At 68.1% G+C, this 53537-nt stretch carries 60 protein-coding genes and 1 pseudogene (1 of these 61 running past the window's edge); 36 read left to right on the forward strand and 25 right to left on the reverse strand.

The genetic code is table 11. The features are described 5' to 3' along the window. Together ASC70_RS12340 and xth are read right to left on the reverse strand one after the other, a co-directional pair. On the reverse strand, positions 1–772 hold the 5' portion of the coding sequence (locus ASC70_RS12340; protein ID WP_056050406.1) for a hypothetical protein. The gene continues 188 nt to the left of window position 1, outside the view; the window shows 772 of its 960 coding nt (coding positions 1–772); the start codon lies at positions 770–772; the stop codon falls past the left edge of the window. A 45-nt stretch (positions 773–817) separates the two neighbouring features. Next, positions 818–1606, reverse strand: coding sequence for an exodeoxyribonuclease III (gene xth / locus ASC70_RS12345; RefSeq protein WP_047404414.1), 789 nt, complete (start codon positions 1604–1606; stop codon positions 818–820). Positions 1607–1641: 35 nt separating this feature from the next. On the opposite strand from xth, the gene ASC70_RS12350 reads away from it, so the two are divergent. Beyond that, entirely contained in the window at positions 1642–1980 is a 339-nt protein-coding gene (locus ASC70_RS12350; RefSeq protein ID WP_235519358.1) for a hypothetical protein, read from the forward strand. Here the strand turns inward: ASC70_RS12350 and erpA are convergent. Then, positions 1977–2309, reverse strand: a complete 333-nt coding sequence (erpA, locus tag ASC70_RS12355; protein ID WP_056050410.1) for an iron-sulfur cluster insertion protein ErpA — start codon at positions 2307–2309, stop codon at positions 1977–1979. The two genes, ASC70_RS12350 and erpA, sit on opposite strands and share 4 nt — an antisense overlap. An 88-nt stretch (positions 2310–2397) precedes the next feature. Here erpA and ASC70_RS12360 point away from each other — a divergent pair, with 88 nt between their 5' ends. The 5 genes from ASC70_RS12360 to scpB all read left to right on the forward strand — a co-directional run bounded on the left by ASC70_RS12360 (position 2398) and on the right by scpB (position 7169). Next, positions 2398–3582 (forward strand): deoxyguanosinetriphosphate triphosphohydrolase, encoded by a 1185-nt coding sequence (locus tag ASC70_RS12360; protein ID WP_056050412.1) that lies wholly within the window; start codon positions 2398–2400, stop codon positions 3580–3582. Between the two features lie 269 nt (positions 3583–3851). Next, the gene (locus ASC70_RS12365) at positions 3852–4643 is read left to right on the forward strand and encodes an SPOR domain-containing protein (protein ID WP_056050414.1); all 792 of its coding nucleotides are present in this window, start codon (positions 3852–3854) and stop codon (positions 4641–4643) included. After that, the gene (nagZ, locus tag ASC70_RS12370; RefSeq protein WP_047404432.1) at positions 4640–5677 is read left to right on the forward strand and encodes a beta-N-acetylhexosaminidase; all 1038 of its coding nucleotides are present in this window, start codon (positions 4640–4642) and stop codon (positions 5675–5677) included. The genes ASC70_RS12365 and nagZ overlap by 4 nt, the downstream gene beginning before the upstream one ends. Then, positions 5674–6498 carry a ScpA family protein gene (locus ASC70_RS12375; RefSeq protein WP_056050417.1) on the forward strand — a complete coding sequence of 275 codons (825 nt, stop codon included), beginning with the start codon at positions 5674–5676 and terminating at the stop codon, positions 6496–6498. Before nagZ ends, ASC70_RS12375 begins: the two co-directional genes overlap by 4 nt. Then, entirely contained in the window at positions 6495–7169 is a 675-nt protein-coding gene (scpB, locus tag ASC70_RS12380; protein ID WP_056050419.1) for an SMC-Scp complex subunit ScpB, read from the forward strand. Before ASC70_RS12375 ends, scpB begins: the two co-directional genes overlap by 4 nt. Positions 7170–7278: 109 nt before the next feature. On the opposite strand, the gene ASC70_RS12385 is transcribed toward scpB, so the two are convergent. Further along, complete coding sequence (locus ASC70_RS12385; protein WP_056050421.1) at positions 7279–7590, reverse strand: hypothetical protein; 312 nt, start codon at positions 7588–7590, stop codon at positions 7279–7281. Positions 7591–7857: 267 nt separating this feature from the next. On the opposite strand from ASC70_RS12385, the gene tatA reads away from it, so the two are divergent. The 3 genes from tatA to tatC all read left to right on the forward strand — a co-directional run bounded on the left by tatA (position 7858) and on the right by tatC (position 9682). Continuing rightward, positions 7858–8082, forward strand: coding sequence for a twin-arginine translocase TatA/TatE family subunit (tatA, locus tag ASC70_RS12390; RefSeq protein WP_047404445.1), 225 nt, complete (start codon positions 7858–7860; stop codon positions 8080–8082). Positions 8083–8171: 89 nt separating this feature from the next. Continuing rightward, complete coding sequence (gene tatB, locus ASC70_RS12395) at positions 8172–8771, forward strand: Sec-independent protein translocase protein TatB (RefSeq protein WP_056050423.1); 600 nt, start codon at positions 8172–8174, stop codon at positions 8769–8771. Beyond that, positions 8768–9682 carry a twin-arginine translocase subunit TatC gene (gene tatC, locus ASC70_RS12400; RefSeq protein WP_056050425.1) on the forward strand — a complete coding sequence of 305 codons (915 nt, stop codon included), beginning with the start codon at positions 8768–8770 and terminating at the stop codon, positions 9680–9682. Before tatB ends, tatC begins: the two co-directional genes overlap by 4 nt. Here tatC and ASC70_RS12405 read toward each other — a convergent pair. Further along, on the reverse strand, positions 9679–10638 hold the full coding sequence (locus tag ASC70_RS12405) for a TolB family protein (protein WP_056050427.1): 960 nt from the start codon (positions 10636–10638) through the stop codon (positions 9679–9681). The two genes, tatC and ASC70_RS12405, sit on opposite strands and share 4 nt — an antisense overlap. 172 nt (positions 10639–10810) lie before the next feature. Continuing rightward, positions 10811–11284 (reverse strand): hypothetical protein, encoded by a 474-nt coding sequence (locus ASC70_RS24970; protein ID WP_056050428.1) that lies wholly within the window; start codon positions 11282–11284, stop codon positions 10811–10813. Between the two features lie 371 nt (positions 11285–11655). Between ASC70_RS24970 and serS the strand changes: the two genes are divergently transcribed. The 4 genes from serS to ASC70_RS12430 all read left to right on the forward strand — a co-directional run bounded on the left by serS (position 11656) and on the right by ASC70_RS12430 (position 16592). Next, positions 11656–13140 (forward strand): serine--tRNA ligase, encoded by a 1485-nt coding sequence (serS, locus tag ASC70_RS12415; RefSeq protein WP_056050430.1) that lies wholly within the window; start codon positions 11656–11658, stop codon positions 13138–13140. Further along, on the forward strand, positions 13137–13931 hold the full coding sequence (gene surE / locus ASC70_RS12420; protein ID WP_056050432.1) for a 5'/3'-nucleotidase SurE: 795 nt from the start codon (positions 13137–13139) through the stop codon (positions 13929–13931). Before serS ends, surE begins: the two co-directional genes overlap by 4 nt. Further along, the gene (locus tag ASC70_RS12425; RefSeq protein ID WP_056050433.1) at positions 13928–14596 is read left to right on the forward strand and encodes a protein-L-isoaspartate(D-aspartate) O-methyltransferase; all 669 of its coding nucleotides are present in this window, start codon (positions 13928–13930) and stop codon (positions 14594–14596) included. The genes surE and ASC70_RS12425 overlap by 4 nt, the downstream gene beginning before the upstream one ends. Before the next feature lie 94 nt (positions 14597–14690). Continuing rightward, a complete protein-coding gene (locus ASC70_RS12430) occupies positions 14691–16592 on the forward strand; it encodes a LysM peptidoglycan-binding domain-containing protein (RefSeq protein WP_056050436.1) in 1902 nt (633 codons plus the stop codon). Positions 16593–16646: 54 nt separating this feature from the next. Here the strand turns inward: ASC70_RS12430 and ASC70_RS12435 are convergent, their stop codons facing one another. Next, positions 16647–16895, reverse strand: a complete 249-nt coding sequence (locus tag ASC70_RS12435) for a hypothetical protein (RefSeq protein WP_056050438.1) — start codon at positions 16893–16895, stop codon at positions 16647–16649. A gap of 147 nt (positions 16896–17042) precedes the next feature. Here ASC70_RS12435 and ASC70_RS12440 point away from each other — a divergent pair, with 147 nt between their 5' ends. Continuing rightward, on the forward strand, positions 17043–17969 hold the full coding sequence (locus ASC70_RS12440; RefSeq protein ID WP_056050441.1) for an alpha/beta hydrolase: 927 nt from the start codon (positions 17043–17045) through the stop codon (positions 17967–17969). A 15-nt stretch (positions 17970–17984) separates the two neighbouring features. Here the strand turns inward: ASC70_RS12440 and ASC70_RS12445 are convergent, their stop codons facing one another. Together ASC70_RS12445 and ASC70_RS12450 are read right to left on the reverse strand one after the other, a co-directional pair. After that, a complete protein-coding gene (locus ASC70_RS12445) occupies positions 17985–18461 on the reverse strand; it encodes a GNAT family N-acetyltransferase (protein ID WP_056050443.1) in 477 nt (158 codons plus the stop codon). A 36-nt stretch (positions 18462–18497) separates the two neighbouring features. Continuing rightward, positions 18498–19349, reverse strand: a complete 852-nt coding sequence (locus ASC70_RS12450; protein WP_056050620.1) for an ATP-binding protein — start codon at positions 19347–19349, stop codon at positions 18498–18500. Between the two features lie 119 nt (positions 19350–19468). On the opposite strand from ASC70_RS12450, the gene yajC reads away from it, so the two are divergent. From yajC to ASC70_RS12470, 4 genes are read left to right on the forward strand one after another with little or no spacing between them, the layout of a single operon-like run. Further along, positions 19469–19774, forward strand: a complete 306-nt coding sequence (gene yajC / locus ASC70_RS12455) for a preprotein translocase subunit YajC (RefSeq protein ID WP_047404473.1) — start codon at positions 19469–19471, stop codon at positions 19772–19774. Between the two features lie 59 nt (positions 19775–19833). Continuing rightward, positions 19834–21429, forward strand: coding sequence for a protein translocase subunit SecD (gene secD / locus ASC70_RS12460; protein WP_056050445.1), 1596 nt, complete (start codon positions 19834–19836; stop codon positions 21427–21429). 11 nt (positions 21430–21440) lie between these two features. Beyond that, positions 21441–22388 carry a protein translocase subunit SecF gene (secF, locus tag ASC70_RS12465; RefSeq protein ID WP_056050446.1) on the forward strand — a complete coding sequence of 316 codons (948 nt, stop codon included), beginning with the start codon at positions 21441–21443 and terminating at the stop codon, positions 22386–22388. Beyond that, positions 22388–22741, forward strand: a complete 354-nt coding sequence (locus ASC70_RS12470) for an Mth938-like domain-containing protein (protein WP_056050448.1) — start codon at positions 22388–22390, stop codon at positions 22739–22741. Before secF ends, ASC70_RS12470 begins: the two co-directional genes overlap by 1 nt. A gap of 20 nt (positions 22742–22761) precedes the next feature. Here the strand turns inward: ASC70_RS12470 and ASC70_RS12475 are convergent, their stop codons facing one another. After that, positions 22762–23232, reverse strand: a complete 471-nt coding sequence (locus ASC70_RS12475; protein WP_056050451.1) for an SMI1/KNR4 family protein — start codon at positions 23230–23232, stop codon at positions 22762–22764. A 209-nt stretch (positions 23233–23441) separates the two neighbouring features. Here ASC70_RS12475 and ASC70_RS12480 point away from each other — a divergent pair, with 209 nt between their 5' ends. Both ASC70_RS12480 and ASC70_RS12485 read left to right on the forward strand, forming a co-directional pair. Further along, positions 23442–24056 carry a urate hydroxylase PuuD gene (locus tag ASC70_RS12480; RefSeq protein ID WP_047404485.1) on the forward strand — a complete coding sequence of 205 codons (615 nt, stop codon included), beginning with the start codon at positions 23442–23444 and terminating at the stop codon, positions 24054–24056. 73 nt (positions 24057–24129) lie between these two features. Next, complete coding sequence (locus tag ASC70_RS12485; RefSeq protein WP_056050622.1) at positions 24130–24843, forward strand: squalene/phytoene synthase family protein; 714 nt, start codon at positions 24130–24132, stop codon at positions 24841–24843. A 168-nt stretch (positions 24844–25011) separates the two neighbouring features. Here ASC70_RS12485 and ASC70_RS12490 read toward each other — a convergent pair whose 3' ends face one another. Beyond that, positions 25012–27129, reverse strand: a complete 2118-nt coding sequence (locus ASC70_RS12490; RefSeq protein WP_056050453.1) for a S9 family peptidase — start codon at positions 27127–27129, stop codon at positions 25012–25014. A 286-nt stretch (positions 27130–27415) separates the two neighbouring features. On the opposite strand from ASC70_RS12490, the gene lpxC reads away from it, so the two are divergent. From lpxC to recN, 3 genes are all read left to right on the forward strand, one after another. Continuing rightward, positions 27416–28312 carry a UDP-3-O-acyl-N-acetylglucosamine deacetylase gene (lpxC, locus tag ASC70_RS12495; protein ID WP_056050455.1) on the forward strand — a complete coding sequence of 299 codons (897 nt, stop codon included), beginning with the start codon at positions 27416–27418 and terminating at the stop codon, positions 28310–28312. Positions 28313–28411: 99 nt separating this feature from the next. After that, positions 28412–29344, forward strand: a complete 933-nt coding sequence (locus ASC70_RS12500; RefSeq protein WP_162247211.1) for an outer membrane protein assembly factor BamD — start codon at positions 28412–28414, stop codon at positions 29342–29344. 93 nt (positions 29345–29437) lie between these two features. Beyond that, positions 29438–31147: a DNA repair protein RecN gene (gene recN / locus ASC70_RS12505; RefSeq protein ID WP_056050459.1), complete on the forward strand. Its 1710-nt coding sequence runs from the start codon at positions 29438–29440 to the stop codon at positions 31145–31147. Between the two features lie 112 nt (positions 31148–31259). On the opposite strand, the gene ASC70_RS12510 is transcribed toward recN, so the two are convergent. Next, positions 31260–32387 (reverse strand): acyltransferase, encoded by a 1128-nt coding sequence (locus ASC70_RS12510; RefSeq protein ID WP_056050461.1) that lies wholly within the window; start codon positions 32385–32387, stop codon positions 31260–31262. 134 nt (positions 32388–32521) lie between these two features. On the opposite strand from ASC70_RS12510, the gene ligA reads away from it, so the two are divergent. The 3 genes from ligA (at position 32522) to ASC70_RS12525 (ending at position 36021) form a co-directional block, all read left to right on the forward strand. After that, positions 32522–34873: an NAD-dependent DNA ligase LigA gene (ligA, locus tag ASC70_RS12515; protein ID WP_056050463.1), complete on the forward strand. Its 2352-nt coding sequence runs from the start codon at positions 32522–32524 to the stop codon at positions 34871–34873. Then, complete coding sequence (locus ASC70_RS12520) at positions 34849–35484, forward strand: 3'-5' exonuclease (protein WP_162247212.1); 636 nt, start codon at positions 34849–34851, stop codon at positions 35482–35484. Before ligA ends, ASC70_RS12520 begins: the two co-directional genes overlap by 25 nt. 120 nt (positions 35485–35604) lie before the next feature. Beyond that, positions 35605–36021 (forward strand): DUF2147 domain-containing protein, encoded by a 417-nt coding sequence (locus ASC70_RS12525; RefSeq protein ID WP_056050465.1) that lies wholly within the window; start codon positions 35605–35607, stop codon positions 36019–36021. 125 nt (positions 36022–36146) lie between these two features. Here the strand turns inward: ASC70_RS12525 and ASC70_RS12530 are convergent, their stop codons facing one another. The 4 genes from ASC70_RS12530 to ASC70_RS12545 are packed head-to-tail and all read right to left on the reverse strand — an operon-like array spanning position 36147 to position 39913. Further along, positions 36147–37958, reverse strand: coding sequence for an aminopeptidase P family protein (locus tag ASC70_RS12530; RefSeq protein WP_056050467.1), 1812 nt, complete (start codon positions 37956–37958; stop codon positions 36147–36149). A gap of 54 nt (positions 37959–38012) precedes the next feature. Then, on the reverse strand, positions 38013–38447 hold the full coding sequence (locus ASC70_RS12535) for a hypothetical protein (protein WP_056050469.1): 435 nt from the start codon (positions 38445–38447) through the stop codon (positions 38013–38015). 59 nt (positions 38448–38506) lie between these two features. Beyond that, a complete protein-coding gene (locus ASC70_RS12540; RefSeq protein WP_056050471.1) occupies positions 38507–39373 on the reverse strand; it encodes a 50S ribosomal protein L11 methyltransferase in 867 nt (288 codons plus the stop codon). 39 nt (positions 39374–39412) lie between these two features. Then, positions 39413–39913 (reverse strand): hypothetical protein, encoded by a 501-nt coding sequence (locus tag ASC70_RS12545; protein ID WP_056050473.1) that lies wholly within the window; start codon positions 39911–39913, stop codon positions 39413–39415. 102 nt (positions 39914–40015) lie between these two features. On the opposite strand from ASC70_RS12545, the gene ASC70_RS12550 reads away from it, so the two are divergent. Together ASC70_RS12550 and ASC70_RS25985 are read left to right on the forward strand one after the other, a co-directional pair. Next, the gene (locus ASC70_RS12550) at positions 40016–41206 is read left to right on the forward strand and encodes a low temperature requirement protein A (RefSeq protein ID WP_056050474.1); all 1191 of its coding nucleotides are present in this window, start codon (positions 40016–40018) and stop codon (positions 41204–41206) included. A gap of 1052 nt (positions 41207–42258) precedes the next feature. Further along, positions 42259–42385 (forward strand): annotated as a pseudogene (locus tag ASC70_RS25985) (hypothetical protein). Positions 42386–42396: 11 nt separating this feature from the next. Here the strand turns inward: ASC70_RS25985 and ASC70_RS12555 are convergent. Further along, entirely contained in the window at positions 42397–44808 is a 2412-nt protein-coding gene (locus ASC70_RS12555) for an ATP-dependent helicase (RefSeq protein WP_056050476.1), read from the reverse strand. Positions 44809–44953: 145 nt separating this feature from the next. On the opposite strand from ASC70_RS12555, the gene ASC70_RS12560 reads away from it, so the two are divergent. Continuing rightward, a complete protein-coding gene (locus tag ASC70_RS12560) occupies positions 44954–45169 on the forward strand; it encodes a hypothetical protein (RefSeq protein WP_056050479.1) in 216 nt (71 codons plus the stop codon). Further along, positions 45166–45426: a hypothetical protein gene (locus ASC70_RS12565; protein WP_056050480.1), complete on the forward strand. Its 261-nt coding sequence runs from the start codon at positions 45166–45168 to the stop codon at positions 45424–45426. The genes ASC70_RS12560 and ASC70_RS12565 overlap by 4 nt, the downstream gene beginning before the upstream one ends. A 51-nt stretch (positions 45427–45477) precedes the next feature. Here the strand turns inward: ASC70_RS12565 and ASC70_RS12570 are convergent, their stop codons facing one another. The 3 genes from ASC70_RS12570 to ASC70_RS12575 are packed head-to-tail and all read right to left on the reverse strand — an operon-like array spanning position 45478 to position 46806. After that, positions 45478–45687, reverse strand: a complete 210-nt coding sequence (locus ASC70_RS12570) for a ribbon-helix-helix domain-containing protein (protein WP_056050626.1) — start codon at positions 45685–45687, stop codon at positions 45478–45480. A 4-nt stretch (positions 45688–45691) separates the two neighbouring features. Further along, on the reverse strand, positions 45692–45868 hold the full coding sequence (locus tag ASC70_RS24500) for a DUF4169 family protein (protein WP_082539581.1): 177 nt from the start codon (positions 45866–45868) through the stop codon (positions 45692–45694). Positions 45869–45894: 26 nt separating this feature from the next. Continuing rightward, positions 45895–46806, reverse strand: a complete 912-nt coding sequence (locus tag ASC70_RS12575) for a DUF6807 family protein (RefSeq protein WP_056050483.1) — start codon at positions 46804–46806, stop codon at positions 45895–45897. Between the two features lie 130 nt (positions 46807–46936). Here ASC70_RS12575 and ASC70_RS12580 point away from each other — a divergent pair, with 130 nt between their 5' ends. The 4 genes from ASC70_RS12580 (at position 46937) to ASC70_RS12595 (ending at position 48666) form a co-directional block, all read left to right on the forward strand. Next, positions 46937–47173: a DUF2171 domain-containing protein gene (locus ASC70_RS12580; RefSeq protein WP_047404533.1), complete on the forward strand. Its 237-nt coding sequence runs from the start codon at positions 46937–46939 to the stop codon at positions 47171–47173. Between the two features lie 119 nt (positions 47174–47292). After that, on the forward strand, positions 47293–47928 hold the full coding sequence (locus tag ASC70_RS12585) for a glutathione S-transferase family protein (RefSeq protein WP_056050484.1): 636 nt from the start codon (positions 47293–47295) through the stop codon (positions 47926–47928). An 86-nt stretch (positions 47929–48014) separates the two neighbouring features. Continuing rightward, positions 48015–48467 (forward strand): hypothetical protein, encoded by a 453-nt coding sequence (locus ASC70_RS12590; RefSeq protein ID WP_056050486.1) that lies wholly within the window; start codon positions 48015–48017, stop codon positions 48465–48467. Continuing rightward, complete coding sequence (locus tag ASC70_RS12595) at positions 48460–48666, forward strand: helix-turn-helix transcriptional regulator (RefSeq protein ID WP_047404541.1); 207 nt, start codon at positions 48460–48462, stop codon at positions 48664–48666. The genes ASC70_RS12590 and ASC70_RS12595 overlap by 8 nt, the downstream gene beginning before the upstream one ends. 24 nt (positions 48667–48690) lie before the next feature. Here ASC70_RS12595 and ASC70_RS12600 read toward each other — a convergent pair whose 3' ends face one another. The 3 genes from ASC70_RS12600 to ASC70_RS12605 all read right to left on the reverse strand — a co-directional run bounded on the left by ASC70_RS12600 (position 48691) and on the right by ASC70_RS12605 (position 50456). Then, positions 48691–48951, reverse strand: a complete 261-nt coding sequence (locus tag ASC70_RS12600; protein WP_156136701.1) for a hypothetical protein — start codon at positions 48949–48951, stop codon at positions 48691–48693. A gap of 10 nt (positions 48952–48961) precedes the next feature. Next, entirely contained in the window at positions 48962–49111 is a 150-nt protein-coding gene (locus ASC70_RS25295) for a hypothetical protein (protein ID WP_164468815.1), read from the reverse strand. 142 nt (positions 49112–49253) lie between these two features. After that, positions 49254–50456, reverse strand: a complete 1203-nt coding sequence (locus tag ASC70_RS12605; RefSeq protein ID WP_056050488.1) for a pyridoxal phosphate-dependent aminotransferase — start codon at positions 50454–50456, stop codon at positions 49254–49256. 275 nt (positions 50457–50731) lie between these two features. On the opposite strand from ASC70_RS12605, the gene ASC70_RS12610 reads away from it, so the two are divergent. Then, positions 50732–51322 (forward strand): carbohydrate binding domain-containing protein, encoded by a 591-nt coding sequence (locus ASC70_RS12610; RefSeq protein WP_056050490.1) that lies wholly within the window; start codon positions 50732–50734, stop codon positions 51320–51322. A 3-nt stretch (positions 51323–51325) separates the two neighbouring features. On the opposite strand, the gene ASC70_RS12615 is transcribed toward ASC70_RS12610, so the two are convergent. Together ASC70_RS12615 and ASC70_RS12620 are read right to left on the reverse strand one after the other, a co-directional pair. Next, positions 51326–51868 (reverse strand): NADPH-dependent FMN reductase, encoded by a 543-nt coding sequence (locus tag ASC70_RS12615; protein WP_056050492.1) that lies wholly within the window; start codon positions 51866–51868, stop codon positions 51326–51328. 10 nt (positions 51869–51878) lie between these two features. Next, a complete protein-coding gene (locus ASC70_RS12620; protein ID WP_047404551.1) occupies positions 51879–52541 on the reverse strand; it encodes a ParA family protein in 663 nt (220 codons plus the stop codon). Positions 52542–52769: 228 nt separating this feature from the next. Here ASC70_RS12620 and ASC70_RS12625 point away from each other — a divergent pair, with 228 nt between their 5' ends. Next, a complete protein-coding gene (locus ASC70_RS12625) occupies positions 52770–53489 on the forward strand; it encodes a TVP38/TMEM64 family protein (RefSeq protein WP_047404552.1) in 720 nt (239 codons plus the stop codon). Positions 53490–53537 lie beyond the last annotated feature (48 nt).

The raw sequence follows: 53537 nt of genomic DNA on the forward strand, positions 1-53537 counted from the left end.
AGACGGGGCGCGAGATCGGGCGGGCGGGCGCGACGCGCGGCGTACTGTCGAATGACGAGCGGCGGGCCAGCGGCGGCGGGGTGTCGGGCAGGGGCGACGGCGCCCGGAAATCGTCTTCGTCGTCTTCGTCGTCGAACGCTTCGGGCGGCGGAGGCGGAGGCGGAGGCGGGGGCGGAGGCGGCGGGGCGGCTGGCCTAGCCGCGACGGGCGTCGGCGCCGCGGGGGCGGGACGCTCCGGGCGCGGCGGCAAGGGGCGGCGGACGATGGCCTCGCAGCGGGCCAGCCAACGGTTGGCCTCCTGCACCAGTTCGCTGGGCGAACGGCTCTCGCGCCGCTGCTCGTCGCCCGGGGCCCAGAGGTCCAGGACGAAATCGGGATGGCGCGGATCGTCGAAGACCAACCGCAAGGCGACGGTCTGGGCCTGGGGCGCGACGTGGTCGATGGCCCGGCGGCCCTCGCCCCGGAACACCCGGCCCATGACCTGGCCGTCGACCAGCAGCTCGGCGCCCATCAACTCGTCGAGGCGATAGACCAGGCACCAGCCGCCTCGGTCCCAGGCCACGGCCAACAGGTTGGTCGAGAACGAAAAGCCCGCGCCGCGCCCTCGGCCGCGCGCGACCACGACGCCTTCCGGCTCGCTCTTCAGGACGTTGCGCAGGGCGCGGCGCAGGCGCCGGTCCTCGTCGCCGTACCAGATGGCCAGGCTGCCAAGGAACGTCACCGCCGAGCCGGCGATGGCCACGAACAGCAAAAGACGCGCGAGTTCGCTCATAATGAGGGCACGCTAGCGGGAGTCCTGATTCCGCGACAGGGGGGCTTAGTCGCGGAAGTGGCCGACGACGGGCACGTGGTCCGAGGGCTTTTCCTTGTCGCGCTCGTCGCGATGGATGACGACGCCCGTCAGGCGGTCGGCGGCCTGGGGCGACAACAGCAGGTGGTCGATGCGGATGCCCAGGTTCCGAGGCCAGGCGCCGGCCTGGTAGTCCCAGAAGGTGTAGCCGCCGGGGGACCCGTCGGCTTGCATGTAGGCGTCGGCCAAGCCCAGGTTCTTCAGCGCCCGGAACGCGCCCCGGCTCTCTGGTTGGAACAAAGCGTCGCCCGTCCAGGCCTCGGGATTGGCCACGTCCTCGGCCTCGGGAATGACGTTGTAGTCGCCCAGGATGACCAGCGGCTCCTCGAACGCGAGAAGGCTCTTGGCGTGAGCGTGCAGGCGGCGCATCCAGGCCAGCTTGTAGTCGAACTTCTCTGTGCCGATCGGATTGCCGTTGGGCAGATAGATCCCAACCACGCGGAATGGCGTGGGCGCATTGATCACCGCCTCGACATAGCGCGCCTGCTCGTCGACCTCGCCGTCGAACAGGAAGGGCAGGCCCTTGCGGACGTCTTCGACCGGGAACTTCGACAGCAGGGCCACGCCGTTATAGGTCTTCTGGCCATGGACGACGACGTTGTAGCCGAGCCGCTCGAAGGCTTCCGTCGGGAACTTCTCGTCGACGCACTTGATCTCCTGCAGCACGGCGACGTCGGGCGCTTCCGATTCGAACCAGGCCAGCACGCCTTCCAGGCGAGCGTTGATCGAATTGACGTTCCAGGTGGCTATACGCATTGACGGCTCCAGACAGCGGCGGGAGGCTAGGGCTCATGGTGACCGTGCTCAAGTCGGACAAGCGAACGATCGACGTGAGACAGGTCCTGCTGATGGTCCTGGCGACCGGCGCGTGCCTGGGCCTGGCCGTGCTGGGCGGCATCCTGGCCATCTTCACGCCGCTCGTCTTCGACCGCGCGGGCAACCTGCTGAATGCGGTGGCCTGGTTGAGCTTCGTGTTCGCGGCGTCGTTCTGGGTAGTGTGCCTGCTGGCCCCGCTGGCCGGCTGGATCCTGTGGCGCAAGGGCGAGACGCCGCTGGCCTGGGCGGCCATGGCCGTCCCGCTGGCCTGGGGCGCGGCGGCCCTGACGCTGCTGCGGTTCGTGCCGACCTAGATCGAGAAGCTGACGCCGCACCCGCAGCTGGACTTGGCGTTCGGGTTGCGGACCCGGAACTCCGCCCCGGCCAGTTCGTCGACGAAATCGATCTCCGAACCCTTCAGCAGGGCCAGGGACACGATGTCGACCAGGGCCGCGGCCCCGTCGCGCTCGATCTTCAGGTCGTCGTCCTCGACGCTGTCGACCAGGTCGAAGCGGTACTGGAAGCCCGAGCAGCCGCCGCCGTCGACGGCGACGCGCAGCATCAACGGGCGCCCCTCGCTGGCGGCGATGGTCTTGATCCGGCGAGCGGCGTTTTCGGAAAGCGTTAAGTCTGGCTGGGTCATGGCTGTGGAAAAGTCATCCTTGACCTATATGAGGATGTCGTGGCTCCGACGGAAGGGGCCAAATCGTCCAATGCGATAAAGGCGGTTAATGTCTCAGGTCCCGTACTTCGTCCCCCGCGCGCCCTATGCCGAGGATCCCTTCAAGTCGAGGGGCCGTCGGTTCAAGGAGGACGAAAGCCGCACCCGGACCCCGTTCGCGCGCGACCGCGACCGCATCATCCACACCTCGGCCTTCCGCCGGCTCAAGGAAAAGACCCAGGTCTTCGTGGCGCACGAGGGCGACAATTTCCGCACGCGCCTGACCCATTCGCTGGAAGTGGCCCAGGTGGCGCGCTCGCTGGCGACGGCCCTGGGGCTGGACAGCGACCTGGCCGAGACCATCGCCCTGGGCCACGACATCGGCCATCCGCCGTTCGGCCATGCCGGCGAGGACGAGCTGGAACAGCAGATGAAGGACTTCGGCGGCTTCGACCACAACGTCCAGACGTTCCGGGTCGTGACCGAACTGGAGCACCGCTATCCGGACTTCCTGGGCCTGAACCTGACCTGGGAGACCCTGGAAGGGATCATCAAGCACAACGGCCCAGTGACCAACAAGCTGGGCAAGCCGTCCTGGAAGGCCATCTCCAAGTACGACAACGACTACAATCTGGGTCTGGACACCTGGGCCTCGGCCGAGGCCCAGGTCGCGGCCCTGGCCGACGACATCGCCTACAACAACCACGATGTCGACGACGGCGTCACCGCCGGCCTGTTCACCCTGGACGAGCTGATGGACGTGCCGTTGATCGGCCCGATCCTGGCGGCGGTGAAGAGCGAGCGCCCGGACCTCGACGCGCGCCTGACCCATCTGGAGGCCATCCGCCGCATGATCGGCGCGATGATCGACGACGTGATGGGCGAGACCCTGCAGCGCGCCGCCGCCACCGGCGTCGCCTCGGCCGACGACGTTCGCGGCCTGGATCACGCCCTGGTGGCCTTCTCGCCCGACATGGCCGAGGACTTGGCTCGGCTGCGAAAATTCCTGCACGAGCGGATGTACCGCCACTGGCGCGTCAACCGCACGCGCAGCCAAGCTCGCCGTATTCTGGGCGAAATGTTCGGGCTTTTCCTGAAGGAGCCGGAGGTCCTTCCGACCGTCTGGTTCGCCAAGTCGCAGAACCGCGACGAAGCCGGCCGAGCCCGCGTGGTCTGTGACTATATCGCGGGCATGACCGATCGCTTCGCGATAGAAGAACACCGCAAGCTGTTCCATCTCGACGTCTGGAACTAAGCCCCAAGCCTGTCCGATACGGACAGGCTCGGTTTAAAAAGTTAGAGCGTGATCGCCGCTGAAACCGGTATCCACTTTCGGCTATCACGCTCTAGGGGCTTCCTGAGACTCGGAATGGGGACGCGAGCGGCCTTTCGTTCGCCACCTGAGCGGGGTGGACGCTTCTGAGACGCGCCGGCGTTGGGTAACCTGGGGTCGCGCGCGTCTGATTCGAGACGTTCGATCCGCGCGCCTTAATTTAGCGCGCCGAGTTTTGGAGCCTACCTCAGATGTCTGATCCGCACCGCGGGGCCTATACGCCGCCCACCGACGCTCCGTTGTCGTTCGACGCGCGTCAGCCCGTGCGCGGCGCGCGCCCCTTGCCCATGACCCTGATCATCAGCGCGGTGGTGCTGGTGACCCTGGTGGTGGCCGTGGTCATGATCTATCGCGGCGGTGTCCGCGGGCCGAACGAGCCGCCGCAGGCGGTGGGGACGCAAGTGGCCCAGATGAAGACCCCGCCGGCCGCCGCCAGCCAGCCGCAGGACCCGGCCGCGGGCCTGCAGATCTATCACAACGAGGACCCGCAGCCCTCGGCCACCTTCGCCGCGCCGCCCGAAGCGCCGGTCGCGCGTCCGGCCGCGCCGCTGAACACCGTTCCCGTCCAGACCGCCGCCCTGCCGGCCGCCAAGCCCGCGCCGACCGCCACCCAACCGGCGACGCCGGCCGCCAAACCGGCGCCGACTATCGAGTCCCTGGCCACCGCCGCGGCGGCCAAGCCGGCTCCCAAGCCGGTGCAGGTGGCCTCGGCCGCCACGCCCAAGCCCGCGGCGACGGCCAGCGGCCCGGCCTCGGTGCAGATCGGCGCGCTGTCCTCACCGGCCCTGGCCGACAAGGCCTGGACCGACGCCGTGCGCCTGGCCCCCGGTCTGGCCTCGGGCAAGGGCAAGAAGGTCGAGACCGTCGACAAGAACGGCACGACGCTCTACCGCACCTCGGTGACGGGCTTCGCCAGCCGTGAGGCCGCCAAGGCCTTCTGCGAGACGATCTCGGCGTCCGGCAAGTCCTGCTTCGTCAAATGAGCCTGCTGTCGGGCGCGCCGTCCGCCGCCATCCTCGGCTGCGCCGGGACGACGCTCTCGCGTGAGGAAGTCGATTTCTTCAAGGACGTGAAGCCGTGGGGCTTCATCCTGTTCAAGCGCAACATCGCCGACCCGGAGCAGGTGAGGGCGCTGACCGCCGCCCTGCGCGCCACGGTCGGGCGTGACGACGCCCCGATCCTGATCGACCAGGAGGGCGGCCGCGTCGCCCGCCTGCAGCCGCCGCACTGGCGGACCTATCCGCCGGGCCGCGCCTATGGCCAGTTGGTCGCCAACGATCCGCTGGTCGCCCGCGAGGTCACCCGTCTTGGCGCCCGCCTGATGGCCCACGACCTGCGCGCACTGGGGATCAATGTCGACTGTGTGCCGGTGCTGGACGTGCCGGACCCCAAGGGCCACGAGATCATCGGCGACCGCGCCTATGGCGACACGCCCGAGCAGGTGGCGACCCTGGGCCGCGCGGCGGCCGAGGGCCTGCTGGCCGGCGGCGTGCTGCCGATCATCAAGCACATCCCCGGCCACGGCCGCGCCATGAGCGACAGCCATCTGGAGCTGCCGGTGGTCAAGGCCAAGCTGGCCGAGCTGGACGCGCGCGACTTCGCCCCGTTCCGGGTGCTGTCGGACATGCCCATGGCGATGACCGCTCACGTCGTCTACACGGCCATCGACCGCAAGAACCCCGCAACGACCTCGAAGAAGGCCATCAAGCAGATCATTCGCGGCTCGATCGGCTTCGACGGCCTCTTGATGAGCGACGACCTGTCGATGAAGGCGCTGTCGGGCGACTTCAAGCAGCGCGCCAAGGACAGCCTGTCGGCCGGCTGCGACGTCGTCCTGCACTGCAACGGCGACATGGCCGAGATGAAGGCGGTGATGTCGGGCGTCGGCAAGATGTCCAAGGAGGCCCGCCGCCGGGCCCAGGCCGTGATGGGCCGCCTCGTGAAGGTTCCCGAGCCGTTCGACGTGGCCGAGGCGCGGGCCCGTTTCGACGCGGCCTTTGACGGAAAGTACGCTTGAGCACGGGCTTTCAGCCCACATTCGACTTCGAGGCCGCCAACGAGGCGGCCGAGGATGGCGCGGCGCTCGTCATCGACATCGACGGCTACGAAGGCCCGCTGCACGTCCTCCTGGCCCTGGCCCGCAGCCAGAAGGTCGATCTGCTGCAGCTGTCGATCACTCGCCTGGCCGAACAGTACCTGGCCTTCGTGCAGCAGGCCCGCCGCGTGCGCTTCGCCCTGGCGGCCGACTATCTGGTGATGGCCGCCTGGCTGGCCTATCTGAAGTCCCGCCTTCTGCTGCCAAAGCCCGAGCGGGCCAAGGCCGAGGAGCCGCCGGCCGAGGAGATGGCCGCGCAACTGGCCTTCCGCCTGGCCAAGCTGGACGTGATGCGCAAGGCCGTCGAGGCCCTGAAGGACCGCCCGATCCTCAAGCGCGACGTGTTCATGCGCGGCGACCCCGAGGCGGTGAAGATCGTCTCCTCGACGCGGCTGGAGGGCGACCTCTACGGCCTGATGAGCGCCTACATCACCCAACGCAAACGCGAGCACAGCCGCCACTACGCCCCGCGCCCGCCGACCGCCTATCCGCTGGAGGACGCCCGCGACCGCCTGCGCAGCCTGCTGCCGAAGATGCAGGACTGGACAGTGCTCTCGACCGTCGCCCCGATCGAGCGGGCGCTGGACGACGACGACGGGCCCACGCCCGCCTCCTACCTGGCCTCGACCCTCTCGGCCTCGCTGGAGCTGGTGAAGGAAGGCGTGCTGGAGGCGCGCCAGATGGAGGCGTTCCAGGACATCTACTTGCGGACCCGGGCGGAGCCGTTGGAAATCGCGGAATGACCGTCGAACTCGACCCCCTCTTCGTCGAGCGCTGCATCGAGGCGCTGCTGTTCGCGGCGGCCGAGCCGCTCAGCGACGTCGACCTGGCCAAGCGCCTGCCCGAGGGCGCGGACATCGCCGCCGGGATCGCGGGCCTGCGCGCCCGCTACGAGGGACGAGGGATCGAGCTGGTCTGCGTCGCCGGGCGCTGGCGATTCCAGACGGCCAACGACCTTTCGTTCCTGATGACCGAGGAACGCGAGGAGCCGCGTCGTCTGTCCAAGGCCGCCCAGGAGACCCTGGCCATCGTCGCCTACCACCAGCCGGTGACCCGGGCCGAGATCGAGGCCGTGCGTGGCGTCCAGGCCAGTCGGGGCACGATCGACGTGCTGTTGGAGTTGGGCCTGATCCGCATGCGCGGCCGGCGTCGCACGCCGGGCCGGCCGGTGACGTTCGGGACGACTGACGCCTTCCTTGAGCACTACGGCCTGGCAAATCTAGGCGATCTGCCGGGCATCGCCGAGATGAAGGCCGCGGGGCTGCTGGAAATGAACCTGCCGCCGGGCTTCAACGTGCCCGATCCGCTGGGCTTGCGCGCTGGCGAGGACGAGGATCCGCTGGACCTCGAGGACGGCGAGACTCCGGAATTCGCGCAGGACTTCCTGGGCGAGCCGGAGAAGGCGGAAAACTAAAAACTGTCATCCCGGACAAGCGCGAAGCGCGCCGATCCGGGACCGCCGGAAGCTCCGAGCCTGTCGCGGTCCCGGGTTTGCGCTTCGCTTCACCCGGGATGACAGCTTCCTAAGCCATGATATTCGCCACCAGGCCCTTGTGATCCTTCCGCTCGGGATCGTCCTGGACCTGCTGCTTGATCATCTCCTTCAGCTTGTCCTCGACCTTCTTGCGGTCCTCGGGGGACATGGCCTTCACGTCGTCCTCGGTCAGGCCCAGCTTGGCCAGCATCATGGCCCGCATCTTCTGGGCCGGCGTCATGGCCTGGAACTTCAGGAACTCGTCTTTGGCCGAGGTTTCGCCGATCGGCGAGGCGGTCGAGGCGCTGACGCCGCCATAGGCGCCGACGGACGAAGAAGAACCAATCGAGGAAATCGACATGGACGCGCTCCCGCTACTAGGGTGCGACATCTTGGCAAGAACCGCGCCAGTCGGGCTAAGCTCGACTTTTCAACCGCTTACGGCGCAAGGATTTGGCGGAAGCGTCGCCGGGCGGTCAACTTGACCGAGCAGAACTTGCCGCGCCGCCCGCGACCTCGCGTCCTGCGGTCGAACGATGGTCCCCAGCCCCGCGAGCGCCTATATTCTCCGGTAGTTGTAACGACGCGTCGCAGCGGCTATCTGGCGCTGTCTCAAGGAGTCTAGGTTATGGGAAGTCTCGGTCCTATCCACTGGATCATCGTCGCCGTCGTGGTGCTGCTGCTGTTCGGCGGCCGCGGCAAGCTGTCGGGCATCATGGGCGACGCGGCCAAGGGCATCCGGGCGTTCAAGGACGGCCTGAAGGACGACACCAGCAGCGAAGTCGCCGACAACAAGGCCAAGGGCGCCCTGCCGCGCACCGAGGCGGAAGCCGAAGAGCTTCGCAAGTCGTAAGGCTTTCAGGCGCGTGGGGAGGGTTCTCCGCGCGCGACGATCCAACCTCGCGGGGAGCGCTCGAAGCTCCGCCGCTCTAAGGCGCGTCCATGCTTCCTGATATCGGCGGCACCGAACTCCTCGTCATCGCCGCCGTCGCGTTGATCGTGGTCGGTCCCAAGGACCTGCCCGCTCTGCTGCGCAAGCTCGGCCAGTTCGTCGGCCGCATGCGCGGCATGGCGTCGGAATTCCGCGCCAGCTTCGACGAAATGGCCCGTCAGTCCGAACTGGACGAGCTGCGCCGCGAGGTCCAGGCCATGCGCGCCGGCCAGTTCGCCAATCCGGTGCAGGCGGCGACCGACGCCGGCCGCGCCGAGGTCGACGGCGTCTTCGCCGACATCGACGCCTCGCTGTCCAGCGGCGCGACCCAGATGCACCCCTATGCCGGGGGCGAGATCCACAATCCTGCCCTGACCACCGACAATTCCATCCTGCCGCCGCAACCGGCCGCCGAAATCGTCGAAAAGCCCAAGCGCGTCGCGCGCAAGAAGGCTGTCGCCGAGCCGGCGATCGTCGAGCCGGCCAAGCCGGTCCGCAGGGCGCCGGCGAGCAAGAAAGACATCACCGTGGAAGCCCCCAAGGCCGCTCGCGCGCCGCGTAAGCGCGCCGCCAAGGCCGGCGGCTCGACCGCTTCGGACATCGTCTCGTGAACGACAAGGCCATCGGATACGAACCCGAGGACGAGATCGAGTCCTCGCGCGCCCCGCTGCTGGATCACCTGATCGAGCTGCGCATGCGCCTGATCGTCTGCGTCGGCGCGATCGCCGTGGCGTTCGGCGTCTGCTTCGCCTTCGTCAAGCCGATCTTCCTGTTCCTGGTCCGCCCGTTCACGGTGGCCGAGGGCCTGAAGGCCGTGCAGGACGCCGGCGGCGGCCATCACGGCTCGTTCGACCTGTTGCTGGCCCTGGTCGGCATCAAGAAGGTTCCGGCCGCGTCGCTGGCCGACATCACCCTGCAGGCCACCGCGCCGCTGGAGCAGTTCTTCACCAACATCAAGTTGTCGGCGTTCGGGGCGATCATCATCGCCTTTCCGATCATCGCCTGGCAGCTGTACCGCTTCGTCGCGCCGGGCCTGTACAAGAAGGAACGCAACGCCTTCCTGCCGTTCCTGATCGCCTCGCCGGTGCTGTTCCTGCTGGGCGCGTCGCTAGTCTATTACATCATGCTGCCGTTCGTGCTGTGGTTCTCGCTGAGCCAGCAGATCGTCGGCGAGGGCGTCAAGGTCGTGCTGCAGACGCGGGTGTCGGAGTATCTGACCCTGGTCACCACCCTGCTGCTGGCCTTCGGCCTCAGCTTCCAGCTGCCGGTGGTGCTGTCGCTGGCCGGCCTGGCGGGTCTGGTCGATTCCAAGATGCTGCGCGGCGGCCGGCGCTACGCCATCGTCGCCGTGTTCGTGGTCGCCGCCGTGGTCACCCCGCCGGACCCGATCAGCCAGATCACCCTCGCGGTGCCGCTGTGCCTGCTCTACGAGATCTCGATCTGGTGCGTGTGGCTGATCGAACGCCGCCGCAAGCGGGAAGACGACGAAGCCGAGGCCGGCACGGACGTGGTGGCGCTCTAAGGCCGGATCGACTCGGCCTTCAGCCGCGCCAGCACGGCTAGCGGAAGCGGCGTCGTCCAGATGTTGTACTTGCCGTTGTTCCAGCCCAGGTCGTTCCGCGGCTTGTCCGTCGCCAGGCGCTCGCTGCTGAAATAGAGGCGATGGCCGTCGGGCGACAGGCGCGGCTCGGCGTCCGATCCCTTGGCGTTGACCCGCGGGCCCAGGTGGACGGGACGCCCCCAGTCGCCGTCGCCGCGCCTGAAGACGATGAACAGATCCATCGAGCCGACCGCGATGTCGGGATCGCGCCGCGAGCCGAAGACCAGGAACGACCCGTCGGCGGCGACCGCCGGGTCGACGTCCGACACGCCCTCCTGGCTGAACGGCATGCGGCGCGGGGCTTCATAGGCGCCGTCGCGATAGCGGGTCTCGTAGATGTGGAAACGTCCCGACGGCTCGGATGGACGCATGAAGTAGAGGCTGCCGTCGGCCGCCACCGCCGGCGCGAAGGTCGAGCGGCTGATGTTGAGCGCGTCGGGCAGACGGGTAGGGCGGCTCCAGCCCGAGGGCGTGCGATCGACCCGCCAGAGCGCCCCGCCGCCTTCGGGCCAGTCCTTGCCGGCGTAGCGCCCGTTCAGCATCGGCTCGCCCGGCCGCTGCGGACGGTTCGAAATGAAGATCATGAACGCGCCGTCGGGAGACATCGCCGGCTCCATGTCGCCATAGCGTCCGGAAAACGGCGCGATTTCCGGCGAGGTCCAGCGTCCGGCGACCCGGCGCGATACGTAGATCGCCGGATAGGGACGACCTTCACCCACGCTGCGCCCGAAATAGACGGTGCGACCGTCAGGCGTGAAGGCCGGGGCAGCATCATGGACGGGGCCGGAAATAACCCCCGGTTCCCACGGCATCGGCGTCGCCAGATCGGCGGCAGCGGTCGAAAGCGCGAGCGCGGCGGCGAAGGCGGCGGGGATCATCGGGAGCGCTCTCGACGGCGAGGGACGCTCGGTAGTTGGGGACGACGGCCGAGCTTGGCAATCACGCTGCGACGAGCGGCAGGTCGGCCCACCACGAAAAAAGGCCCCGCGACCGTGCCGCGAGGCCTCTTTCCCGCTCAAATACGCGAGCGACTTCTGTCGGCGTCGAGCCTTAGACGGCGGCGCCCATGCGGACTTGCAGCTGGGCCTTGGCGGCGCGGACGGTGTCGGTCACGCAAGCCTGATAGGTGACGACGCTGAAGTGCGGGTTCTGGGCCTTGCACACGGTCGCGGCGGCCGTGCGGATTTCGGCGTGGATCTGGTCGCGGGTCTTGCCCTTCAGCGAGATGCGGACGACCGAGACGGTTTCGGTGGCCGGGGTCTTGCCGGTGTCGCGAACGCGCATGATCGAGGCCAGCTGGCGGTGTGCGCTCATCAGGGCGTTGTCGACGCAGTCCTGGGCGACGATCTTGGCGTCGGCGGCGCAGACGGTGTTGGCGGCGGCCTTGATCTCGTTTTCGATCTGCACCGAGTTCTTGCCCGCGATCGAAACGCGAACTTCGGTGCTGATGGTCTTCGCGCTGGCCGGGGCGACGGCGGTGGCGGCGGCGATGGCGAGGGCGGCGAAAGCGGCGAACGTCTTCATGGGTCTAAAATCCTTCGAATGATCGGATGCTGGCCGGGGAGGGCCTTGATTTGTAAGCACACTGAATTGGACGCGGCTTTTCGGCCCTCTGGATTAATCTGGGGTGTGGAAGCGCGGATAATTTTCGTTAACAGGCGGAGAATTCATGCAGCTTGGCCGTAAAACGGCGAAATGATCGTCTTTTGAACGTGCGTCATCCGGTCGCATGTTTCGTATTTTCGGGTTTTCGCGCAATGACGAGCGGGGCGGCGGCCCTCGCGGCCGGATCACGAAGCCGTTGAGACGCGGGCCGCCGGCCCGGAAAGCTTGGCGCCCCCGCCGACGCGCCTTAGAGAGGGCGTTTCTCCTCGACTTCTCCCGAGCTGCGTTCGATGCACGACATCAAGGCCATCCGCGACAATCCCGATGCTTTCGACCGCGCGTGGTCGGCCAAGGGTCGGTCGGGCGCGGCCGCCGAGGCCGTCAAGCTGGACGCCCAGCTGCGCGCGGCCCAGACGGCCCTGCAGGAAGCCCTCTCTGCCCGCAATGCCGCTTCCAAGGAGATCGGCATGCTTATGGGGCAGCTAAATAAGGCCCGTCGGGAGGAGGATATCGACGAGATCGCCTTCCTAGAAAGCAAAGTCGCGGAGAAGAAGCTGGAGGCGCAGCTTGATACTGCGCCGTTGGTGGATGCCGAACGCGAAGCGCAGCTGAATCTCACTCTGCTATTGGCGGGGCTCCCCAATATTCCGGCCCCCGAGGTTCCGGCGGGTGAAGATGAGAGCGGTAACGAAGAAAAGCGCCGCTGGGGCGATGCGAGCATGCTGCCGGCGGGGCGTCTGAATGCCCCTAAGGACCACGTTGATCTTGGAGCGGCCTTGGGCGGAATGGACTTCGAGGCTGCCGCCCGCATGAGCGGCGCGCGCTTCGTGGTCCTAAAAAAGGAAATCGCGCGCCTGGAGCGCGCCATCGGCCAGTTCATGCTGGACCTGCAGACGGTCGAGCACGGCTACACCGAAGTGAGCCCGCCGTTGCTGGTCAAGGGCGAGGCTCTGTTCGGTACGGGTCAATTGCCGAAGTTCGAGGAAGATCTCTTCAAAGCCTCATACTTGGACCTCGAACGGTTTTGGCCGGACTATGAAGCGGCGCGAGATGCGCAATTCGAGGAATTTCGCGAGAAGCAGATTCCCCAGATCGATCGCGCGATGCTTACGATGGTGCGTCAGCAAGAATGGAAAAAGCGCCTCTATGATGAGTATGGCGAAGTTCGCTACCTCATCCCCACCGCCGAAGTCTCCCTCACCAACATCGTCCGCGAGCAGCTGGTCGCCGAGGAAGAGCTGCCGATGCGGCTGACGGCCCTGACGCCGTCGTTCCGCGCCGAGGCCGGGTCGGCCGGCCGCGATACGCGCGGCATGATCCGCCAGCACCAGTTCTACAAGGTCGAGCTGGTCTCGATCACCACGCCCGACCAGTCCGACGCCGAGCACCAGCGCATGGTCGAGTGCGCGGAAGCCGTGCTGAAGAAGCTGGAGCTGCCGTTCCGCACCATGCTGTTGTGCGCGGGCGACATGGGTTTCGGCGCCAAGAAGACCTACGACCTGGAAGTCTGGCTGCCGTCGCAGGCCATGTATCGCGAGATCAGCTCGTGCTCGAACTGCGGCGATTTCCAGGCCCGCCGCATGGACGCCCGCTTCCGCAAGACCGGCGAGAAGGGCGGCCATTTCGTCCACACTCTGAACGGCTCGGGCCTGGCCGTCGGCCGCACCCTGGTGGCCGTGCTGGAGAACTACCAGGACGAGGCCGGCCGCATCCACATCCCGGCGGCGCTGCAGCCCTATATGGGCGGGCTGACCCACATCGGGGGCGCCGCGTGAGGATTCTCCTCACCAACGACGACGGCATCCACGCGCCCGGCCTGCTGGCCCTGGAGAAGATCGCCCGCGCCCTCAGCGACGACGTCTGGATCTGTGCGCCGGAGTACGAGCAGTCGGGCGCCAGCCGGGCCCTGACCCTGTCGGACCCGATCCGCGTGCGGAAGCTGGACGCGCGCCGCTTCGCCGTCGAGGGCACGCCGACCGACTGCGTGATGATGGCCGTGCAGCAGCTGATCGACGGCCCGTCGCCGGATCTGGTGCTGTCGGGCGTCAACCGCGGTCAGAACCTCGCCGAGGACGTCACCCTGTCGGGCACCGTCGCCGGCGCGATCGAGGGCATGGCCCACGGCATTCCGTCGATCGCCCTGTCGCAGGCGATGAACTACTTTCACGACGAGATCGTCGCCCATTGGGAGACGGCCGAACATTTCGGACCGGGTATCGTCCAGCGCCTGCTGGAGGTGGGTTGGCCGGCCGACGTGGTCATGAACGTCAACTTCCCGGCGCGCCCGCCGCAAGAGGTGTCCGAGGTCGAGGTCACGCGCCAGGGCTTCCGCGAGGGCCTGCTGCGCAACATGGAAAAGCGCACCGACCTGCGCGGTCGCGACTATTACTGGATGGGCTTTTCGGCCAAGGCGTCGGAGCCGGTCGAGGGCACCGATCTGCGCGCGGTCTACGACGGGCGCATCTCGGTGACGCCGCTGCACATCGACCTGACGCACCACCAAAGCGTTCATGCCTTGAAAGGCGTGCTGGGCGGCGCGCCCCCGAAACTGAAGGTCGGCGCATGACCGGACGGACGACCAAGGCCGCCGAGAACGCCAAGGCCGACCTGCCGCGCCTGATGCAGGCTCTGCGCGACCAGGGGGTCACCGATCCCCAGGTGCTGAAGGCCATCGAGACCACGCCGCGCGACCTGTTCACGCCGGACCTGTTCAAGGACCGCTCGTGGGAGGATTCCGCCCTGCCGATCGCCTGCGGCCAGACCATCAGCCAGCCCTATATCGTCGGCCTGATGACCCAGGCCCTCACGATCGAGCCGCGCTGCCGCGTGCTGGAGATCGGCACCGGCTCGGGCTACCAAACCACCATCCTCAGCAAGGTCTCGCGCCTGGTCTATACGATCGAGCGCTATCGGACCCTGATGAAGGAGGCCGAAGGCCGCTTCCACAAGCTGGGCCTGACCAACGTCATCACCAAGTTCGGCGACGGCGGCGAAGGTTGGGCCGAACAGGCGCCGTTTGACCGCATTATGGTCACGGCTGCGGCCGAAGATGATCCGAAGAAGCTGCTTTCGCAGCTGAAACCCAACGGCGTCCTGGTCGCGCCGGTGGGGAAGGGGCCTGTCCAGAGCCTCCGTCGCTACGCAGGCGACGGCAAGGGGGGCTTCCGGGTCGAGATCCTGTGCGACGTGCGCTTCGTGCCGCTGCTGGCCGGCGTCGCCAAGGACCAATGAGGGTTGGAGAGCGCGGTGTTCGCGCTCTTCGGTGTTAAAGATTGATTCACCCTGGCGGAGCCTTGTGAGGGGCCCCGGCGGGAAAGGAGACGTTATGAGGCAGTTGTGGACGCAAGCGGCGGTGATCGCCCTGACGGCTGGAACGCTCTCCGCCTGCGCGACCGACACGCCGCAGTACGCGGCGCGTGAAGGTCAGGCGCCCGCGCCGCAAGGGCGGATGCCGACTCCGAACTTCCCGATCGTCCAGGCGCCCGCGGCCTCGGCGCCGCAAGCCGCCGCGCCGACCCAGAACACCTCGAACGAAAGCGACGCGGCCGCCGTCCTGCCGCCGCCTCAGCCGATCATCCAGAGCCAGTCCCTGGCCCCGGTGAGCCAGTCGGAGCTGCCGCCGCCCACGCCGGCGCGGACCCCGCCGCCGCAACCCGTCCTGCGCCCGGTTCCGCCGAAGACCGTCGTCACCACCACCGTCACCGGTTCGGTGGTCGAGGTGGCCGGCAAACCGCAGGTGCATGTCGTCAAGTCCGGCGACGCCCTGGACGCCATCGCCCGCGGCATGGGCGTGACCCGCGCCGAGCTGGTCAAGCTCAATGACCTCGAGGCTCCGTACCGCCTGAAGCTGGGCCAGAAGATCAAGGGGCCGGCCCAGGATCAGAAGGCCTATGTGGTCCAGACCGGCGACACCATGTTCGCCATCGCCAAGCGCTTCAACATCACCCAGGCCGCCCTGGCCGAGGAGAACGACCTCAAGACCGGCGCGGCCATCAAGAAGGGCCAGAAGCTGCTCCTGCCGGACGGCTTCAAGGACAAGGGCCCGATCAAGACCACGACGGTGATCCCGGGCACGCCGGGGTCGCAGACCTCCACGGCCAGCGCCGAGCCCGCGCCCCTGCCGGCGACCACCCGTCCGGGCGCGTCGTCGCGCCCGACCTCCCAGCCGGCCTACGAGCCGCCGACGCCGACCACGGTCAGCACCACCTCGCTCAGCGTCACCGGTTCGGTGGTCAGCGTCGCGGGGCCGCGCCAGGTCCATACCGTCAAGTCGGGCGACACCCTGACCTCGATCGCTCGCGGCTTCGACCTGAGCGTCAAGGAACTGGCCGACGCCAACGACATCAGCACCAGCAAGCCGCTGAAGCTGGGCACGAAGATCAAGGGCCCGGCGACCACGTCCAAGGCCTATGTCGCCCAGAACGGCGACACCCTGGCGGCCATCGGCAAGCGCTTCAATGTCAGCGTCAAGGCGCTGGCGGCCGAGAACGACCTGCGGACCAGCGCCACGATCAAGAAGGGCCAGAAGATCGTCCTGCCGGACGGCTACAAGGACAAGGGCCCGATCAAGACCACCACGACGGTGGCTCGTCCGGCGCCAGTCGAGCCGTCGAACACCTACGCCAAGGTCGAGTCGCCGACCCCGCGGCCCTCGGCGCCGCCGATCGGCGCGTCGCCGGCCCCCACGCCGTCCAACCCCGTCCCGTACACGCCCAGCTATTCGCGTCCCAGCGCGCCGATCGCCGCCCAGCCGGTGACCCCGCCGTCATCGACGCGTCCGATCATCGAGAGCAGCGCCGCCCCGACCGAGGCCGAGATCATCGCCTCGGGCAAGGGCCGGTTCGCCTGGCCGGTGCGCGGCGAGATCATCTCCACCTTCGGCGCCAACGGCCCGGGCCAGCGCAACGACGGCCTGGACATCCGCGCCGCCCAAGGCACGCCGGTGCTGTCGGCGGCCGACGGCAAGGTGGCCTATGCCGGCAACCAGGTCCCGAGCTTCGGCAACCTGGTCCTGGTCAAGCACGCCGACGGTTGGGTCACCGCCTACGCCCACCTCTCCAGCATCAACGTCAAGATGCAGCAGGACGTGCGCCAGGGCGAGCAGCTGGGCGCGGTGGGCTCCACCGGCGGCGCCAACGAGTCCAAGCTGCACTTCGAGATGCGCTACGCGCCCACGGTCAAGGACAAGGCCAAGCCGGTCGATCCGGGCCTGGTCCTGCCGCGCTAAGGCTTTCGTCGCTGAAATTCGGACGGCCCGCTTCGAAAGAGGCGGGCCGTTTCGCTATTTGCCGCCCCATCGCCACAGCCAGGGGCCGTCGCTCTTGAGCCAGGCCAAGGCGATGACGCCGACGATCAGTCCGCCGCGAAGCGCGGGATCGATCCAGGGATGCGCGCTGGTCAGGGCGCCGGGCAGGAAGCGCACGCCGACTATGGCGGCGGTGAAGACCGCGAGCAGCGCCCAGCCTTCCCAGCTGCACGGAAGGCCCGCGCCGACGCCGTATCGCTTCGTATGAAACCAGGGCTTGCCCATGGTCGCCTCCGATGATGTCGCGGCATTATCTCACGGGGTGCGTCCACAGGAAACTCGCGACGGGGCCATACGAAAAAGTCCGCCGCGAACGACTCGTCCTACGGTCGCGGCGGCGTCCGGACGATGTCGTGTTGAGTGGAGTTTCGGATGACGTCGCGCCTGGTCTTGCCGATGGCGGTGCTGGCCCTGGGCCTGGGGGCGTGCGGCGCCGAGCCGGCCAAGACCACCGAGGGCGCGGCGGGCGCGATGTCGGCCTCGCCGGCCTCGTCGGCCGATGGCGGCTTCGTCATCGAGAACAGCACCGTCATCCCGATCCGCGCCAAGGCGAGCGGCCGCGACTACGAGATCTTCGTCAAGACGCCGCCCGGCTACGGCAAGCCCGAGAACGCAGGCCGGCGGTATCCGGTGATCTACCTGACCGACGGACCCTACACCTTCCAGGTAGCGTCGGCGGTTTCGCGCCTGCCGTTCAGCCAGGGGCGTTTCAACGAGTTCATCGTCGTGGGCCTGTCATGGGCCAAGGGCGACGCCCCAGCCGACAGCCGCCGGCGCGACCTGACGCCGTGGCGCGATCCCGCGATCAAGGGCGAGACCGGCGGCGGCCAGGCGCACTTCGACTTCCTGAAGGGCGAGGTGCTGCCCCTGGTCGAGGGGCGCTATCGCGTCGACCCGGCCGCCCGCACCCTGGCGGGACAGTCCTATGGCGCCCTGTTCGGCCTGTGGATCGCGTTCAACGCGCCGGGGACGTTCCAGAACTACGTCCTGACCAGCCCTTCGATCTGGTTCGCGGGCCAGCGGATCCTCGCCGACGAGGCCGCTTACGCCAAGGGCCACAAGGACCTGAAGGCGACCCTCTACCTGGCCACCGGCTCGCGGGAGCATCCCGGACCCGGCGGCTGCCCAGGCTGCGACAACGACATGATCGCGGGCCAGGCGCGGCTGGCGGCGGCCCTGAAGGCGCGAAGCTATCCAGGCCTGCGCCTGCGGACCGACGTCGTCGAGGACGGCTTCCACGAGACCACGTTCCCGGTGGGCCTGATCCGTGGGATGCAGTGGCTGTACCTGAAATCCTGAAGCCGTTGCCTGGACTCAGAGCGTGCGGGTCATGAAGACGCTGTTCGGGTCGAGCTTGTAGCCGCCGAACGGGGCGCAGGGCGTGAAGCCGTTGCGAGCGTACATTTCGCGCGCCGGGACGAAGAAGTCGCCGGCCCCGGTTTCCAGGCTCAAGCGCGACAGGCCCAGGCCGATCGCGTGGGCGACCAGGTGGTCCAGCGTGGCCTGGCCCACGCCGCGACGACGATAGGCGGCGGCCGTGTGCATGGATTTGATCTCGCCGTGCGTGGCGTCCAGCCGCTTGACCGCGCCGACGCCGGCCAGGTCCTGGCCGTCCCAAACGGCGAAGAAGTCGAGGCCGGCCTCGCGCATGGCGTCCAGCGGCATGACGTGGCAGCTCTCCACGGGAGCGGTCGACCGCATGGCCGCGAAGTGGGTGGCCAGCAGCGCCGCGACCCGGGCGTCGTCGAAGTCGCCGGGAACGATGCGGAAGGCGGGGGCGGTGATGTCCATGGGCTCGGGTCGTCGTGCTGTTGATGATCGGGTCGGTCAGCTCGGCAGTTTCACGCCCAACTCGCCGGCCAGGTCGCGGACGAACTGCCAGGCGACCCGGCCCGAGCGCCCGCCGCGCTGTTGCGACCACTGCAGGGCCCGGCGCTCGAGGTCCGGGGCGCGCAGCCCGAACTGTTCGGCATAGGCGCGGATGGCGCTCAGATAGGTCTCCTGATCCATCGGCGGGAAGCCGATCCACAGCCCGAAGCGGTCGGAGACGCTCATCTCCTCCTCCGCGTTCTCGGCGGCGGCGATGGCACCCTGGCGCTCGACATGGTCGCGCGGCATCAGATGGCGGCGGTTCGAGGTGGCGACGAACAGCACGTTCTCCGGCGGGCCCGAGACGCCGCCCTCCAGCGCCGACTTCAGGGCCTTGCCCGCCGCCGCGCCGTCCTCGAACGACAGGTCGTCGCACAGCACCACGAACCGCTCCGAACGTGTCCGCAGCAGGTCGAACAGCGGCGGCAGGGCGGCGACCTCGTCGCGGTCGACCTCGATCAGCTTCAGGACCGGGAATTCGTCGGCCAGGGTCACGAAGGCGGCCTTGGTCACCGAGCTCTTGCCGGTGCCGCGCACGCCCCACAGCAGCACGTGGTTGCTGGGCAGGCCCACGGCGAAGCGGCGCAGGTTCTCGACGAACCGGCCCTTCTGCCGCTCGATGCCGACCAGCAGGTCCAGCGACAGCGGATAGTCCGGGGCGGGGACGAAGGCGCCGTCCCTCGGCTCGTGCCGGAACAGGCGCGCGGCGGCGAAATCGGGCGCGGCCGGCGGCGGGGGCGCCAAGCGCTCCAGGGCGTCGGCGATGCGCGTAAGCAGGGGGGCGAGCGGGGGCGTGGACGCGTCGGTCATGGCGCGTTCCATACCCTTGTGCGGTCGCATTGCAAAAGGGGAGGCGAACGCATAGCTTCCGCCGACTTGGCGCGACCCTATGTCAGGCGGCGCGCCTTACGGAATTTCTCGGAGTCCCTATGTCCAATATCAACGCTCAAGTCCTGCAGCTGGCGCCCATCCTCCTGATGGTCGTGCTGTTCTATTTCATGCTGATCCGCCCGCAGCAGAAGCGCGCCAAGGAGCATCAGGCGATGCTCGGCAACCTGAAGCGCGGCGACAGCGTCGTCCTGTCCTCGGGCGTTCTGGGCAAGATCGTCCGCGTCGAGGACAAGGAAGTGGGCGTCGAGATCGCCCAGGGCGTCACCGTGAAGGTGATGAAGGGCATGATCACCGAGGTCCGCGCCAAGGGCGAACCGGCCGCGGCCAACGACGCCAAGAACTAAGGCGCACCCGAACCCCAAGCGAGGCGTTCCACGCGACGTCGCCTGAAAGTCACTGATCCATGCTGACCCTCTCCCGCTGGAAGATCATCGCCGTCACCTTGTCGGTGATCTTCGGCATCCTGTTCTCCCTGCCCAACGTCATCCCGCAGAAGACGTTGGACGCCATGCCCGGCTGGCTGCCGCACCAGAAGCTGAACCTCGGCCTCGACCTGCAAGGCGGCTCGTATCTGCTGTACGAGGTGGACACCGACGCCCTGCACCGCGAGCGTCTGTCCAACCTTCTGGAAGACACGCGCACCCAGCTGCGCAATGAGCAGATCCCGTTCGGCGAACTGGCCCAGCAGGGCGAGGTGATCAGCGTCCGCATCGGCGACGCCGCGCGCTTCAACGACGCCGTGAACCTGCTGCGCAAGAACCTGGGCGCCCCGCTCGCCGGCGTGATCGGCGGCAAGGACGTCACGGTCGCCAGCAAGGACGACAACCGCATCGAGGTCCGCTTCGTGGCGGAGGCCGCCAAGGCCGACGAGGCCAAGGCCGTCGAGCAGTCGATCGAGACCATCCGTCGCCGGATCGACAGCCTGGGCACCAAGGAGCCCTCGATCAACCGCCAGGGCACCAACCGGATCATGATCCAGGCGGCCGGCGAGAGCGATCCCGAGCGGCTGAAGGCCGTCATCGGCAAGACCGCCAAGCTGACCTTCCAGATGGTCGACGAGACGGTGACCCCCGAGGACATCCAGGCCGGCCGCATCCCGCCCGGCTCGGAAGTGCTGCCTGGCGACCGCTTCGCGCCGTTCTACGTCGTCAAGAAGCGCGCGGTGGTGTCGGGCGAGGAGCTGACCAACGCCTCCCAGACCTTCGACCAGAACGGCCAGCCGGCCGTCGCCTTCTCGTTCAACGGGTCGGGCGCGCGCAAGTTCGGCGACGTCACCCTGCGTAATCACGGCAAGCGCTTCGCCATCGTCCTCGACAAGAAGGTGCTTTCGGCGCCGGTCATCAACGACCCGATCACGGGCGGTAGCGGCATCATCACCGGCAGTTTCACGGCCCAGAGCGCCAACGAGCTGTCGCTGCTGCTGCGGTCGGGCGCTCTGCCCGCGCCGCTGAACCCGGAAGACCAGCGCACCGTGACCGCCGAGCTCGGCGCCGACGCCGTCAAGGCCGGCTCGATCTCGCTGGCCATCGGCGCGGTCTCGATGTTCGTGTTCGTGATCCTGGCCTACGGCCTGTTCGGCGGCTTCGCCGCCATCGCCCTGGTGGTCAACGTGCTGCTGATCGTCGGCATCATGTCGGTGAGCCAGGCGACCCTGACCTTCCCGGGCATCGCCGGCCTGATCCTGACCCTGGCCGTGGCCGTCGACGCCAACGTGCTGATCTACGAGCGCATGCGCGACGAGGCCAATGCCGGGCGAACGCCCATGGCGGCGGCCGACCATGGCTACAAGCTGGCCCTGACCTCGATCCTGGACGCCAACATCACCAGCCTGATCTCGGGCCTGATCATGTTCAGCTTCGGCTCGGGCCCGGTGAAGGGCTTCGCCTGGACCCTGGTGATCGGCGTGTTCACGTCGCTGTTCACCGCCATCTTCATCACCCAAGTGCTCATCGGCTGGTGGTTCAAGACCACCAAGCCGAAGAAGCTGCCGATCGCATAGGAGATCCGACCATGCGTTGGCCCCTCATTCGCTACATTCCCCGTTCGACCCACTTCCGCTTCGTGCGCTGGGCCCCGGTCGCGGCCGTCTTCTCGGCGGTCCTGATCGTCGCCTCGATCGGCTTGCTGGTCTTCCAGGGCCTGAACCTGGGCATCGATTTCAAGGGCGGCGTCGCCCTGGAAATCGCCATGCCGCGCCCCGTGCCGCTGGCGCAGCTGCGCACGACACTGGACCAGATCGGCGCCCATGACGGCCAGGTGCAGGGCTTCGGTTCGCCGAACTCGGCCATGGTCAAGTTCCTGCCGGCCAAAGGCGAGAACGTCAGCGCCGCCTCCAAACACGTCGAGGCCGAGCTGATCAAGCGCTTCCCCGACCTGAAGGTGACCAGCCGTTCGGAAGTCGGCGCCAAGGTGTCGGGCGAGCTGCTGCTGTCGGGCTTCAAGGCCCTGGGCGTGGCCCTGCTGCTGACCCTGGGCTACATCTGGTTCCGCTTCGGCCTGTCGTACGGCACGGGTGCGGTCGTGGCCGTGATCCACGACATCGTCCTAACCCTGGGCCTGCTGTCGTTCCGGCACATCGAGTTCTCGATGACCGAGATCGCGGCCCTGCTGACGGTCATCGGCTATTCGATGAACGAGAAGGTCATCACCTTCGACCGTCTGAAGGAAAACCTGCGCAAGTACCGCACCACGCCGCTGCGCGACGTCATCGACCTGTCGGAGAACGAGCGTCTGTCGCGGACGATCATCACCGGCACCACGGCCCTGCTGGCCCTGGGCGGCACGATGGCGTTCGGCGGCCCGGTCCTGTATCCGCTGGTGTTCACGATGATCTTCGGGATCGTCATCGGCACCTATTCGTCGGTCTATATCGCTCTGCCCATGATCCTGATCTGGGGCGTCAAGCGCAACGACGAGGAAGCCACGCCGATCAAGCTCGGCGCGGCCTCGCGGCCCTGATGCGGCAACCGCCGTCCATCGACGCCTGGGGCGGCGGCGGCTTTCGGGTCGCCGGCGACTGGCGGCCCGGCTCGCTGCTGATCATCGACGATCAGCCGCGCGACTGGGCCGCGACCACCCTGGCCGACCTGACGCCGGAATCCTTCGCCGAGGTGTTCGCCGCGACCGGGACGGTGGAGTTCGTCCTGCTCGGCACGGGCCTGGTCAACGCCCTGCCGCCGCGCCCCGTCCGCGACGCTCTGAAGGCCGCCGGCGTAGGGCTGGAGTTCATGAGCACCGAGGCCGCCGCCCGCACCTACAACGTCCTGGCCAGTGAAGGCCGGCGGCTAGCGGCGGCGCTGATCGCGGTTTGAGGCGAGATCGGGCTTCGGGCTCATGGCTCGAAGCCCTCGGGCGCGGGTTCGACTGAACAGAAGCGCTCGATCCAGCTCGTGAAGCTGTCGGCGGCGACGGTCACGCCGCCGTTGTCATGGTCCCAGAACCACACGATCGAACGGTTCGCGCCGGGGCTGGCGTCAAAGCAGAACAGGTTGCCCCCGCAATCGGTGGCGAAGGCGACCAGGTGGTCCGGCATGCCGCCGCCGCGCCAGTCTTCCGTCAGCCGGATGATCTCCTCGGCGTTGAAGAAGTCGGATACGTCCGCGAAAGGCGCCTCGGCGGCCAGGATGCCGTCCAGCAGCGCGATCGTTGGCCGGGGCAGACCATGCGCCAGGACCGCCGCTCTGTAGTCCCCTGGCAGTTCGAAACCGAACCGCGCCTCGACAGTCTTCAGGTCCGCGCCGGCGACCTTCTCCGGCGAGTAGTCCTGGTGCGTCCATTTTTCGATGAATCGTTCGAGGGACAAGCGTCGCTCCAACTCTCAAGCCTCAGCCACGCGGGCAAGACGACACCGGTTCTCTGGACGTCGCAATAGCCCTCGGGAGGCTCGGTCATACTCGGGTAGGGGCCTTGCCGGCCGAGACGTCGAAGACCGTCGTTACCCGGAGCTTTGCCGACTCCCCAGAACCGTCCTATGGTCGCGCCAACGCCATAAGGGATCCGAGGGGGAAACCGATGTCCGGACTGCTTTCCAATTTCCGCAACACCGTCATCGTCAGCTTCGTGCTGGCGCTGGTGATCATCGTCGGCTACGCGCACAGCCCGCACGGCCACGACGCCAGCTACTTCCAGGCCATCTTCCGCTGGCTGCACGTGATGTTCGGGATCCTGTGGATCGGGCTGCTCTACTATTTCAACTTCGTGCAGATTCGGGTGATGCCGCAGATCCCGGCCGAGCTGAAGCCGGCGGTCAGCAAGTACATCGCGCCGGAAGCCCTGTTCTGGTTCCGCTGGGCGGCCCTGGCCACCTGGGTCATGGGCGTGATCCTCGCCTTCAGCCGCGGCTATCTGCTGGAAGCCGCGACCCTGGGTTTGGCCGGCGGCTACACCCCCGGCGTCGACATGGGCTTCACCTTCATCGGCACCGGCATGTGGCTGGCGACGATCATGTTCCTGAACGTCTGGGTCTTCATCTGGCCGAACCAGAAGATCGCCCTGGGCATGGTCGAGGCCGACGCCGACGCCAAGGCCAAGGCGGCCAAGCTGGCCATGCTGTTCTCGCGCACCAACACGCTGCTCAGCCTGCCGATGCTGGCGACCATGGCGATGAACCAGACGCTGTTCGGCTAAACACCGACCGAAAATGCTGTAAGGGGAGGGCCCGCCGCGACTCCGCCGGCGGGCTCTTTTCCGTTTGAAGACCATGGCCGACACCGAAACCCTCGACGATCTCGTCCGCCGCGTCGATCCCGACCGCTGGCTGGCCAGCCGGTTCATCGGCGACCCGGCGGCGCGGGCCGACGTGATCGCGCTCGTCGCCATGAACTACGAGCTGGCCCGCGTGGCGGGCGGGGTCTCCAATGCCTTGATGGGCGAGATCCGCCTGACCTGGTGGCGCGAGGCCATGGAAGAGATCGCGGCCGGCAAGACGCCGCGCAAGCATCCCAATGTCGAGGCCCTGGCCGCCTCGAAGATCGACCCGAATGCCCTGGCCGCCCTGGCCGAAGCGCGCTTCACCGACCTGGACGAGGGGCCGCTGAAGGACGAGGCGGCGGTGCTGGCCTATGTCGACGCCACGGCCGGCGCCCTGGCGGTGCTGGCGGCCCGGCGGCTGGATCCGGCCGCCGATCCTCATGCTGTCAAAGGGGCGGCGCGGGCTTATGGCCTTTCGGGCCTGTGGCGGCTGAAACAGGCCGGCCGCTCGCGCCTGCCGGCGGACTGGACGCAAGCCGACGTGGCGCGGCGGGTCGAAGCCCAGCTGAAGGCGGCGCGGGGCGAGGTGAGGGGACTGCCCGTGGCGGCCTTCCCCGCCGTGGCGCCGGCGGCGCTGGCGCGGACCTATGTGGCCGGACGCGAGATGGGCGAGCTGGAGAAGAAGGCGCGGCTGACGTTCGCGGTGGCGACCGGGCGGCTGTAGTTTTCGCACCCAATCATCCGACCTCCCCGGCGAAGGCCGGGGCCCAGATCGTAAAGCTGAGAGGCGCATGCAGAAACGCCCGCGAACATGTCCGGATCGCGGGCGCTCTTGCATCTGGGCCCCGGCTTTCGCCGGGGAGGTCGGTCTAGGAGATGGACCGGGTGCAGTTTAACGCCCCGGCCGCGTATTCCCCGTCCACTGGTCCAGCCAGTCCAGCACTTCCTTGTGCCACTGCACCGAGTTCTGGGCCTTCAGCACCCAGTGGTTCTCGTTGGGGAAGTACAGCAGCTTGCTGGGCACGCCCTTGCGCTGCAGGGCGGTGAAGGCCGACAGGCCCTGCTCGACCGGGATGCGGTAATCCAGCTGGCCCTGCACGACCAGCTGCGGCTTGGTCCAGCTTCCTACATGATCGACCGGGTTGAACTTGTCGTAGGTGGTGTTCGGCTGCCAGGGCGTCCCGCCGTTCTCCCACTCGGTGAACCACAGCTCCTCGGTGACATAGCCCATCGAGCGGGTGTCGAAGACGCCGTCGTGATCGACCAGGCACTTCCAGGGCTCGTTCCAGTTCCCGGCGATCCAGTTGATCATGTAGCCGCCGTACGAGGCGCCCAGCGCGCAGGCGCGGTCGCCGTCCAGGAACGCGTACTTGCCGAGCGCGGCGGCCCAGCCCTTCTGCAGGTCCTCCAGCGGGCGGTCGCCCCAGTGCTGGCTGATCGCGTCGGTGAAGGCCTGGCCGTAGCCGGTCGAGCCGTGGAAATCGACCATCACCACGGCATAGCCGGCATTGGCGTAGATCTGCGGGTTCCAGCGATAGCTCCAGCTGTTGCTGAACGAGCCTTGCGGACCGCCATGGATCAGGAAGGCCACGGGATATTTCTTCGCTGGATCGAAATTGGCCGGCTTCACGACGAAGCCGTGCACCTCTTCGTCGTTCCAGCCCTTGAAGGCGAACTGCTCGGGCTCGCCCCAGGCGACGTCCTTCAGGGCTTCGCCGCTGACGCTGGCGACCTTGATCGGCGGGCCCTTGGGCGCGGTCACGTAGAGCTCGGCCGGGCTCTTCAGCGAGTCGGAGGCGTAGACGACGCCGGTCGGGCCGACGTCGAAGGCGGTGACATGGCCCTCGCCGGTCAGGGCGGTGACCTTGCCGCTCTTCACGTCGATGGCGAACAGCTTGCCTTGGCCGACGTCCAGGGCGGTGGCGTAGATGGTCTTGCCGTCACGGCTCCAGGCGATCGAGTCGGCCGAGCGGTCCCAGGTCGGGGCCAGCTCGCGCTCCTGGCCGGTGGCCTCGTCGTGCAGGATGATCGCGAAGCGGTCGGCCTCGAAGCCCGGACGCTTCATGGCGCGATAGGCGGCCCATTTGCCGTCGGGCGAGAACACCGGCGCGGTGTCCCAGGCCTTGTTGGCGGCGGTCAGGTTCTGGAGCTTCTCCGACCCGTCCAGCGGACCGCCCCAGACGTCGTAGTTGGTGGTCCAGGGCTCGTCCTTGCCGGCGACCTTGGCCGAGAAGGCGACGGCCTTGCTGTCGGGCGAGATCGTGAAGTCCTCGTCGCCGCCATACGGCTTGGTCGGAGTGTCGCCGTCGAAGCCCTTCATCAGGTCGATCGGCTGGCCGGCCGCCACGCCGTTGGCGTCCAGCGTGTAGGCGAACAGGTGGTTCTTGGTTCCGTCGTTCCAAGTGTCCCAGTGGCGCACGAACAGGCGGTCATAGACCACGCCGGTGGCCTTGGTCGCCGTCTTGGCCGCCAGCCGGGCCTCGGTGCAGGCGAAGTCGGCGCAGTCGGGGAACACGGCCAGGGCGACCACGATGGTCTTGCCGTCCGGAGCCACCTTGTAGGCCTGGACGTCGAACGGGGTCTTGGTCACCTGGGTCGCGGCCTCGCCGGCGACGTCGGTGCGGAACACCTGCTCGGTCCCGCCCGCGCGGCTGGACGAGAAGTAGATGGTCTTGCCGTCGGCGCTCCAGCGGCCGCTCGAGGCCCCGCCGTCCGAGATCTTCAGCCGGCGCGGGGCTATCCGAGCCTTCAGGTCGGCGACCCATAGCGACATCGCGGCCTTGTTGGCCGGATAGTCGAGGGTGCGCACGGAATAGAGAACGTAACGACCGTCCGGCGAGACGCGCGGATCGCTGAGGCGGTCCAGGCTGGCCATGTCCTTGGCGGTGAAGACGTGCGGCTTTTGTGGGGCGGCCTGCGGGGAGGCTTGGAGGCCTTGGGCGTGGGCCGCGCCGGCCAGGGCCACGGTGAGGGCGACGGCGGAGGCGGCGAGGCGCAAACTCTTGATCATGAAACCCAATTTCCCGGAAACAGTTATCCCTTTGGTGGCGGAGCCTAGTCCCGCTTTCGACCGCCGCCTAGGGGAACCGGGGATGAGATTCCCGAGCCCGGAACGCTGACCGGCGTTCTGTTTCGGCTTGTGCGCGTTCGTAATAAAAGTGAAATAAAGTCAGTCGCTTAGCCGGTAACAATCCGAAACAGGACTTGCTTTGCCGCGACGCAGCATCCTTCCTACATGCTTAAGTCGGGGCGATAGGACGGCCGTAGAGTCGTCCGTCCAACGATAAGGGTCTCTGGTGTCGGCTTCGGGTTATTTTCAGCACACGGTCGCAGGACCGGTGATCTTCGCGGGGATCGGCCTGCACACCGGCGCGCACGTGCGCGTCGCGGTGCGTCCGGCGGCCCCCGACGCGGGGATCGTCTTCGTGCGGACCGACGTGCACGACCGTGCCAATCGCGTCCCCGTCACCGCCGCGGCGGTGTGCCAGACGCAACTGGGCACGGTCATCAACAATGGCGACGACGTCCGCGTCTCGACCATCGAGCACCTGATGGCGGCCCTGGCGGCCCTGTCGATCGACAACTGCGTCGTCGAACTGGACGGCCCGGAAGTGCCGATCATGGACGGCTCGTCCGAGCCGTTCGTCCAGATCCTGGACCGCGCCGGCCGCCGCAAGCAGGAAGCCGTCCGCCAGTACATCGAGATCCTGGCTCCGATCACGGTGGAGGAGGGCGACAAGCGCGCCAGCCTGCTGCCGTCGGACCGCTTCGAGGTCGCCTTCGAGATCGCCTTCGACTGCAAGGTCATCGGCCGCCAGGCCGTGGATCTGACCGTCGACGAAGAATCGTTCCGCGCCGAGCTGTCGGACTGCCGCACCTTCGGCTTCGTCCGCGATGTCGAGGCCCTGCGCGCCATCGGCCTGGCTCGTGGCGGCTCGATGGAGAACGCCGTGGTCATCGACGGCGACCGCGTGCTGAACCCGGAAGGCCTGCGCCGTCCGGACGAGTTCGTTCGCCACAAGGCGCTGGACGCGGTGGGCGACCTCTACGTGCTGGGCAAGCCGATTCTGGGCCGCTTCGAAGGCGTCCTGGCCGGTCACGGCCTCAATAACGCCGTGGTTAGAGCGTTGCTGGCCCAACCGCGCGCCTGGCGCCTTCGCGCCCTCGCGTCGGAACTGGCGGAAGCGGTTTAGATAGCACTCCGAGAGTCGGGGCTCGGCGTTCGCATTTGCGCCTTTGACGGCGTGGTGTAGAAGCCTTGCACGGCGCTGGGGCGCACGTTTGCTTCTAGGGTGAGAGACTCCGTGCTTCGCAATTTCTCGGGACGTTCGGCCGTCACTATCGCCGCTATGCTCGTCGCCGTTTCGGTGGCGGGCTGCGCCGGCAAGTCCAAGAAGCCCTCCCTCGCCTATGAAGAGCGTCCCGTCGAACTGCTGTATTCCACCGGCGCCGATCGCCTGGACCGCGGCAACTGGAACGAAGCCGTCGACTATTTCCGCGAGGTCGAGCGCCAGCACCCCTATTCGGAATGGTCGCGCCGCTCGATCCTGATGACCGGCTACGCCCACTACATGGGCAACAACTATAACGAAGCCATCGGCGACGCCGACCGCTTCATCTCGCTGTATCCCGGCAATCCGTCGGCCCAGTACGCCTTCTATCTGAAGGCCATCTGCTACTTCGAGCAGATCGTCGACGTGAACCGCGACCAGGCCGCCACCGAGCAGGCCTTGGCGGCCTTGCGCGACGTCGTCCAGCGCTATCCCACCACGGAATACGCCCAGGACGCCCGCCTGAAGATTGACATGGTCAACGACCAGCTGGCCGGCAAGGAAATGGCCATCGGCCGCTACTACCTGAAGAACGGCCAGACCCTGGCCGCGATCGGCCGCTTCAAGGCGGTGATCGAGAAGCACCAGACCACCTCGCACACGCCCGAAGCCCTGTTCCGCCTGGTCGAGTCGTACATGACCCTGGGCCTTCTGGACGAGGCCAAGCGCAACGGCGCGGTGCTGGGCTACAACTTCCCGGGCGATCGCTGGTACGCCGACGCCTACAAGCTGCTCAACGACAACGGCCTGAAGCCGGCCGTCGAGCCCCTGAAGGCGGGCACCAAGCGCAACGCCCTGGATCGGATCCTGTCGAAGGACAAGTCCACCACCCTGGCGCCTCCCGGCGAGAAGAAGTCCAAGAAGGGCGGCCTGATGGGCGTCCTGGGCATGTAGTGACGAGGGATCGACGCCAATATCGGACGTTGATCCCGTTTCGTTCTACCTTTGCGCTTTGAGAAAGCGTGATTCCCGGCGATCTTGCGCATCATGCTGATCGGCCTTTCCATCCGTGACGTCGTGCTCATCGAGAGCCTGGACCTCGCCATCGGCGAGGGCCTGACCGCGCTCACCGGCGAAACCGGCGCGGGCAAGTCGATCATCCTCGACGCCCTGGGCCTGGCCACCGGCGCGCGCGCCGACGCCGGGTTGGTGCGCCGAGGGGCGACCGGCCACGCCTCGGCCACCGCCATCTTCGCCCTGCCGGCCGACCACCCCGCCTTCGCCTATCTCGACGAAAAGGGCCTGGACTACGGCCGCGACGAGGACCTGGTCCTGCGCCGCCAACTGTCGCCCGACGGCCGCAGCCGCGCCTTCGTCAACGACCAGGCCACCAGCGTCGGGGTGCTGAAGGACCTGGGCGGCCTGTTGCTGGAGGTCCACGGCCAGCACGAGACCGTCGGCCTGCTGGATCCCAAGACCCATCGGGGTCTGCTGGACGCGTTCGGCAGCGTCTCGATCTCGGCCGTCGCCTCGGCCTGGAGCGGCTGGCGCGCCGCCCGCGAGAAGGCCGAGGGCCTGCGCGACCTGGCCGGCCGCGCCGCCGCCGAGACCGAGGAACTGACCCTGCGCCTCTCCGAGCTGGACCGCCTGGATCCCCGCGAAGGCGAGGAGACCAGCCTGGCCGAGGAACGGGCCCTGCTGAGTTCGGCCGAAAAGGCCATCATCGACATCGCCTCGGCCCAGGACTGCTTGGGCGGAGACTTCTCCGGCAAGCTGGCTCAGGCCTATCGCGCCCTGGAACGAGCCCGCGAGCGCGCCCTGCAGGCCGGCGCTCCGGCCGAGGGTTCGGCCATGACCCGCCTGCAGGCCGCCTGCGAGGCCGTCGACCGGGCCCTGGTCGAAGCCCAGGAAGCCAGCGCCGCCATCGACGCGGTCGCCGAATCCTTCGAGTTCGAACCCGATCGCCTGGAAAAGGCCGAGGAACGGCTGTTCGCCCTGCGCGGCATGGCCCGCAAGCTCAATGTCCTGGTCGAGGATCTGCCGGCCAAGCGCGCCGAGTTCGCCACCCGCCTGCAAGCCATCGAAACCTCCGAGGAGGCCCTGAAGGCCGCCGACCACGAGGCCGCCGAGGCGCGCGAAGCCTATCTCTACGCCGCCGAGGCGTTGTCGGCCGAGCGCCGCGCGGCCGGCGACGCCCTGGCCAAGGCCGTCGAAGCCGAGCTGGCGCCGCTGAAGCTGGAAAAGGCCAGGTTCCGGGTCGCCGTCGAAGCCCTGCCCGAGGATCGCGCCGGCCCGACCGGCCTGGACCGTGTGGCGTTCGAGATCTCGACCAATCCCGGCGCCCCGTTCGGCCCGATGGAGGCCATCGCCTCGGGCGGCGAGCTGGCCCGCTTCGCCCTGGCCCTGAAGGCGGCGCTCGCCGCGCGCGGCGGCGGTCCGCAGCCGCTGATGATCTTCGACGAGGTCGATCAGGGCGTCGGCGGAGCCGTGGCCGACGCGGTCGGTCTGCGCCTGAAGCGCTTGGCCGATGGCTCAAACGGTTATGGGGCCCAGGTGCTGGTGGTCACCCACTCGGCCCAGGTCGCCGCCCGCGGCGACGCCCACTGGCGGATCTCCAAGTCCGGCGACGACACCTCGACCCGCACCAAGGTCGAGCCGCTGACTCCGGCCCAGCGCGAGGAAGAGATCGCGCGGATGCTGTCGGGCGCGGAGGTCACCGAGGCCGCGCGCGCGGCGGCGCGGGCGCTGATGGTTTAGTTAACCTTGTCATCCCGGAAGGCGCGAAGCGCCTATCCGGGACCGCCGGAAGCGCCGGCGCTTGCTGCGGTCCCGGCTCTTCGCTTCGCTACGGCCGGGATGACAGTTGAAGTTAAGCCTGTACCGGCGTTCCCGTCACCGTCGTCAACGGCGTGACCACCTTCGCCTCACGCGCCTTGACCCACCGCTGCAGCGGCGCATCCACCACCCGCTCGAACACCCACGCCACGACGATCGTCGCCGGAATGGCCGCCGCCCACAGCGCCCATTCGGCGCCTGCCGGCAGGCCAAACTTGTTCTCGAGCGTCCGCACCAGCCCGAACCAGACGGCGGCGGTCAGGGAATTGGTCAGGAACAGCGAGAACGACAGCCGCCCCGCCGCGCCGGCCCAGCGCCAGGCCCGGGGCTTGGAGGCCCCGGCCGCGTAGATCAGGAAACCCAGCAGGGCCAGGCTGAAGTAGTCGAAATTGCCCAGCGCCTGGATGCCGACGACGATCGCCAAGGTCGCGGCGGCCAGCGGAAGGGCCTGGCGGCGGGCCAGGTCGGTGACCGGCAGGCGGGCGACCAGCAGGCCGATCATGAACAGCGGCACGCCCCGGATCAGGCCAAAGCGCAGCGGCAGCTGATAGCCATGGACGCCGAACAGGATCAGCGCCGTGAAATCGACGGCCACATAGGCGCAGAGGCCCATGGCCAGCAACTGCACCGGTCGGTTCGTGGCGGCGACCTTGCGCCAGACCATCGGGAACAGAGCGTAGGCGACGATCAGGGCCGACAGGGTCCAGGTCGGAATGTTCCAGCCCGAGGTCCCCGGCACGAACCAGGCCTGGACCAGGAAGATCTGCGGCAGCAACTGGTCCCACTGGAACCACTGCGGGTTCTGCGGGGCCAGGCCGACCACACTGGTCAGCACGAAAAAGGCGATGAACAGGGCCAGCATGGCCAAGTGCGGCGGCCAGATGCGCTGCACCCGGCGCTTCAAGAAGCTCAGGGTGTCGACATCAGCGCTCAGCACGCGCGGCCCGTAGGTGCGCGCCAGCACATAGCCGGACAGCATCAAGAAGAAGTCGGTCGCCAGATAGCCGCGCCCGAAGGCCGGCGACAGGCTGAACAGCGACACCGGGGCCCGCTCGGCCACGTGATAGAGCACGATGAACAGCGCCGCCAGGAAGCGCAGGGCGTCCAGCGGTCCGTCTCGCGACAGGACGGGGAGGGCAGGGACTGTGCCGGCTTTGAACATCGTGGACTCCTTCGAGCCACCGGTCGCAAGTGCTGGGCCACGAAACGTTGTTTCGCGATGGTTCGCGGGCCCTCGTCCCGCTGGGGCCACGTTGCTAACGTGCCGACTTGTCGCCGCCTTCGGATTCGCCGCCTGTGTCTCAGATCCCCGTCGCCGATCTCACCGAAGCCCAGGCCGTGGAGGAGCTGGAACGTCTCGCCGACGACCTGACCGCCCACGACCTGGCCTATCACCAGCAGGACGCGCCCACGATCAGCGACGGCGAGTACGACGCGCTGAAGCGCCGCAACCTGGACATCGAGACCCGCTTCCCACACCTGGTGCGCGAGAACTCCCCGTCGATGCGCGTGGGCGCCGCGCGGGCAGAGCAATTCGCGCCGGTCGAGCACGGCGTGCCGATGCTCAGCCTCGACAACGCCTTCTCCAACGACGAGGCGACCGAGTTCGACGCGCGGATCCGGCGGTTCCTGCGGCTGTCGCCGTCCGACACCGTGGCCTACACCGCCGAGCCCAAGATCGACGGCCTGTCGGCCTCGCTGCGCTATGAGAAGGGCGTGCTGGTCCAGGGCGCGACGCGCGGCGACGGCCGGGTGGGCGAGGACGTCACGGCCAACCTGCGCACCATCGCCGACATCCCCCATCGTCTAAAGGGCTCGGGCTGGCCCGACGTGATCGAGGTGCGCGGCGAGGTCTATGTCGAGCTCGCCGCCTTCGCCGCCTTCAACGCCGCCGCGCTCGAGGCCGGCCAGCGCACCTACGCCAATCCCCGCAACTTCGCCGCCGGCTCGCTGCGCCAGATCGACCCGAAGATCAGCGCCCAGCGGCCGCTGCGGTTCTTCGGCTATGCCTGGGGCCTGGTCTCGGGGCCGTTCGCCGACAGCCAGTGGGGCGCCTTGGCCAAGCTGGAGGAATGGGGCTTCGTAACCACGGCCCCGCCGGCCCGGCGCGTCGAGAACGCGCAGGGGCTGCTCGATGTCTATGCCGAGTTCGAGACCCTGCGGCCGACGCTCGACTTCGACATCGACGGCGTCGTCTACAAGGTCGACGACCTGGAGCAGCAACGGCGGCTGGGCTTCGTCTCGCGCTCGCCGCGCTGGGCCATAGCCCGCAAGTTCCCCGCCCAGCGGGCCCGCACCGTCCTGGAGGCCATCGAGATTCAGGTTGGCCGGACTGGCGCTCACACGCCGGTCGCCCGCCTGAAGCCTGTCACGGTCGGCGGCGTTTCGGTGACCAACGCCACGCTGCACAATGGCGATGAGATCGCTCGACTGGATGTCCGCATCGGCGACACCGTCGTCTTGCAACGCGCTGGCGACGTGATTCCTCAGATCGTCGAAGTCGACCTCGCGGCTCGTCCCGACCCGGAACCTCCCGTCTACGAATTCCCCCACCTCTGCGAATGCCCGCTGAAAACGGAATTGGCCCGCGAGGTCACGGCCTCGGGCCAGGAGTCGGTGGTGCGCCGCTGCACCGGCGAGTTCGCCTGTCCGTTCCAGCGGGTCGAGCACCTGCGCCACTTCGTGTCGCGCCGCGCCTTCGACATCGAAGGCCTGGGCGAGAAGCAGCTGCAGGCCTTCTTCGAGGAGGGCTGGATCACAGAGCCGGCCGACATCTTCAAGCTGGCCAAGGACGAGGAGAAGCTGACGGCCCTGCGCGAGCGCGACGGCTATGGCGAGACCTCGGTGGCCAACCTGGTCAAGGGCATCGAGGCTCGCCGCACGATCGGCATGGACCGGATGATCTACGGCCTGGGCGCGCGCGACATCGGCGAGACCACCTCGACCGTGCTGGCCCGCAACTTCGACCGCTTCGAGGACCTGCAAGCCGCCGCCGAAGCCGCCGCAGCAGGTTTGCCGGGCGAGACCTATCTGGAGCTCTCGACCGCGCCCGGGGTCGGGCCCAAGGCGCTGGACACCCTGATCGAGGCGGGGAAGGGCGGATCGATGGCCGATCCTTGGCCGCAAACCGACGACCTGGAGATCAAGATCGGCCACGCGGTCCCCAAGCTGACCAAGCCGGCCCGCGCCGCCCTGGCTCAGCGCTACGGAACCTGGGACGCCTTCGCCGAGGGCCTAGCCGCCGCCGCCTCGGGCGCGCCGGGCGACGACTATCTGCACCTCGCCGCGATTGACGGGGTCGGCCCGGTCGCGGCCCAGTCGCTGGCGCGGTTCTTCGCCGAGGACCACAACCGCGCCAAGGTCGCCAATCTCGTCGCCGAGCTGGACATCCAGCCCGTCGCCAAGCCCAAGACCGACACCGCCGTGGCCGGCAAGACCATCGTCTTCACCGGCGCGCTGGAGAAGATGACCCGCGACGAAGCCAAGGCTCAGGCCGAGAGCCTGGGGGCCAAGGTCGCCTCGTCGGTGTCCAAGAAGACCGACCTGGTGGTCGCCGGCCCCGGCGCGGGCTCCAAGCTGAAGACGGCGACCGAGCTGGGCGTCCAGGTGATGACCGAGGACGAGTGGCTGGCGATGGTCGGCGCGTGAAAGTCATCGCCCTCGACTTCGAGACCGCCAACGAGCAGCGCGCCAGTCCGTGCTCCATCGGCCTGGCCTGGATCGAGGATGGTCAGGTGGCGCGGATCGAGCACCACTACATCCGTCCGCCCGGCAATCGCTTCGCTTCGTTCAACATGGCGTTTCACGGCATTCGGCCCGAGCATGTGGCGGACGCCGACGAATGGCCGGACGTGCTGGAGCGCTTGCGGCCCGAACTGGAGGGCGCGTTGGTGCTGGCCCACAATGCCTCGTTCGACGTCAGCGTCATCCGCCGGACCTGCGAGCACTATGACGTGCGGGCGCCGGGCTTCGACTATCTTTGCACCGTGCAGGTGGCGCGCGGGGTCTGGCCGGACCTGCCGTCGCACAAGCTCAATGTGGTCTGCGGCCATCTGGGCGTGACCTTCGCCCACCACGACGCGGCGGCCGACGCCTATGCCTGCGGGCAGGTCGCCCTGGCGGCCACGTCGCTGAACAGCCTCGCCCACATTCGTGAGCTGCCGGGACGGCTGGGCATGACCTTGGGCCGGTTGGATCACGACGGCTACACGCCGCCGCGCGGCGCGCCGAAGTATCGTCGCCCGGTCTATGCGGGCTGAGGCGGATCGCCGCGACCGCAATTCCCGCCTCGTTTTCGCCTTCGGCCTTGTCCTGATTGAAGGGATCGCGCAACGAGGGACCCAAACGCGCGTTTCAGCCGCGCCACTAGGGAGAAACAGATGATCCGCACCGTCTTGATCGCCGCCGCGTTCGCCGCCGTCTCGGGCTCGGCCTTCGCCGCCGACGTCACCGGCCTGTGGGCCACGCCGACCAACGGCGGCCAGGTCGAGATCGCCCGCTGCGGCAACAGCCTGTGCGGCAAGCTGGTGACTTCGACCCGCATCAAGGAAGATCCGACCGTCAAGGACGCCAAGAACAAGGACGAAGCCCAGCGTGGCCGGACGCTGAAGAACCTGCAGATGCTGTACGATTTCTCCGGCGGCCCGACCAAGTGGACCGGCGGCAAGGTCTACAATCCCGACGACGGCGGCACCTATTCGGGCACGATCGAACAGCTCAGCGACAACAAGCTGAAGCTGAAGGGCTGCATCGTCGCGCCGTTCTGCAAGACGCAGGTGTGGAACCGGATCAAATAGGGTTGCTACTCGCCCCCTCCGGGCCTTCGGCCCTCCTCCCCCGGAGGGGGAAGAAGGACGCGTTTCCCTTCCGCCCCCACCGGGGGCGGACGACCGCGAAGCGGTCAGGTGGGGGCAAGTGACCTCTAAAGCGGCGCGCAGACCTCTTCCATCCAAGCCCTGACATCCGCCTCGACCCGCGGCCCGATCTCGCGCAGCACCCGGGCGTGGTAGGCGTCGACCTGCGCCACCTCCTCGGCCGTCAGCATCGCCTTGTCGATCAGGCGGCGGTCGATCGGGGCCAGGGTCAGGGCCTCGAAGCGGTGCATCGGGCGGTCGCCGCCGGGCACGGGCTCGGCCGGCATGACCACTTCCAGGTTCTCGATCCGGATGCCGTATTCGCCGTCCTTGTAGTAGCCGGGCTCGTTCGAGACGATCATGCCGGGCTGCAGGGCGATGGTGTTGGGGGCCTTGGAGATCCGCTGCGGGCCCTCGTGCACGCCCAGATAGACGCCGACGCCGTGGCCGGTGCCGTGATCGTAGTCCAGGCCGTGGGCCCACAGCGCCATCCGCGCCAGGGCGTCGATGGCCGAGCCGGTGGTGCCGGACGGGAAGCGCAGGCGGGCGATGGCCAGATGGCCTTTCAGCACCAGGGTGTTGCGCTGGATCATCTCGGCGCTCGGCTCGCCGATCGCCACCGTGCGGGTGACGTCGGTGGTGCCGTCCAGATACTGGCCGCCGCTGTCGACCAGGAGCAGCGAGCCCATCCGCGCGCGTTCGTTGCTGCGCTCGGTCGGGCGGTAGTGGGGCAGGGCGCCGTGGCCGTTGGCCGCGCCGATGGTGTCGAACGACAGGTCCTTCAGCACGCCCGTGGCTTCGCGGAAGGCCTCCAGCTTGGCGACCGCCTCCTTCTCGTCCGGTGGGCTGACCTGACCCTCGGTGGCCAGCCAGTGCAGGAAGCGGGTCAGGGCCGCGCCGTCACGACGATGCGCCTCGCGCGTGCCGTCCAGCTCGACGGGGTTCTTGCAGGCGCGGGGCAGGGTGCAGGGATCCATCGCCCGCACCACCTTGGCCCCGGCGGCGGCCAGGGTGTCGAAGTACCAGGCCGAGGACTGACCGGGATCGACGACCACGGCCTTGCCGGAAAGGTCGCCCAGGGCTTCCTCCAGCTTGTCCGGCGTCTCTAGCGAGACTTGGTTGCCCAACCACGCCGGCAGGTCGGTGGTGAGCTTGGCGGGCTCGATGAACAGCCGCGCCGTGCCGTCGGCGTTGAGGATGGCCTGCGACAGCGGCAGGGGCGAGCGGATCACGTCGCCGCCGCGGATGTTGAACAGCCAGGCGATCGAGGCCGGGGCGGTGATCACGGCCGCGTCCGCGCCGACTGCGGCGACCGCGGCGCCGACCCGCGCGCGCTTGGCGCTCGACTCCTCGCCGGCATAGTCGACGGGATGCGGCACGATCGGCGCCATCGGCTGGGCGGGGCGGGCCTCGCCCCAGGCTTGGTCGACCGGGTTGGCGGCGACCGGCTTCAGCACCGCGCCGGCCCGGCTGGCGGCGGCCTTCAGGCCTTCGAGAGCCGAGGGGCTGTGCAGGCGGGCGTCGTAGCCGATCACCGCGCCCGGCTCGGCGGTCTCCAGATAGGCGGGCACGCCGCCTTCCACGAGGTCGCGGATCTCGAACACGCCCTGGTCGACCTGCTCGCGAACCTGCAGCGTGTAGCGGCCGTCGACGAACACGGCGGCGCGGTCCTTGAGGATCACGCCCGCCCCGGCCGAGCCGGTGAAGCCGCTGGCCCAGGCCAGGCGATCATTGGCGGCGGGCAGGTATTCGTTCTGGTGCTCGTCCTCGTGCGGCACGAGGAAGCCGTCCAGCCCCTGGGCGGCCATGGCCGCGCGGATCAGCGGGACGTGCTTGGGACCAAAGGACGGGTCGGTGGATTCATCGAAGGTCTGGCGCATGCCTCGATGTAATCCGCCGACCCGGCCCTGGAAAGGCCCCGAACTTTCTAGCGCTTACTGCTGCGGCTGCGCCGGCGGGTTGTCGGGGGAGGCGGCCTGGTCGTTGGAGCTGGTCGTGGCCCGGTCGGCGGCGTCGCGGCTCGCCTGGGCGGCGTTGGCGGCGGCTTGCTCGGTGTCACGGCGGGCCTGGTCAGCGGTCGAGCGGGCGTCGCGGGCGGCGTTCTCGGCGGCGGCCTGGGCGGTCTGAGCCGCGCCCTGGGCGCCTTCGACCAGACCAGCCTGGCGACCCTGCTCCTGGGCCTGCTGCAGTTGATTTGGATCGTTGCTGCTGGGACGCATCATCAGGAAGCCGACGGCGATCACCGCGACGATGGCGATCATGCCGGCGATCAGCCAGCCGGCGTTGCCGGAACCGCTTTCGCGGACTTCGACGCGACGTTCCGGCGGCGGCGTCTGGGGAGGCGGGACGTTTGGATCGGTGTAGGTCATGGGCGTTCCTCCAGCTCAAGTCTGTGGCTGAAGGAACGTGACCGGTGAGACCTAAGTTCCTAGGGCCGCTGCAGCACCAGCGTCGCCCAGGCGTCGCGGTGGATGCGGTTCACCACCTTGAAGCCGCGCGACAGATAGGCGGCCTTGACCATCCGCTCCTGGGTGCGCAGCAGGCCCGACAGGATCACCGTGCCGCCGGGGACCAGGGCGCGCTTGATGTCCTGGGCCAGGCTGATCAGCGGCCGGGCCAGGATGTTGGCGAACACCAGGTCGTAGGGTGCGTTTTCGGCCACCAGCTTGTTCGACAGGCCCGAGGCGTGGACGAAGCGGGCGTTGGCCTTGTTGACCAGGGCGTTTTCCTTGGCGATCCGCACGGACGGCTTGTCGATGTCGGTGCCGACCGCCAGTTTCGTGCCCGTGCGGGCGGCGGCGATGGCCAGCAGGCCGGTGCCGGCCCCGACGTCCAGGACCTTGTTGAAGCGCCGCGCCTTGATCAGACGGTCATAGGCCTGCAGGCAGCCGACGGTGGTGCCGTGGTGACCGGTGCCGAAGGCCGCGCCGGCCTCGATGCGCAGATTGATGGTGCTGGCCGGCAGGCGACCGCGATCGTGCATGCCATAGACGAAGAAGCGGCCGGCCCGCACCGGCGGCAGGCCCGACAGCGCCATGGCCAGCCAGTCGGCGTCGGCCAGGGTGTCGCGCGTGACTTTCAGGTCAAAGCCCGCCAGCAGGGTCATCAGCCCTTCGTCTTCGTCTTCCGTGGTCGGGAAGGCGTCGATGCGCCAGACGTTCTTGTCCTCGTCCTCTTCCAGGATCGAGTAGGTCGCGCCTTCCAGGCCCGGATGGTTGTCGATGGCGTCGGCGGCGGTCTCGGCTTCGGCGCGCGCGCCGCGGGCGACGATCTGCTGGGGCGTATAGTCGGTCATGCCGCTCCGTTAGCGGCAAAGCGCCGAAAAGGCGAGCCTTCAGCGCGTCGTCATGCCGGTCGCCGCCGCGTCGGCCAGCACTGTCGGGACCGGCTGTGGCGCGCGATCCTCGGGCAGGGAGACGTCGCGGATGTCGCCGCGCTCGGACGCCCAATGGGGGCCGTCGGGATCGGGCGGCGCGGTCGCCGGACCATGGATACCAGGCTGATAGGGCGGAATGTCCGGCATCGGCGGGGCTTCGTAGGAGGGCTCCTCGTACGAGGCCATCTGGACTGGCGGCGGCTGGGTCGCCTTCAGGAAGTCGGTGCCGACCACATAGTCGGGGACCTTGCCGGCCGGCCACGCGATCGGCTCGGCCATGGCCTCGTAGGACGTCTGGGCCGGCGCCATCTCGGACTTATAGGGCCCGTCCTGCGGTCCGGTTTGCATGGCCAGGCCCGCGATGACGCCGATCGCGGCGCAGGCTGGCGCGCCATAGGCCACCGGCCGGGTGAGGGCGAAGGCCTTCAGGCTTGTCAGCAGATGTTCGAGCCGGTCCATGCCGAGATAGCGCGTGAGAGTGTCATTTGGTTCGAAACGGGGGCGAAAGCCTCTCGCGAGACTCGCCGACGCGCGGCTAGGCTCGGTGTCGAAGGGAACGCCATGACCGACCGCAAGACGCCGCTGCTGCGCCAACGCCACGCCGACGAGCACGCCCGCGTCACCTATGTGGAGCTGTTCTTCGACCTGGTCTTCGTGTTCGCGGTCACCCAGCTGTCCCATGCCGTGCTGGCCCATCCGACGGGCGAGGGGCTGCTGCACGCTGGCCTGCTGCTGCTGGCGGTCTGGTGGGCCTGGGTCTACACGGCCTGGGTCACCAACTGGCTGGACCCCGAGCGCCCGCCGGTGCGGATCATGCTGTTCGTGATGATGGCCGCGGCCCTGGTGCTGTCGGCGGCCATTCCCGACGCGTTCGGCAAGCGCGGCCTGGTGTTCGCGGCCGCCTATGTGTTCATTCAGGTGGGAAGGACGTCGTTCTTCCTGGTCAGCGTCTGGCGCGAGCCTGCGCATCGTCTGAACTTCGGGCGGATCCTGACTTGGCTAGCCTTTTCAGGCCTGTTCTGGATTTCCGGCGCATTGATCGACGGCGAGACGCGGCTGCTGGTCTGGGCCCTGGCGATGGCGATCGAGTATGCCGGGCCCGCCCTGGGGTTCTGGACGCCGGGCCTGGGCCGCTCCAACGCCAACGACTGGGCCGTCGAGGGCGGGCACCTGGCCGAGCGCTGCGCCCTGTTCACGATCATCGCTCTGGGAGAGTCGATCGTCGTCACCGGGGCCACCGTCGTGGGCCTGCCCTGGGACGCCGAGGTGATCGCCGCCTTCGCCAGCGCCCTGGTCTGCAGCATCGCCATGTGGTGGATCTATTTCTCGTCGACGGCCGAGGCGGCCAGCGAGGCCATCGCCCATTCGGCCAATCCCGGGGCCATCGCCCGGGTGGCCTATACCTACAGCCACCTGCTGCCGGTGGCCGGCATCATCGTGGCGGCGGTGGGCGACGAGTGGGTGCTGCACCATCCGCTGGGCCACACCGACTTCAAGATCGCCGCCGCCGTGATCGGCGGGCCGGCGCTGTTCCTGTTCGGGTCGGTGGTGTTCAAGCTGGCCGTGTTTCGGCGGTGGTCGTACACGCGGATCGTCGGCCTTGGCCTGTTGGCGGCGACGGTTCCGATCGCGGGGCATGTCAGCCCGCTAGCGCTATCGGTGCTGACCACCCTGGCGCTGGTGGCGGTCGGGGCGTGGGAGACGGTGTTGGTGGAAAGGCGGCCGAAGGGACGGGCGGCGAGCCCGTCCTGAGTGTAGGCCAGGTCAGCCGATCTGTTCGATGACCATTTCGCGCAGCTCGGCGCGGGTCAGGCCGGGCCAGGCCCAGTCGGAAGCGGCGGGACGCGCGGCGGACTGCGCCAAGCGGGGCGGCGATTGCGTGGGGGAGGAAATGCGGGGCGCGCGATGAAGAGCGGCCGCGCGGGTAACGTTGGTTTTCATAAAGTTCCAGACAAGGGCATGGCGTGTCGCCAGCCCGTAGAGATCAAAGGGTTGGAAAAATCCGCCCGCAGCCGTCGAGGACGGCGGGGCGATGGAGCGCCGGGAGCGTTCAACCGGTCGGGCTGAAGGCGTTTGGCTGCTCTCTGACTAGCATATGGTTAGCCGCTTGTCGCGTTCAACCCCCGCGACACCGAGGCGCAGGCGGAGCGCTTGATCTCCAATCGCACAATTCCCTCTCCCCTTGCGGGAGAGGGTGGCCCGCGCAGCGGGTCGGGTGAGGGGTTGAAGGACGGAGAAGCTGCTGGGGCGGTGGATGCTGGGCGCCAAGCCGACAGGATTATCGACCCCTCATCCGTCGCCTTCGGCGACACCTTCTCCCGCAAGGGGAGAAGGAAGTACGGGGATTGGGTGCGCTGTATCCCCGGCGTTCGCGAGGTAGAGTCTCACGATTTCAACCACTTCTCACTTTTACGCGCCGCTGAATGATCCGCGTTCAGAACCGCCGCACAATCATCGCTGTCCCCGTCGCAAGGGGAGGGCGCTTGGATCCGGCCCGAAGCGGCGATGGGGATAGGTTGAGCGGGGCCGCTGGCGGTTCCCGGCGGCCTCGTCGACAGGGCGGTGATCGTACAAGCCGCCTATCGTGGATCGCCGAGCTGGAGACGGAATAGCCGATCCAGTTGGTCCACGCCCGTCCGGGGGTAGCGGAGGCCCGAGCAGACAACGCTCACGCCCGCCGTCCTCACGGCAGAGAACAGCCTGACGGAGCGGACGACGAACCGAAACGCACACAAATACTCACGGTCATCCGGGTTCGCCCGGCCGCTCCGTCGCCTCCCCACCAAACTTCAGCGGTGAGCCGCGTGAAGCCGATGTCACTTGCCCCCACCTGGCCGCTTCGCGGCCGTCCGCCCCCGGAGGGGGCGGAAGATGCACGCCCTTCTTCCCCCTCCGGGGGAGGAGCGCCGCAGGCGCGGAGGGGGCCAGTGACCGGACCGACCTCAAGCCTTCTCGACGAAGCTGTCGATGACCTTCTTCTCGCCGGCCTTGTCGAAGGCGACGGTCAGCTTGTTGCCCTCGACGCCGGAGACCTTGCCGTAGCCGAACTTGACGTGGAACACACGGTCGCCGCGCGCATAGGCGCTACCCACGGGGGCGGAGACGGCGACCAGCCGGCCTTCGCCCTCGATTGGGGCCGAACGGGCGGCCGAGCCGGCGCGGGTTCCCGTCGCGCCGCGCCAGGCGGTCCCGCGTTCGCCAAAGCCGGCCGTGCGTTCCTGAGCCCGTTTCCAGCCTGGGCTGTCGTAGCTGCCGGCCTGGAAGGCGCTGGTGCCGGGATCGTCCCAGCGCGAGGCGGCCGTCGACTGCATGCCGGGGCCGCCGCCGTAATAGCCGGTCTCGGACGCCGCATCGACGTGGGCGATCGGCAGCTCGTCGACGAAGCGGCTGGGCAGCTGCGACGTCCAGCGGCCATAGACTTGGCGGTTGGCCACGAAGCTGATCAGGGCCTGCTCGCGAGCCCGGGTGATGCCGACATAGGCCAGGCGGCGCTCTTCCTCGAGGCCCTTCTCGCCCTTGTCGTCCATGCTGCGCTGGCTGGGGAACACGCCTTCCTCCCAGCCGGGCAGGAAGACCAGCGGGAACTCCAGCCCCTTGGCCGAGTGCAGGGTCATGATCCAGACGGCGTCGCCGGTGGCCTCGCGGTCCAGGTCCATGACCAGCGACACGTGCTCGAGATAGGCCTCCAGCGTGTCGAAGGCGGCCATCGACTGGACCAGTTCCTTCAGGTTCTCCAGCCGCGTCTGGCTGGTCGGGCCCTTGTCGAGCCGCAGCGCGTCGGTATAGCCGCTCTCCTCCAGCACCGTCTCCAGCAGGCGCTGGTGGTGGACATTGCCGACCAGCGAGCGCCAGCGGTCCAGATCGCGGATGAAGTTGCTGAGCGCGGTGCGGGTGCGGGCCGGCAGCTCGTCGCTGGCGATGATCTGGCGGGCCGCCTCGACGGTCGAGATCCCGCCCAGCCGGGCGATCTGCAGCAGCTTCTGGACGCTGGTGTCGCCGATGCCGCGCTTGGGCGTGTTGACGATGCGCTCGAAGGCCAAGTCGTCGTCCGGCGACTGGATCAGGCGCAGATAGGCGTGGGCGTCGCGGATCTCGGCCCGTTCGAAGAAGCGCGGGCCGCCGACCACCTTGTAGGGGATCTGCAGCAGCACGAACCGCTCTTCGAAGGCGCGCATCTGGAACGAGGCGCGGACCAGGATGGCCATCTGGCTGTACTTGCGACCGGCCCGTTTGGCCCGCTCGATCTCGTCGGCGATCATCCGGCTCTCGGCCTCGCCGTCCCAGACGCCGCTGACCTTGACCTTCTCGCCGCCCGTCGCCTCGGTCCACAGGGTCTTGCCCAGCCGGCCCTTGTTGGCGGTGATCAGGCCCGAGGCCGCCGCGAGAATGTGTTCGGTCGAGCGGTAGTTGCGCTCCAGCCTAACGACCTTGGCGCCGGGGAAGTCGCGCTCGAAGCGCAGGATGTTGTCGACCTCGGCCCCGCGCCAGCCATAGATCGACTGGTCGTCGTCGCCGACGCAGCAGACGTTCTGGCGGCCTTGAGCCAGCAGCCGCAGCCACAGGTACTGGGCGACGTTGGTGTCCTGGTACTCGTCGACCATCACGTATTTGAAGCGACGCTGGAAATCCTCCAGCACGTCGGGATGGCCGGTGAACAGGCTGATATTGTGCAGCAGCAGGTCGCCGAAGTCGCAGGCGTTCAGGATGCGCAGGCGTTCCTGGTACTGGCGATAGAGGCTGATGCCCTTGCCGTTGGCGAACTCGCCGGCCTCGCTGGTCGGCACGCGGTCGGGCGTCCAGCCGCGGTTCTTCCAGCCGTCGATGATCTGCGACAGGATCCGTGGGGTCCAGCGCTTGGCGTCGATGTTCTCGGCCTCGATCAGCTGTTTGAGCAGCCGCTCGTTATCGTCGGTGTCGATGATCGTGTAGTTCGACTTCAGCCCCACCAGCTCGGCGTGGCGGCGCAAGATCTGGGCGGCCACCGAGTGGAAGGTGCCCAGCCAGCGCAGGCCCTCGGCCTCCGGGCCGATGATGTGGGTGATCCGCTCGCGCATCTCGCGGGCGGCCTTGTTGGTGAAGGTGACGGCCAGCAGCTCCCACGGCCGGGCGCGGCCGGTGGCGAGAATGTGGGCCAGGCGCGTGGTCAGCACCCGGGTCTTGCCGGTGCCGGCCCCGGCCAGGACCAGCAGCGGCCCCTCGGTGGTCTCGACCGCCTCGCGCTGCTCGGGGTTCAGCCCGTCCAGATAGGCGGGCGCGACGCCCGCCTGGGCCGGGGGGCGCGGCCGGGCGAGGTCGGAGATGCGGGGGGCGGGGAGGTCGCCGGGGAAATCCGGCGAGTCGGCGTCAGGATACATGGAACATATGTAGCACAAACCTCGCGCGGCTTAAGCCCCCGAGGATCCAGGGCGGCGGCGGCCGCGAGTGTCGGGAAAGGAACTTCCCGGCTCGCGTACCGTTGATCCGCCATTGGAAACAGAGCCGACAGGCACGGAGACTCTGATGGCGGAAGAAACCAGCAGCGGCGGCGGGAGCAACAGTAGCTTGGCGTTCATCGTGGGCGGCCTCGTGGTCATCGTCGCGGTGCTCGCCTTCTTCATGATGTCCGGCGGCTTCACGCAGAAGAAGAAGGTCGACGTCGACATCTCGGCCTCGGCGCCGCAGCTGCCCGACGCGCCGAAGGCCCCTGAAGCGCCCAAGGCGCCGGGCGGCTCATGAAGACACTCGCGCACGACGGACGTCATTCTGGACGTCACGACTCGGAGCGCGGCGGCGTCTGGGCCGCCCTGCTGGTCGTGCTGGTCCTGGCCGCCGCGGTCTGGGGCGCGTGGAAGCTGGGCGTCATGGCCGGCGACAGGGTGGATCTCCGCCAGCGCCTGACCGACATGCCCGCGCTGCGCAAGGGTCCGAACCCGCAGCCCGCCCCGGTTCCGATCTCGCGCCGTCCGGGCGTGGAGGCCGAGGCGCGGCGGTAGGCTACGCTGTCATCGCGGCTCTTCGCTTCGCTACGGCCGCGATGACAGCGTTTATCGCCCCGCCCGTTCCAGGGCGAACACCCGGCAGGCCGAGGCCAGCGGACGATCCCCGCGCTCGCTGTCGATGCGCTGGATCAGGCCGGCCAGGCTTAAGGCCCCGTCGGCCGCCGCCCGTTCCAGCGCCGCCCAGAACTCCGGCTCCAGGGCCAGCGAGGTGGCGTGGCCGGCCAGGTTCACCGATCGTTTCTTGAGTCCTGCCAGCGCCTCAGTCCTCGCGCTTGGCGCCGTCGAGGTCGCGCTTGAGCTTGTCGGCCCGCGCGGCGTCCAGCGTCTTCTCGCCCTTGGTGCGGCCAAACTTGGCGCGGTTCTCGGCGGCCCGGGTCTTGTCGTCGGCCTTGGCCTTGGCCTTGCGAGCCTGGTTGAAATTGACGATGTCGGCCATGGCGGGCTCTCCCGTGTCCTAAAGGCTCAGGGTTTCTTCTTGGCGATCGGACGAATGACCAGGGTTTCCTGCAGATGCAAGGCCTGGTCCTTCTTCAGCACCAGCGGAGCTCGGCCCGGGAAGACGCAGTTCTGCATCGAGCGGTCGTTATACAGCATCCAGCGTTTCACTGCCTGACCGTTGGCCTTGCAGGCCAAACCCACCGCCCAAGCGGGGGAGCCGCTTCCGCCGCTTCCGCCGCTCCAGGCGAAACCCATGTTCGGCCCGGCGTCGATCGCGCCGCCGTTCGGGGTGATGGTCTTGCCGCCCGACGAGAAGGTCAGGTGCTCGGGATCCACCAGGCGGATCGAAAAGCCGCCGAAGCCACGGTCGTCCTCGCTGCCGCCTAGACCCAGGGCGTCGACGCGCGAGACGATCGTCGTGTCGAACTCGACCCGCCGCGCGCCAGCCTTTAGCGGCCGAACCGTGACCTTGGTGGTCTCGCGGGCGACATAGGCCAGCTCCGGCCCAGAATTGACCATCCAGTCGACGTCGACCGTCAGGGTCCCGCCGCCCTCGGCGTCGCCGAGGAAGCGCTTCTCGCGGACGAAATAGGTCAGGCCCTTCATGTACCAGCCGTCGGCGACGGTCTTGCCGCCGGTCTGGACCTTCATCCAGGCCCACCAGACCCCGCGCTGGTGCGGATGGTCGCCCGGCCTGTCCTCGACCAGCGCCGCGCCGTCCGGGGCGTAGAGCGCCCCGACATAGTTGGCGCGCCCCGGCTCGGCGGCCGGGTTCAGCGGTTTGGTCCGGTACGCCAGCACGGTCTTGCCGGCCTCGGTCAGGGTCACGGCGTCGTCGGCGAACACCGCGTCGACTCGCTTGCCGATCGCCGGGTCGGCGAGCGCGGGCGTCGCGGCCGCGAGGAGCACGGCGGCGAGAAGGGCGCGGAGGCTCATGCGTCGTCCTCAAATCATTCGGAACGTATCAAGAACAATCCATGCGTGCATGGCAAGCCGAAACTTGGCCGGTGGCGTGGCCGTTTGATGTCGCGAGGACATCCCCTCCCGTAATCGCTGGAGACGACAGATGATCGACGTCACGCAAATCCGTGAGCACCAGGAAGTGGTCGGCTCGGACGGCGGCCATGTCGGCCGGGTGGACCACATCGCCGGCGGCGAGATCGAGCTGGCCAAGCTGGATCTGGGCGGCGGCTTCAAGCACCACCTGATCCCGCTGTCGTGGGTGGAATATGTTGACGACGACAAGGTTCACCTGGCCCTGACCCAGGACGACGCCAAGTCGCAGTGGCGCGAGAAGCACTAGGCGCCCGCCATCCGATGATTTCGAGGGCCTCTGCTCGAAAGGGCAGGGGCCTCTTCGCGCCGGCTTGACCATTCGGGAGAAGCAGCCGACATCCGCCGCATCAGCGCGGAGGGCTCTTCATGTACACCCTTTATGGTTCGCCCAGCACGGCCGGCACGGCCATCCACTGGCTGCTTCTCGAGCTTGGCGTCCCGTTCGACCTGAGGCTGCTCGACTTCGACAAGGGCGAGCACAAGACGTCTGAATATCTGGCGCTGAATCCCGATGGCGTGGTCCCGACCCTGATCGTCGACGGCGCGCCGATCACCCAGATGGCCGGCATCGCCACCCTGCTGGCCGAGCGGCATCCGGAGGCCGGCTTCGCGCCGCCGCCGGGCTCGCCGGAGCGGGCGGAATATCTGAGCTGGACCCTCTGGCTGGCCAACAGCTTCCAGCCGAACTTCCGCGCCTGGTTCTATCCGCACGAGCCGGCGGGCGGAGAGGCCCAGGACGCGGTGCAGGCGGCCGCGCTGGCGCGGATCGAGGCCGGCCTGGCGCGGCTGGACGCGCGTCTGGCGGATCGGGACTACATGGTCGGCGACCACTTCACCACGGTCGACCTGCTGACCACGATCCTGTGCCGCTGGAGCCGCAACATGCCCAAGCCGGCCACCGCCTGGCCGAACCTGAAGCGCTATCTCGATCGCGTCCGGCAGCGCCCAGCGTTGCGCGAGGCTCACGCCCGCGAAGGTCTGACGGACTGGATCAACGGCTAGGGTCGATCGCGAAAGGCCTCTTGTCGGCGTGTAACCTGTGAGTTACATGTAACCTTCAAGTTACATGATCGCACGGGGGAATCGCGATGAACGAACTCAATCGGGTCGAAAAGGCCGAGCGGCTGTCCAAGCGCCGGGCGCGGATCTTCGCGGTGCTGGCCGTGATGTTCCTGGCGCTGCAGGCCGTCTATCTGTCGAACGGCGCGCTGGTCGAAGCCTCGCGGATCAACCACGTCAAGATCGGGGCCTGGGCCGTGAACGCCTTGGTCCTGCTGGTGCTGCTGGCGACCGGCGGCAATCTGCTGCGCGGTCGCGACGTGCGCGGCCTGTTGGACGACGAGTCCACGCGGGCACATCGCCGGCTGTCGCTGGTCTGGGGCTTCTGGACGATGATGGCCGTCGCCTTCGGCCTCTACGCCTTGAGCTTGTTCGAGACGGTGACGACCCGCGAGGTCCTGCACGCGGTGATCACCTTCGGGGTGACCGTACCGTTGCTGGTGTTTTCCTATCTGGAGCGGCGCGCTTACCGGGATGCATGAACGGCTGAACAACCGCCTGCGCGAAGTCCGCACGGGGAAGGGGCTGACCCAGGCGGACCTGGCCGACCAGGCCGGGGTCTCGCGCAAGACCATCAACACCGTCGAGAACGGCGTCTTCGTGCCGTCCACGATCCTGGCGCTGACCCTGGCCAAGGTGCTGGGCGTCAGCGTCGAGGATCTGTTCCAACTGCCGGACTAGGCGCTCTCCTGGCGGAGAGTTCGATCACCGGCCGCCGCCGGTGATTTCCTTGATCATAGCCTGGACCGGGGCCTTGCCGCCGTTGTTCCAGACGACTTTCAAATGGGCCAGGGTGCGCTCGGCGGCGTCGTCGAACTTCCACTCGCAGTTTTCAAAGCGGCAGTTGTCGAAGGTCGGCGCTTCACCGCCGGCATAGATCAGCCGACAGCCGCGGAATTCGCAGCCCGAGAAGTGCTCGCCGTCCAGCGAGACAGTCTCGTGGTTATACATTGTCGAATGGGTCACGCCGTATCTTTCAGTTGTCGTCTTGTTCCCGGGGAGGGAGCTCGTCCGACTGCGCGGCCTGCTTGGCCGCGGCTTTTTCGGCAGCCTTTTCGGCGGCTTTGCGCGCCTTCTGGCGTTCGCGTTCCTGGCGTTCGAAGGAGTAGTTGGGTGTGCGCGCCATGTCGGCGACCTCCGTTGGCCGCCTAGCGCGACAGTTTTCCTCAAGCGCGCTTCCGCCGCTTTCGGTTTCGACATTAAACGCATATGGCGCAGAGCGCGCCCCGCCGATCCGACCAAAAGCGAACCGGCGGGGCGATAGATGTCTACTTCACGTTGGCGCAGAAACGCTGGATGCGCTGGCAGGCGTCTTCCAGGACCTCGTTGCTGGTCGCGTAGCTGATGCGGAAGAACGGCGACAGGCCGAAGGCGGCGCCGTGCACGACCGCCACGCCCTCGGCTTCCAGCAGTTCGCCGGCGAAGTCCTCGTCGCTGGCGATGACCTTGCCCGACGGCGCGGTCTTGCCGATCAGGCCGGCGCACGACGGATAGACGTAAAAGGCGCCTTCCGGGGTCGGGCAGTGCAGGCCGGTGGCCTGGTTCAGCATCGACACGACGAGGTCGCGGCGTTCCTGGAACAGCTTGGCGTTCGGCTTGATGAAGTCCTGCGGGCCGTTCAGGGCCTCCAGCGCCGCCCACTGCGAGATCGAGCAGGGGTTGGACGTCGTCTGGCTGATCATCTTGCCCATGGCCTTGATCAGCGCTTCCGGGCCAGCGGCGTAGCCGATGCGCCAGCCCGTCATCGAATAGCCCTTCGAGACGCCGTTCATCGTCAGGGTGCGGTCATAGAGCTTGGGCTCGACCTGGGCGATGGTGGTGAATTCGAAGTCGTCGAACACCAGGTGCTCGTACATGTCGTCAGTCAGCACCCAGACTTGCGGGTGGCGCAGCAGCACATCGGCGATGGCCTGCAGCTCGGCGCGGGTATAGGCGCCGCCCGACGGGTTGGACGGGCTGTTGATGATCAGCCACTTGGTCTTGGGCGTGATCGCCGCTTCCAAGGCTTCCGGCGTGATCTTGAAACCGCTCTCGGCGGTGGTCTCGACCGACACCGGCGTGCCGCCCGCCAGCAGGGTCATGTCGGGATACGACACCCAGTACGGCGCGGGGATGATCACCTCGTCGCCGGGGTTCAGGGTGGCGACGAAGGCGTTGTAGATCACCGGCTTGCCGCCCGGGGCGACGTGGACTTGGCTCGGCTTGTAGTCCAGGCCGTTCTCGCGCTTGAACTTGGCGCAGATCGCGGCCTTCAGCTCGGGCATGCCGTCCGGGTCGGTATATTTGGTCTTGCCGGCCTTGATCGCCTCGATGGCGGCATTCTTGATATTGTCCGGCGTGTCGAAGTCAGGCTCGCCCGCGGAAAGGGCGATCACGTCCCGACCGGCGGCTTTCAGCGCGCGCGCCTTGGCGCTGATGGCGATGGTGGCCGACGGTGCGATGCGCCGCAGGGCGGCGGACTCGAGCGACATCTTGCAGGACTCCCCTGTGCTTGCATGGCCCTTCAAGCGGGCCGTTTCAGGATTGCGGCGGTCTTTACGCCCCCGTTCGCCGCGGCGCAACGCGAAGCGGGACGTTTCATCGACCACTTGGGACATTTCGGTGACGCTTGGCCGAGACGACCTTCTTGCGCCCGAGATGTCTCCAAGATACCGCTACCACCAGTAGGATCGATCGCGGGGAACGCCGGTCGACCTCGGGGGAAACGCGGACCGCCAAGACGGTCCCGAAGGGGAGGGAAACCACCATGAAGACGAAGATTCTCTACATCGCCTTGGCCATCGTGGCGCTGGCGTTGGGCGCGGCGTCGTCAGGCTTCGCCCGCCAGTCGGGCGACGGCGACATCCTGCAGAAGGCGATCAACAAGCCCTCGGCCAACTGGGCGATCTATGGCGCGGGCCAGAAGAGCGCAGCGGTCAAGGACAAGGCCATCGCCGGCGGCGGCGCCATGAAGGTCGAGGTCCAGGCGGCCAGCGACAAGCCGTGGGGCGTCGGCGCCTCGCAGCCCGTCGCGGGCAAGGTCACCAAGGGCGACGTGCTGCTGGTGGCGTTCTGGGCCAAGGCCGAGAGCGTCGATGGCGGGCCGGCAGCGGCCGACATCTCGGCGGTCCGCGTCCAACAGGCGGCCGCGCCCTATGACGCGGCGATGCAAGGCGGCCTCAAGGTCGAGGGCGAGTGGAAGATGTACACCGTGCCGGGCCGCGCCACGATCGACATCCCGGCCGGCGCGGGCAGCGTCTCGTTGCACCTGGGCGCGGCCAAGCAGACCGTGCTGCTGGGGCCGGTGTTCGTGCTGGACTTCGGGCCCGACTACGACCTGAAGAAGCTGGCGCAGTAGAGTTCAAGAAGCGCGCGCCTTCACGATCGCCGCGAAGCTGGCCAGGTGGCGCGCGATCGCCTGGCGCGTGCGCTCGTCGATTAGGGCGCCGTTTTCGAACTTGGTATGGGCCTGGCCCACCAGGATGTCGGAGAGCGGGGTCAGATCGCAGCCGGTTCGTTTCAGGTTCAGCCGCAAGGCGTCCTGCGAGCGGACCGTGCCGGTGATGCCCGGACTGGCGCCCAGGGCGCAGGCGAGCTTGCCGTCCAATGGGGCGGGCTTGCCGCGCGAGGCCCAGTCGATGGCGTTCTTCAGCACCGCCGTCAGGCCGCCATTATATTCCGGGCAGGCGATCAGCAGGCCGTCGGCCGCGACCACGGCGGCCTTCCAGGCGGCGACCGTCGCCGGATCGCCCTGGTCCTCGACGTCCTGGTTGAAGAACGGCAGGTCGCCCAGCCCGAAGACCTCGATCGTCATGTCCTCGGGCGCCAGTTCGCGGGCGGCGTGGAGTAGGGCGGTGTTGTACGAGGCGGCGCGCAGGCTGCCGGAGACGGCGAGAATCTTCATGCGCCGAGCCTTAGCCGGCGCGGGCGCGGATGTCCTCTTGGCTCAGCAGCATCGGGGCGATCAGGTCCCACAGGCGCGAAATTTCCTCGGCGGCGGCTGAACCCGGCTCCCACTCGCACACCGACCGACCATGGGCGAGCGACTGCTGGAAGGCGGTGCGGGCGCGCAGGCCGATCGGGGCCAGGGGCATGCCGGTGAAGCGCAGCGCCTCGGCGGCCTTCAGCACCGACGGCGGCTCGACGCCGTTGCGGCGCGACGGCGCCTGGCTCAGCACGATCACGCCCTTCTTGCCCAGGCGGCGGACGGCTTCGGCCGAGCGCACCACCGAGGCGATGTCCAGGAAGGTCGGGCGGCAGACCAGCACGCAGAGGTCGGCGCAGTTGATCGCCTGCAGGCCGTCGGCCTCGGGCGCGGCGGGGGTGTCGATGACCAGGGCGTCGTAGTCGCCGTGCTGGGCCTGGACCCGGGTCGAGAACAGCTTGCCGGCGTTGATCTCGGCCAGCACGGGACCGTCGCCGTTGCGGGCTCGCAGGGCGTCTGTCGCCGACCGTTGCGGATCGATGTCGGCCAGCATGGTCTTGAGGCCGGAGAGATGCGCGGTGATCGCCAGATTGACCGCGAGCGTCGTCTTGCCGGCGCCGCCCTTGCGGGAGATCACTGCCAGGGTCTTCACGATCCAACTCCTTACCGGGCCAAGGTTTTCGGCCCTTGCAGCCTGTGGATAAGTAACGCTGTCATGTGAAGCTTACGCAACCGAAATGTCGTGGCGGGCGAGTGTTAACGTCCCCGGATCGCGGTTCCGGCGCATCGGTCGGAAAAACGCCCGTTTCCTTTGCGCTCTCGGCGCGTGTCCGCCTAAAGCCTTGCTTGACCCTGGGCGACGCTTGCGCGAGGAGGGCCCGTGATCCGCCGCATACTCGATTTCGTGACCAATATGGACGCCCGCGCCTGGCGCACGGTGGCGGTCTCGTTCGTGCTGTTCGGCGGGGTGGGGCTGGTCTTCCTGTTCGGCGCCCAGCTGCTGGGCGTCAACGGCGAGACGGCGGTCGAGCACTGGCTGGGCGCGGCCAGCGGGCCCTGGGCCCTGCCGATGGCCGTGGCGGCCTTCGCGGTTATGGCCTTCCTGGGCGTGCCGCAGTTCGTGCTGATCGCCGCGGCGGTGGTGGCGTTCGGGCCCTGGGCCGGCTTCGCCTACAGCTGGATCGGCACCCTGGTCTCGTCGCTGGTCGGGTTCTGGCTGGGCCGGGCCTACGGCGCGCGGATCCTGCGCGACTTCGCCGGCGAGGGCGTCAACAAGTTCATGCGGATGATCGGCAAGAACGGCTTCATGGCCAGCCTGATCGTGCGCCTGGTGCCCTCGGCGCCGTTCATCGTCGTCAACATGGCCGCCGGCGTCACGCCGATGCGCCTGCGCGACTTCGCCGCCGGCACCGCCATCGGCATCGTGCCGAAGATCGCCCTGACCGCCTTCGCCGGCAATTCGATCGTCCAGGCGATGAAGGGCGGCGGCAAGCAGCACATCGTGATGATCGTGCTGGCGGTGGTGATCTGGCTAGGCATGGGGCTGCTCAGCCGCGCCTGGCTCAAGCGCCGGGAGACCGCGGAAGAAGCGGAGGGCTGAGGTCGAGTTCGCACCACACCGCCGGGCTGGCGGGATGGTTTGACGCCT

The organism is Caulobacter sp. Root343, from assembly GCF_001425745.1.
Classification (GTDB): Bacteria; Pseudomonadota; Alphaproteobacteria; order Caulobacterales; family Caulobacteraceae; genus Caulobacter.

What these genes read in the sequence shown, in the direction of transcription:
- xth (WP_047404414.1), bottom strand. Translation starts at nt 1,606, where the DNA reads ATGCGTATAGCCACCTGGAACGTCAATTCGATCAACGCTCGCCTGGAA.
- ASC70_RS12350 (WP_235519358.1), top strand. Translation starts at nt 1,642, where the DNA reads ATGGTGACCGTGCTCAAGTCGGACAAGCGAACGATCGACGTGAGACAG.
- erpA (WP_056050410.1), bottom strand. Translation starts at nt 2,309, where the DNA reads ATGACCCAGCCAGACTTAACGCTTTCCGAAAACGCCGCTCGCCGGATC.
- ASC70_RS12360 (WP_056050412.1), top strand. Translation starts at nt 2,398, where the DNA reads ATGTCTCAGGTCCCGTACTTCGTCCCCCGCGCGCCCTATGCCGAGGAT.
- ASC70_RS12365 (WP_056050414.1), top strand. Translation starts at nt 3,852, where the DNA reads ATGTCTGATCCGCACCGCGGGGCCTATACGCCGCCCACCGACGCTCCG.
- nagZ (WP_047404432.1), top strand. Translation starts at nt 4,640, where the DNA reads ATGAGCCTGCTGTCGGGCGCGCCGTCCGCCGCCATCCTCGGCTGCGCC.
- scpB (WP_056050419.1), top strand. Translation starts at nt 6,495, where the DNA reads ATGACCGTCGAACTCGACCCCCTCTTCGTCGAGCGCTGCATCGAGGCG.
- ASC70_RS12385 (WP_056050421.1), bottom strand. Translation starts at nt 7,590, where the DNA reads ATGTCGATTTCCTCGATTGGTTCTTCTTCGTCCGTCGGCGCCTATGGC.
- tatA (WP_047404445.1), top strand. Translation starts at nt 7,858, where the DNA reads ATGGGAAGTCTCGGTCCTATCCACTGGATCATCGTCGCCGTCGTGGTG.
- tatB (WP_056050423.1), top strand. Translation starts at nt 8,172, where the DNA reads ATGCTTCCTGATATCGGCGGCACCGAACTCCTCGTCATCGCCGCCGTC.
- ASC70_RS12405 (WP_056050427.1), bottom strand. Translation starts at nt 10,638, where the DNA reads ATGATCCCCGCCGCCTTCGCCGCCGCGCTCGCGCTTTCGACCGCTGCC.
- ASC70_RS24970 (WP_056050428.1), bottom strand. Translation starts at nt 11,284, where the DNA reads ATGAAGACGTTCGCCGCTTTCGCCGCCCTCGCCATCGCCGCCGCCACC.
- serS (WP_056050430.1), top strand. Translation starts at nt 11,656, where the DNA reads ATGCACGACATCAAGGCCATCCGCGACAATCCCGATGCTTTCGACCGC.
- ASC70_RS12425 (WP_056050433.1), top strand. Translation starts at nt 13,928, where the DNA reads ATGACCGGACGGACGACCAAGGCCGCCGAGAACGCCAAGGCCGACCTG.
- ASC70_RS12430 (WP_056050436.1), top strand. Translation starts at nt 14,691, where the DNA reads ATGAGGCAGTTGTGGACGCAAGCGGCGGTGATCGCCCTGACGGCTGGA.
- ASC70_RS12435 (WP_056050438.1), bottom strand. Translation starts at nt 16,895, where the DNA reads ATGGGCAAGCCCTGGTTTCATACGAAGCGATACGGCGTCGGCGCGGGC.
- ASC70_RS12440 (WP_056050441.1), top strand. Translation starts at nt 17,043, where the DNA reads ATGACGTCGCGCCTGGTCTTGCCGATGGCGGTGCTGGCCCTGGGCCTG.
- ASC70_RS12445 (WP_056050443.1), bottom strand. Translation starts at nt 18,461, where the DNA reads ATGGACATCACCGCCCCCGCCTTCCGCATCGTTCCCGGCGACTTCGAC.
- ASC70_RS12450 (WP_056050620.1), bottom strand. Translation starts at nt 19,349, where the DNA reads ATGACCGACGCGTCCACGCCCCCGCTCGCCCCCCTGCTTACGCGCATC.
- yajC (WP_047404473.1), top strand. Translation starts at nt 19,469, where the DNA reads ATGTCCAATATCAACGCTCAAGTCCTGCAGCTGGCGCCCATCCTCCTG.
- secD (WP_056050445.1), top strand. Translation starts at nt 19,834, where the DNA reads ATGCTGACCCTCTCCCGCTGGAAGATCATCGCCGTCACCTTGTCGGTG.
- secF (WP_056050446.1), top strand. Translation starts at nt 21,441, where the DNA reads ATGCGTTGGCCCCTCATTCGCTACATTCCCCGTTCGACCCACTTCCGC.
- ASC70_RS12470 (WP_056050448.1), top strand. Translation starts at nt 22,388, where the DNA reads ATGCGGCAACCGCCGTCCATCGACGCCTGGGGCGGCGGCGGCTTTCGG.
- ASC70_RS12480 (WP_047404485.1), top strand. Translation starts at nt 23,442, where the DNA reads ATGTCCGGACTGCTTTCCAATTTCCGCAACACCGTCATCGTCAGCTTC.
- ASC70_RS12485 (WP_056050622.1), top strand. Translation starts at nt 24,130, where the DNA reads ATGGCCGACACCGAAACCCTCGACGATCTCGTCCGCCGCGTCGATCCC.
- ASC70_RS12490 (WP_056050453.1), bottom strand. Translation starts at nt 27,129, where the DNA reads ATGATCAAGAGTTTGCGCCTCGCCGCCTCCGCCGTCGCCCTCACCGTG.
- recN (WP_056050459.1), top strand. Translation starts at nt 29,438, where the DNA reads ATGCTGATCGGCCTTTCCATCCGTGACGTCGTGCTCATCGAGAGCCTG.
- ASC70_RS12510 (WP_056050461.1), bottom strand. Translation starts at nt 32,387, where the DNA reads ATGTTCAAAGCCGGCACAGTCCCTGCCCTCCCCGTCCTGTCGCGAGAC.
- ASC70_RS12525 (WP_056050465.1), top strand. Translation starts at nt 35,605, where the DNA reads ATGATCCGCACCGTCTTGATCGCCGCCGCGTTCGCCGCCGTCTCGGGC.
- ASC70_RS12530 (WP_056050467.1), bottom strand. Translation starts at nt 37,958, where the DNA reads ATGCGCCAGACCTTCGATGAATCCACCGACCCGTCCTTTGGTCCCAAG.
- ASC70_RS12535 (WP_056050469.1), bottom strand. Translation starts at nt 38,447, where the DNA reads ATGACCTACACCGATCCAAACGTCCCGCCTCCCCAGACGCCGCCGCCG.
- ASC70_RS12540 (WP_056050471.1), bottom strand. Translation starts at nt 39,373, where the DNA reads ATGACCGACTATACGCCCCAGCAGATCGTCGCCCGCGGCGCGCGCGCC.
- ASC70_RS12545 (WP_056050473.1), bottom strand. Translation starts at nt 39,913, where the DNA reads ATGGACCGGCTCGAACATCTGCTGACAAGCCTGAAGGCCTTCGCCCTC.
- ASC70_RS12550 (WP_056050474.1), top strand. Translation starts at nt 40,016, where the DNA reads ATGACCGACCGCAAGACGCCGCTGCTGCGCCAACGCCACGCCGACGAG.
- ASC70_RS12555 (WP_056050476.1), bottom strand. Translation starts at nt 44,808, where the DNA reads ATGTATCCTGACGCCGACTCGCCGGATTTCCCCGGCGACCTCCCCGCC.
- ASC70_RS12560 (WP_056050479.1), top strand. Translation starts at nt 44,954, where the DNA reads ATGGCGGAAGAAACCAGCAGCGGCGGCGGGAGCAACAGTAGCTTGGCG.
- ASC70_RS12565 (WP_056050480.1), top strand. Translation starts at nt 45,166, where the DNA reads ATGAAGACACTCGCGCACGACGGACGTCATTCTGGACGTCACGACTCG.
- ASC70_RS24500 (WP_082539581.1), bottom strand. Translation starts at nt 45,868, where the DNA reads ATGGCCGACATCGTCAATTTCAACCAGGCTCGCAAGGCCAAGGCCAAG.
- ASC70_RS12575 (WP_056050483.1), bottom strand. Translation starts at nt 46,806, where the DNA reads ATGAGCCTCCGCGCCCTTCTCGCCGCCGTGCTCCTCGCGGCCGCGACG.
- ASC70_RS12580 (WP_047404533.1), top strand. Translation starts at nt 46,937, where the DNA reads ATGATCGACGTCACGCAAATCCGTGAGCACCAGGAAGTGGTCGGCTCG.
- ASC70_RS12585 (WP_056050484.1), top strand. Translation starts at nt 47,293, where the DNA reads ATGTACACCCTTTATGGTTCGCCCAGCACGGCCGGCACGGCCATCCAC.
- ASC70_RS12590 (WP_056050486.1), top strand. Translation starts at nt 48,015, where the DNA reads ATGAACGAACTCAATCGGGTCGAAAAGGCCGAGCGGCTGTCCAAGCGC.
- ASC70_RS12595 (WP_047404541.1), top strand. Translation starts at nt 48,460, where the DNA reads ATGCATGAACGGCTGAACAACCGCCTGCGCGAAGTCCGCACGGGGAAG.
- ASC70_RS25295 (WP_164468815.1), bottom strand. Translation starts at nt 49,111, where the DNA reads ATGGCGCGCACACCCAACTACTCCTTCGAACGCCAGGAACGCGAACGC.
- ASC70_RS12605 (WP_056050488.1), bottom strand. Translation starts at nt 50,456, where the DNA reads ATGTCGCTCGAGTCCGCCGCCCTGCGGCGCATCGCACCGTCGGCCACC.
- ASC70_RS12610 (WP_056050490.1), top strand. Translation starts at nt 50,732, where the DNA reads ATGAAGACGAAGATTCTCTACATCGCCTTGGCCATCGTGGCGCTGGCG.
- ASC70_RS12615 (WP_056050492.1), bottom strand. Translation starts at nt 51,868, where the DNA reads ATGAAGATTCTCGCCGTCTCCGGCAGCCTGCGCGCCGCCTCGTACAAC.